Here is a 57671-nt window from a genome sequence, read left to right as displayed (position 1 = left end):
TAGGACTTCACGGAGCCGAGGTTGGTCAGCGTCAGCAGCACCATCAGGGCCAGCGCCCACACCCACTGGTCGATGCCGGGCACCCAGCGGTGCATGATGGCCGCCCCCGCCGTGGCTTCGATGCCGAGGACAATGATCCAGAACCAGGCGTAAAGCCAGCCGATGCTGAAGCCGGCCCAGCGGCCCAAGGCCTTGTCTGCATAGGTGGAGAAGGAGCCGGTTTCCGGGTTGGCCGCAGCCATTTCGCCCAGCATCCGCATCACGAGGATGACGACGAGTCCCGCCGCGGCGTAGGCGACGAGGATGCCCGGGCCAGCCTGTTGGATCGCGGCACCCGAACCAACAAACAGGCCGGCGCCGATCACGCCGGCGATGGCGATCATGGACAGATGCCTGGGTTTTAGGGATTTTGAGAGCTGCTGGTCAGCGTGCATGAATGCGCCGTCCTTCGTGGGGGGTTCAGGCCAGTTCTATGCCGGCACTCCATGGAATCCATGCTGTGCGGCGGGCCACAGTGTCGTTTCACCCTAGACCGCGCCAGACAGGCCGCGGTTTGTGCAGTTCCACAAATGACACACGGCCAAACCGGAGCATGCGCCAGTGAGAGGGCATGGAGGGCAACTTAAGATTACCAACAGGCAATTACATCGTGTGCCTGAAACCACTGCTTCATGCCCTGCAGCAGGTGCCGGGCCCGCTACCCGGCAGTAGCAGGTCCGGCGGTCAGCGCCGCAGACCGCAGGTAACCGACTCCGGTGGAGGCCCGCCTGCCCGCCTCCGTCAGTAGTCCGCGTTGCTCGGCACCACGAGGCCCGTCTCGTACGCATACACGACGGCTTGGACGCGGTCCCGGAGGTGGAGCTTGGTCAGGATCCGGCGCACGTGCGTCTTGACCGTGGCCTCGGACAAGAAGTACCGGTGCGCGATTTCGGCGTTGGAGAGCCCCTCCGCCAACGCCCCAAGCATCTCGTTTTCGCGCGGGGTGAGGTCCTCCAGCAGCGGATCCTTCGCAGCCCTGGCCGCAAGGCGCCCAGGGACTTGATCAGTGCCGGCAGCGTCAGTGCCCACGGTTCCGGCGCCCCGGACATAGGTCTCCAGCAGCCGCTGCGTCACGCGCGGGGCCACGACGGCGTCACCGCTGGCCACCACGCGGACGGCACTGATCAGCTCCGCGGGGGCCACGTCCTTGAGCAGGAACGCCGAGGCCCCGGCCTGCAGACCGGCAAAGGCGTATTCGTCCAGGTCGAAGGTGGTCAGGATGATGACCTTGGCGACGGAACCGGAGGCCGCGATGGCCCGGGTCGCCTCGATCCCGTCCAGCACGGGCATCCGCACGTCCATCAGCACGACGTCGGGCGCGAGCTCCCTGGCTTGACGCACCGCTTCGGCGCCGTCGGACGCCTCGCCCACGATGCACAAGTCGTCCTCGCCCTCCAGGATCAGGCGGAACCCCATCCGCAGCAGCGGCTGGTCATCCACCAGCAGAACGCGTGTGGGCCCTTGCTCGGCCATTATTCCCCCCTGGTTTGGTTGCACTGGGTTCGCCAGCACTGAATTCGGTTGCAGTCTCGTCATGGCAGTTCAGTTCCGCATGCACCCGCCAGCCGCCGTCGCCCGTGGGCCCTGCCTGCACGGTGCCGGCATAGATCCCGGCCCGTTCGCGCATCCCGGCGATTCCCTGGCCGGTGCCGCCGGTGCCGCCGGTCCCGCCGGCGCCAGACCATCCCACCTGGTCAAGCGTGCCGCCCCCGGGACCGCCGGGATCAACGGTGCCCCTGCCGTCGTCGGTGACGTCGATGGTGACCAACGAGCCGTTCCGAAGGATGCTCACGTCCACGCGGCTAAGCGCGCGCCCGTAGCGCAGCACGTTGGTCAGCGACTCCTGCACGATCCGGTAGACGGTCAGCTGGAACGCCGCGTCGCGGGGCAGGGACGGACCGGTGTGCGTGTAGTGCAGCGGCAGGCCTGCGGTGCGGAAACCTTCGAGCAGTTTGGCGAGGTCGCCGCCGGCCACGAGCGGACCGCGCGGAGCGTGTCCGGCGGCGGAATCGTCACGCAGCACGCCCAGCACGCGCCGCATGTCCGCCAGCGCGGCGCGTCCGGTGCTCGAGAGTTCGGCGAGGACGCCGGCGGCGCGGTCGGGATCCTTCTGGACCACCACGGCGGCGCCGTCCGAGAGGCTGATCATGACGGTCAGCGAGTGCGCCACGACGTCGTGCATTTCGCGGGCGATGCGGTTCCGTTCGGTGACCGAGCCCAGCCGCTGCGCCCGTGCGGCCCAGGCGGCAATCTCGTGTTCGTGCTCACGGCGCTGACGCACCGAGATGCCGATCCCGGTGGCGATCACGTTAGAGAGCGTGATGCTGATGGCGGCGGCGATGCTCGCGACCAACTGGAAGTTCTCCGGGGTGCGGACCGCAATGTCAGGCAGCCGCCCGTCCAGCGGGCCAACGGCCAACAGGAAATACAGGACCACCAGCGGCCCGGTGGTCAGGGCCAGGGCCGCCGCGGCGAACCGCCGGGTGCGGACGACGGCGACGGCGTACAGCGAAAACCAGAGCCCGGCCGAGACATTGGAGCCCCAGGGATGCAGGAACGTGACGGCCAGTTCGAGTGCTCCCACCGCAGCCACCACGCGCACCGGATAGGCGCACCGGAAGAGCAGCGCCGGCGCGGCCGCCGCGAGCAGCACGGCAACCGGCCAGCCGCCGTGCGTGAGGGACTCGACCGCCGTCGGCGTGACCAGGACCAGGTAGCAGCACACCACCAGGACGTCCATGACCCGAGGATGGGCCAGCAGGTAGCGGCGGAGCCGGCCGCGGCGGCGGGCGGTGAGTTCGGCGAGGGACGCGTCGGCCGGACCGGCCGACGCGTCCCTCACAGGTACTGCATCGATCATGCTTTGAGCCTAGACGCTGCGCCGCGGCGCCGGCCTAGACGTCCCGCTTCTTGAGCAGGACGGCGGCCAGGAGCACCGGGATCACAACCCAGGCGCCCAGCACGAGGCCCGCCTGCCAGGCTTCCAGGGTGTCCGGGACATGTTCCACGGCGGTCAGCGGATCCACGGTGTTGCCGGGCAGGTACTTGCGGGCCTCCACGAAGAAGTCACCCGGAATGAGCTGGAAGGCGATGGGGGCCACGAAGAACAGGCCCACCAGGCTCATGATGCCGCCCGCGGAGTTGCGGATCAGCGTGCCGAGGGACATGCCGATCGCCGCGACCGCTGCCACGTAGAGGCTGTTGACCAGAAGCAACTTGACCGACTGCGAGCTTCCGAGATCGAGCCCGAGGCCGTAGTTGTCCAGAATCGGCACCGACACCAGCCCGGCGACCAGGGTCGATGCGGCGGTGATGATGAACGACGTCAGCACCACCACCACGAGCTTGGCGGCGAATGCGGGGATGCGCCTGGGAACCGCCGCGAACGTGGACCGCGCCATGCCGGTGGTGAACTCCGAACTCATGAGCAGCACCCCGAGGGAACCCAGGATCAGCTGGGCGAAGGCGATGCCGGAGGTGGGGACGGTGACGGCGAGGTCTCCGCCCTGGGCCGCGATGCGGGCGGCAGCCTCCGGGTCCTGGGCCGCCGCTTCGGAGAACTGGCCCGTGCCCCAGGCGGAGAGCGCCCCGAACCCCACCATGACCACCACGGTGGAGCCGAGCAGGATCAGCGTGGACAGCAGGGTGCGGAACTTGATGAATTCGGAGTTGAGGACCCGCAGGAAGCTGGGGCCGGGGCCGGTACTGGTGCCGTCGCCGGACCGCTGGGCGCGGCTTTCGGCGCCGCGGGGTGATGACGGTGTGGATTCAACAGTGGTGGAGCTCATGGTTACTTGCCTCCGGCTTCGACGGGAGCGCCCGTGGTGATCAGCGAGTGGTATTCGACCTCATCCTTGGTCAGCTCCATGTACGCCTCTTCGAGGCTGGCCTGGAGCGGGGTGAGCTCGTAGAGCAGCACTTGGCTGTCAAGGGCTGCGCGGGCGATCTGCCGGGGATCCAGGCCCTTGACTTCCAGGAGCTCCCGCTCCTGGACCTCGACCGAGACGCCGGTGCCGGCCAGCAGCTGCATGAGCCGGTCCGGCTGGTCGGTGCGGACCCGGGTGCGGCCCTGGCCCTTGCCCGTGATGATCTCCTGGATCGGGGCGTCCGCGATGATCTTCCCGCGGCCGATCACGATCAGGTGGTCGGCCGTGACGGCCATTTCGCTCATGAGGTGGCTGGAGAGGAAGACGGTGCGCCCCTCGGAGGCCAGATACTTCACCAGATTGCGGACCCACACCACACCCTCCGGGTCAAGGCCGTTGACGGGCTCGTCCAGGATGACGGTCTGCGGGTCGCCCAGAAGGGCCGCGGCGATGCCGAGCCGCTGACCCATGCCGAGCGAGAAGCCGCCCACCTTTTTGCGGGCCACGTCCGCCAGCCCGGTCATCTCGATGACTTCGTGGACGCGTTTTTTCGGGATGCTGTGGGTGGCGGCCATGGCCAGCAGGTGGTTGTAGGCCGAGCGGCTTGTGTGGACGGCCTTGGCGTCGAGGAGTGCGCCGACGTCGCGCAGGGGGGCGGCATGCTTGGTGAGCGGCGATCCGTTGACGGTCACGGAGCCCGACGTCGGCCGGTCCAGCCCCATGATCATCCGCATGGTGGTGGATTTTCCGGCCCCGTTCGGGCCCAGGAAGCCGGTGACCCGGCCGGCTTCGACGGTGAAGTTGACGCCGGCGACGGCGGTCTTGTCGCCGTAAACCTTGGTCAGGCCTCGTGCTTCGATCATGGAAGCGTTCCTTTGCGTAGCGGGGATTGTCCGGGGCACCGTACTCACGGGCCCGTCTGCACACCCCACGCTACCGACGCGGCTGCCGTATTTCGCCGGTCTCAGGGATGATTCAGGGGCGAATCAGGGTAGTCCGCGAGGATGACGTCCCGCAGGTGGGGCGCGGGCCGCGGGCCGGTGGGGACTCAGCCGAGCGGCGAGTAGTAGGTGAGTGCGCCGCGGCGGACCGTGAAGTCGATGCGCCGAACGCCGGGCATGACTTCTCCATCGACGGCGAGGACCAGGTGCCCGTCCGCGGATTCCACGGTGATCCGGTCCGTTTCGGTGAGGTGGGTGATACCCGAGGTGGCCACGGTGCCGGTCAGCACGGCCCAGAGCAGCCGCAGCCGGGCGAACGGCTCGTCGGCGGTGATCATCCGCAGGTCCAGGACGCCGTCGGCCAGTACGGGCCGGACCAGCGGTGCGTGGTCGCGGGGGTAGTACCGGCCGCGCCCGATGTACAGAATCCAGAGCCGGTGCCGCACCCCGTTGACGATCAGGGTGGTGGGGGTGCCGGCCGCGAAGGTGCGGAACATCGCCACCACGCCGGCCAGGGGTTTGCCCAGTGCCGGCTGGAGCTGCTCGCGCCGACGGACCAGGTTCGGGTAGAGCCCGACGCTGGCGGTATTGAGCATGGTCAGTTCAAGTCGTTCGGGGCTGTCGGGAAGACCGCGTTCGACCCTCACGTGTCCGATGTCCGCCAGTGCCGCCTCGCCACGGTCGGCCGCCCGCCGGGCCGCCTCGAGGGTGGGTGTTCCGGCGTCCCGCGCGAAATGGTTCAGTGTGCCACCCGGCAGCACCAGAAGCGGGAGGGAATGTTCGACGGCGGCAGCGGTGGCAGCGCCCACCGTCCCGTCCCCGCCCCAGACGCCGAGGGCGGAGGTGCCGGGGCGTAGGGCAACGGTGGCAATCTGTGCCGCGACGTCCTCCTCGGGCGCAATTTTCTCTATGTACGCCTTGGGGAATACTTTCTGGAGGGCGTTTGCAGTTTCTGCAGCGTAAGAGCCCCCTAACGTGTTGACCGCAATGCTGAGCCCTTGTCCGTCGGGGAGCTCCGCGGCCCGGACGGCATTCCGGCGGGTTTCCGGGAAGGGCGGCCGGACTGGCCACCAGCGCCGGGTGACGAGCGCGGCGCCGGCGCCGATGGCGGACCCAAACGCCACATCCGAAGGCCAGTGGGCGCCGGTGTGAACCCGGGAATAGGCCACCCCTGCCGCGACCGGCGCCAGGGCCGCTCCCAGGGACGGGCGGATCATGCCCACACCGAGTGCGAAGGCCACGGCGGAGGCGGAATGGCCGGAGGGCATCGATGAACTCGTGGGCTGGGGGTGGACGAAGCGGAAGACCGGCAGATGTTCAGGCAGGGGCCGGGTCCGGGGCAGGAGAGTTTTGAACACCAGGTTCGTGACCGCCGATGCCAGGCCCTGCGCCAGGACCCCGTGCAGGGCTGCCCGCCGCGTCTTTCCGGGGACGAGGGCCATGACTCCGGCAATGCCAAACCAGAGCTTGCCCTTGGTGGCGGCGGCGGACAGGCGGCGGAAGAGATCATCGTGGCTTCCGCCCGGCAGGTTGGAGACCGCGCGGACCAGTTTGCGGTCCAAGCTCGACCAGCGGCGTGGAGCCTTCCTCAACATGGTGCGCATCTGACCACCCTACTGCCGGAGGCCGTCCACCGCAGGAGGGTGCGCGGTACTGGCAGATCCTCTTTTGCGGGCGCCCTACCGGGCGCGCAATGGCTTCGCGGCCCCGGCGAGCAGCAGGGCCACCAGGATCGGAACCCCGATCGCCAGCAGGGCGGCCCGGATACCCGTGACATCGCCGAGGTAGCCGAGCAGGGGCGGTCCGGCGAGGAACGCGATGTAGCCCAGCGTGGACACGACGGATACCCGGGCGGCGGCCTTCCGGGGGTCATCCGCGGCGGCGGACATCCCGATCGGGAACGCCAGTGCGGCCCCCACGCCCCAGAGCACTGCACCGGCGGCGGCCAGCCAGATTGTTCCCGCGAACACGAAGAGGCACAGGCCTGCAGCGGCTGCTGCCATGCTGGCGCGGAGCACGGCTACCCGGCCGTAGGCGTCGATCGCCCTGCCACCGAAGAAGCGCATTGCGGTCATCGCCAGCACAAAGGCGGCAAACAGCAGCGCGCCCGCGGACTGTTCGGCACCGAGTCCGTCAACCGCTGCCTTGGCAATCCAGTCGTTGCCGGCACCTTCGGTGAGGGTGGCGCCCAGGACGACGACGCCGATCAGCAGCGTCCGCCCGTCACGCCACGCCAACCCGGCCTTGCCATGGCCGGGTTCACCTGCAACGGATGGAACGGCGGCCACATGGGGCAGGAAGTAGCGCGGGGCCACGGTGGTCAGGACTGCGACGACGGCGGCGATGACCAGCAGGTGCGCCGGGAGCCCGACCCCCAGGGTGGACAGTCCGGCGCCGATCAAGGCTCCCAGGAACGCGCCGCCGCTGAAGGCCGCGTGGAACTGCGGCATGATGGTGCGTCCGAGCCGGTGTTCGACGTCAGCGCCTTCAATGTTCTGCGAAACGTCCCATAAGCCGACTCCGATGCCGAAGAAGAACAGCGCAATTGCCGTGCCCGGTATGGATTCCGCCAGCAGGGACAGAGCCACGCCAGCACCGGCCGCCGCGGCCACGAGCCCCGCGCCCCGCACGGTGTTCGCCGTGCCGATCCGGCCCACCACGAATCCCGCGGCGGGCAGCGCGATCAAGGAACCGACGGCCACGCACAAAAGCAGCGTTCCCATCTGGCCGGAGGTGATGTGCAGGATCTCCGTCACCGCCGGAATGCGGGCGGCCCAACTAGCGAAGACCAGCCCGTTGATTCCGAAGACGAGGAAGGTGGCACCGGCTGCGGCCTTCAGTTGCGGTTCGATTGCGGTGCTGGTCATACGATCGCTGCTTTCACCGAGTGTCGGGCAAGTCGGGCAAGTTCTTCGGGTTCTTTGAGACTGAAAGCCTTGTCAGTGACAATAGCGATCAACGCGGGCGTTGCTGGAGTGCGGCGGTTAGCGGACGCGTTCGACGCGTTTTTCGTCCCAGACCGGTTCGGCGGATTCGTAGACTTTGCCATCGGAGCCGAAGACCAGGAACCGGTCGAAGGTGCGGGCGAACCAGCGGTCGTGGGTGACCGCAAGGACGGTGCCCTCGAAGTGGTCGATCGCCCGTTCCAGGGCCTCGGCAGAGTGCAGGTCCAGGTTGTCCGTGGGCTCATCGAGCAGCAGCAGGGTGGCGCCGGAGAGCTGCAGCAGCAGGATCTGGAACCGGGCCTGCTGGCCGCCGGAGAGGGATTCGTACTTCTGCTCGGACTGGCCCGCGAGGCCATAGCCGTCCAAGGCGCCGGCCGCGGCTTCGCGGCCGAGGCCGGAGCGGTGCTCGTCGCCGCGGTGCAGGATTTCGAGAAGCGTCTTGCCCAGCAGGTCCGGCCGCACGTGCGTCTGGGCGAAGAAGCCGGGCCGGATCCGGGCTCCGAGTTTCACGGTGCCCTCATGCGGAACCTCAGCGATGTCGACGTCCGACACCGGCAGGTGCTCCCGCTCCGGGTCGGTGCCGCCGGTGGCGAGCAGGCGCAGGAAGTGGCTCTTGCCCGAACCGTTGGAGCCCAGGACGCCCACGCGGTCGCCGAACCAGATCTCGGTGGAGAACGGCTTCATGAGGCCGGTCAGTTCCAATTTCTCGGCCACGACGGCGCGCTTGGCCGTCCGCCCGCCCTTGAGCCGCATCTGCACGTTCTGCTCGATCGGCAGGGCCTCGGGCGGCCCGGCCTCGAGGAACTTCGCCAGCCGGGTCTGGGCGGCGTGGTACCGGTTGGCCATGTCGGAGCGGAACGCGGCCTTGTTCTTATACATGTTGACGAGTTCCTTGAGCTTGACGTGCTCCTCGTCCCAGCGCTTGCGCAGCTCCTCAAAGCGCGCGTTCCGGTCCGCGCGGGCGTCGACGTAGGAGCCGAAGCCGCCGCCATGGATCCAGGCGCCGGCGCCGTTGATGCCCGGTTCCAGCGTGACGATGCGGCCGGCAGCGTTATTGAGCAGTTCACGGTCGTGGCTGATGAAGAACACAGTCTTCTTCGACTCGTTCAGCTTCGCCTCGAGCCAGCGCTTGCCCGGAACGTCGAGGTAGTTGTCCGGCTCGTCCAGGAGCAGGAGCTCGTCGGGGCCGGCGAAGAGGGCCTCGAGGACCAGGCGCTTCTGCTCGCCACCGGAGAGGCTCGACGCCGGGCGGTGCTGCGCCCGGTCAAACGGCAGGCCGAGGGCGGCCATGCAGACCTCGTCCCAGACGGTCTCGACGTCGTAGCCACCGGCGTCGCCCCAGTCCACAATGGCCTGGGCATAGGCCATCTGGGTGGGCTCGTCGTCGTGCTCCAGCATCGCAAGTTCCGCCTCGTCCACAGCGCGGGCGGCGGCGGCCAGCGCGGGTGGGGCGGCGGAAACCAAGAGGTCGCGGACGGTGGAGTCGTCCCGGACCTGGCCCACGAACTGGCGCATGATGCCCATGTTCCCGGAGCGGCCGATCACGCCTTCGTCGGCTACGAGGTCGCCTGCGATAATCCGGAACAGCGTGGTCTTGCCCGTGCCGTTCGGCCCGATCAGCGCCGTCTTGGTGCCGTCCGGGACCTTGAACGTCACCCCGTTGAGCAGCTGCGTGCCGTCGGAGAGGAAGTAATCGATGCCGGATACGTCAATATGAGCCACGCGTTCAATCTTCCCACGCCCGGGCGGGGCTCCCCGGCGGCGGTACCCCGCATGGCATGAGGGACCGTCCGCCGATTCCGGGCAGGATCTGGAGGAGCGTCGGTCAGCTGGCCCGGGTGAGGAACTCCTTGAGCAGTGGGCCGGACGTGGTGGCCCCGAGACCGCCGTCCTCGACGAAGACGGCGACGGCCAGGTCCCCGTGTGTCGCCACGATCCAGGCGTGGGTCTTGGGTGGGGAGTCGTTGCCGAACTCGGCGGTGCCGGTCTTCGCGCCTACGGGCGCGCCGGGGACGGACGAGAGGAATCCGGCATGCCCGCTGGTCACGACGGCGCGCATCATGTCGGCCAGTGACGCCGCCTCCGCGGCCGTGACCGGCTTGCCGGCGGCGGTGGCCGGTGCGGGGGCAGGGGCAGCCGAGGCGGCTGCATCACCGGATGGCGGGACTGCCGGCGTCGTGCCGGGGGTTTCTGTGCCCGCGGCCGCCGGGTCGGCAACGCCCTCGTTCGGGTTCAACACCAGTTGGGCCGCGACCGGGGCGCCCTTCGCCACGGAGCCCGCCATGACGGCGGCGGCCAGCGGGGAAAGGAGCACCTTGCCCTGGCCGATCATGGAGGCCGCGTGTTCGGTGCCCTCGGCCTCACCCGGGACAGAGCCAAGGAAGGCGGCGGCTCCCAGCGCTGGCGCCTCGACTGCGACGCCCAGCGAGGTCGCGGCGGATTCGAGCTGCGCCTGGCTGACGCCGTCCCGTGCGTTGATGAAGGCCGTGTTGCAGGAGTGGGCAAAGGCGTCGCGCAGTGTCACGGACCCCAGGGAGGACTCGGGATAGCCCTCGGCGTTCTTGAAGGTGCGGCCGTCCACTGTAAGGGTTGGCGGGCAGTCGACCGTGGAGTCCGGAGTCATGCCGTTGCGGAACATGGCTAGGGAATCGATCATCTTGAAGATCGAACCGGGGGCGTACTGGCCCAGCATTGCGGTGTCGTAGCCGTTGCTGCCGGGTCCGGAGGCGGCCGCGAGGACGGCGCCGCTGGAGGGCCGGAGCGCCACGATGGCCGACGCCGGGCCGACGTCGGCGAGGACGTCCTCGGCCAGTTGCTGCAGCTTCGGATCCAGGGTGGTCTTCAAAGCCGTCCCGGTCTTGACCTCGGTCCGGAACAGTACCCTGCGCGGGTCCGTCGTGGCCGCCTTGATCTCCTCGGCAGTGAGGCCGGCTTTCTGGGCCCTGATCACAATCCCGTCGCTGCCGCGCAGCTGAGCGTCATATTGCTGCTGGAGGCCGCCGATGCCGGTGGTGTCGCCGGGCTTAAGCGCGCCGCCCGACTTCTCGATCTGCTCGGCGTTCGCCTCGGCGGCAGTCCCCAGCAGGGCCCGAGCGAAGGTGCGGGTGGGTGCCAGGGGGAGCGAGTCGGGGACGGCCCGGCCGCCGGGAATCGCCGAAATCTGCGCGTCGGTAATGGTCCGGCTGCCGTCGTCGCGCAGCGTGATGGCGGAAACGAACGCCTCGGGACCGGCCGCCGCGACCTGCTGGGCGTAGCCAGCCGGATCGACGCCCACCAGCTTGGCCAGCTTGGTGGCGGAGTCCGCCGGGTCGGCACCGCCGAGCGCGGGCTTGTCGACGCCGACCTTTACCACCGGCCGGTAGGTGACCAGCGGAACGTTCCCGGCGCCGAGGATGGCGGCACGCTGCGGGGTGTCCGTGGAACGGGTAACGATCTCGCCGTCAGCGAGTTCCGGAACCAGCATGGCCGGCTTCCATACGGTGAGCCACTTGTCGCCGGACTTCTTCAGCTGCGCGGAAACGGTGTATTTCCATTCCTCCGCGCCGACTTTCCAGGCGTAGTTGAGCGGGAAAGTGGCCGTGTCCGCGTCAAAGGTCAGCTCTCCGGCCTGCACTGCTGGTTTGTCCGGGTCGAGCCCCTGGAAAATTTCCTTGAGCTGGTCGTTGACGGCGCCGGACTCCTTACCGTCAAAGCCGACGGATCCGACGTCGAGCGCCGACACCGCGGTGGCGAGCTGTTTGGCAGCGTCTTCCGCGCCGGCCCGGCCGTCGCCGCAGGCAACCAGCGAGGTGCCCAGAACAAGACCCACGAGGGCCAGTGCAAGTTTTGGTGAGTTCCCCATGGCGTAATTATGCCCCGGGGCACGGACAACCCCCGAGTCACGAAGCCTCACAGAACCCGCCGCTTGGCAGACCCTAGTCGCGCCGGATGATCCTGCGCTGGGCGGCGACGGCAATTGCGGCGGTGCGGTTATCCACGCCGAGCTTGCCGTAAATGTGCACCAGATGGGTCTTGACCGTTGCCTCCGAGATGAACAGCTGCTTCGCGATCGCACGGTTTCCCATGCCGGTGGCCAGCAGCTCCAGCAGCTGAATCTCGCGGGCGGAGAGGACTGGCTCCGGGTTCCGGATCCGGCCCATCAGCCGGGCTGCGACCTCCGGAGCCAGTGCCGTCCCGCCGCCCGCCGCGGAGAGCACCGCCTGGCGGATCTGCTCAGGCGGGGCGTCCTTGAGCATGTACCCGCTGGCGCCGGCCTCGATGGCGGAGAGAATGTCAGCGTCCGAGTCATAGGTGGTCAGGATGAGCACGTGCGGCGCGGGCCGGCCGGCTTCTCCCGCCTTGATCCGGCCGGTTGCGGTGACGCCGTCCATGCCTGTACCCATCTGCAGGTCCATGAGCACCACGTCGGCCGGCTCGCCGAGCGTGTGAAGCTTGGCCAGTCCGGCCAGCGCGGCGCCGCCGTCCGCGGCCTCGGCTACCACCGTGATGCCTTCCAGATCACCCAGCATGGCACGCAGCCCGGCCCTAACCACCGGGTGATCATCCACCAGGAAGACGCGGATGGCGGTCATTGCCGGCTGCCTCGGGATCCCGCCGACCGGGTGGACCCTAACGACCGGGCGGCGGAGCGTGTCCCTTCGCCCAGTGGCAGCCGAATGGCTACCACCGTGCCCTCCCCGGGGGCCGATTCGATGTCCACCTGGCCGTGCAGGGCGGCCACGCGTTCGCGCAGCGCCGTCAGGCCGTAGCCGGACCCGTCCGGGCGGGCCGGACCTGTTGCGGGGAGGAATCCGGTGCCGTCGTCGTAAATGTCCATGGCCACCTCCGTGCCCAGGAATGAAAGGGTGACGACGGCGTTGCTCGCCCCCGAATGAACCCGGACGTTGGCCAGGCTCGCCTGCGCGGCACGGAGCAGGGCGGCGTCGTGAGTGATGGGCAGTGCCACCGGCACACCTTCGACCTCGAGCCGGCAACTCAATCCGCCACCGCCGCCGCCCGCGGCCGCTTCGGCTTGGGTTGTTTCGCACAGCCGGTGGAGGCCGGTCAGGAGGGAGCCTTCGGCCAGACCGGGGGACTTTAGTGCCAGGACGAAGTTGCGGGCCTCTGCAAGATTGGCTGCGGCAGTGTCCCGGACAATGCGGAGCCGTTCACGCGCCACGGTGAGATCGCCGTCGTCCAGGGCCTTCTCGGCCGCCCGTCCCATCAGAACAATGCTGGACAGGCCCTGGGCCAGGGTGTCATGAATCTCCCGGGCCAGCCGGGTGCGCTCGGCCTGGGTGCCGGCATCGTGCTGGGTCCGGGCGAGTTCGGCACGGGTGCGGCGGAGTTCTTCCGCCGCCAGCCGCTGGTTTTCTGCCTCTAGGAATAATGCCCGGTAGGCCAGCCCCGTCACCACGGCGAAGGCTGCGCCGAACGCAGGGCCCAGCACCATGGGCAACTGCAATGCCGCGCTGGCCGACTCCGCACTGGCAGGAGATGCAATACCGCCGTTGTGGAACCAGAGCGCCGTGATGACCAGAACGGTGCTCAGGGCGATCGCTGCAAGGGCAAGCCGCCGCCGGAGTAGGTGCAGCTGCAGGAAGAACAGCGGGAAGGCTAGCCAGACGAAGTCGGCGCTGGCCCAGACCAGCAGCAACCAGAGCAGGCACACGCCGCCCAGCCACCAGCCGGAATATGGCCCGGGATCAAACCGGGCCGGGCGCAGGGAATGCCGCTTTTCCAGAACGGTGCCCGCGAGGTAGAACGCGGCGAGCAGCAGGGCCAGCAGCAAGGTGATCCAGCCTGGGCCCGCGATCCCGCCGGCCATGAGCCGGACGAGCGCCACCAGGAGCAACACGGCGAAGCCGACATGAAGGCTCACGCGAAGGACCCGCAATATGACGGCCGTCCCCGTGTTGCCGGCGTCTCCCTCCATGCTTCCAGCGTAGTGCCGTCTGGGCTGGTCCCCTCCGGAAAACGTTCCGTGGATGGCGGAATCAACCATTCGGTTGATCGGGAGGCCGTCCGTTCGGCGCCCGCGATCCAGCCCCGCGGCCGATGCTTCGAACCGGGGTGTTGGGGAGGCTGGAAGCAACGCCATAGACGCCACGAAAAGGAAACCATGTATCTCGCTATCCGCGACATCCGCTTCGCCAAGGGGCGGTTCGCCCTCATGGGCGCGGTCGTCGCCCTCATCACGCTCTTGCTCGTTCTGCTCTCCGGGCTCACCGCCGGACTGGGCAATCAGTCGACGTCGGCCCTCGCGGCCCTCCCGGCCGACCAGTTGGTGTTCGGTGCCCCGGCCGGGGGCGCACCCAAGGCCTCGTTCACGGAATCCGAAATCACACGCGCCCAACTGGCGGAATGGTCGGCACGCGATGGCGTTGGCCGGGCCGAGGCTATAGGGATCGGCCAGAGCCGGTTCCAGGTGCTGGGTGACGGAGATGTGCCGGCCCGCACGGGAAGCGTGGCGGTCTTCGGCACCCAGCCCGGCGCCGGGCTGGCACCCGCGCCGCTGTCGGAGGGAACCATCGCGGTCGGAACCAGCCTCGCGAAGGAACTGGATCTCAGCATCGGCAGCCGTGCCTCGGTGGGCGGCACCGAGCTCGTCGTGACGGCCATCGTTCCGGATCAGTGGTACTCGCACACCGGCGTCGTCTGGACCACCTTGGAGAATTGGCGGAGCCTGGCCCACATCCCGGACGGGGGGACCGCAACGGTGCTGGCCGTCACCTTTGAAGGGGCCGCCGACGCCGGAACCGCCGTGGATCTCGATGCCGCCAACATAGCCGCCGGCACTGTCAGCACCACCGTGACGGGCTCTTTCCAGGCACTGGGCTCCTACAAGAGCGAGAACGGCTCACTGCTGCTCATGCAGGCGTTCCTGTACGGCATCTCGGCCCTCGTGATTGTCGCCTTTCTGACGGTGTGGACAGTCCAGCGCACCCGGGACATCGCCGTGCTGAAGGCCCTCGGCGCTTCCGGACGCTACATTCTCCGGGACGCCATGGCGCAGGCTTCTCTGGTCCTGCTGGCCGGGGCAGCCGTGGGTGGCCTGGTCGGCATTGCCTGCGGATACTTCGCGTCCCGTGCCGCGCCGTTCCTCCTCACCCCCTGGACAGCTCTGCTGCCAATGGCCGGAATCGTGCTCCTGGGTCTGGCCGGCGCAGCCCCGGCGGTCCGCAACACCACAGCCGTCGATCCGCTCATCGCCCTCGGCGGCAATTGACCAGCCGGCCCCGCAGTCAAAATATTCTTGAAAGGCATATCTCGTGAATTCCACGCAGAACTCCGCACTGAACTCCGCCCTCAACCTTGTCAACGTCACGCTGGAGTACCCCGACGGCGACGGCATCCTCACGGCGTTGGACGATGTGAGCCTCAAGGTTCACCCGGGGGAGTTCGTGTCACTCATCGGCCCCTCCGGGTCCGGAAAGTCGTCCTTGCTGGCCGTAGCCGCCACCCTCGTCCGGCCCTCCGCCGGCCTGGTGGTGATCGGTGGACAGGACGCTGGCGGACTGCCGGACGCCGGCCGCACGGCGCTGCGCCGGAGCAAGGTCGGAATCGTCTTCCAGCAGCCGAACCTCCTGCCCTCCCTCACCGCCGTCGAGCAACTCGTGATCACGCAGCGTCTTCGCGGCCGGGCCAGTCACGCGGCCACCGAACGCGCCGCAGGACTGCTGGAACTAGTGGGTCTCGGACCGGCCATGGCTAAGCGGCCGCACCAACTGTCCGGCGGACAACGGCAGCGCGTCAACATCGCCCGGGCACTGATGGGAGACCCTGCCGTGCTCCTTGTGGACGAACCCACGGCGGCCCTTGACCACGACCGCAGCGACGCGATTGTCCGACTGCTACGGCAGGTCACGGACGAGTTCGGCGTGGCCACGGTCATGGTCACGCACGATACCCATTTCGTTCCGATGACGGACGCCGTGGCAATCATGCGCGACGGACGGCTTGCCGCCAAGACGGGAACCTCAGCCGATAAGGCCCCTGCGTTAGCCGGCGTAGTAGCCCAAATCGGGCACGTCGAGGCCGAACATGTCCCGCAGGGCATATTTCGCCGCGTGGAACCCGGGCATCCCGGAGACGCCGGGACCCGGCGGGGTTGAGGACGAGCACACGTACACGCCTGGCAGCGGCGTCCGCCAGGGAACGCGGCCCAGCACGGGCCGCCGTAGCATTCCCCGCAGGTCCATCCGGCCGCCGCTGAAATCCCCGCCGACATAGTTCTCGTCATAGGCCGCCAGCCCGGCGGCCGTCGTCACGCTGAACTCGACCACCACGTCCCGGAACCCGGGTGCGAAGCGTTCCAGCTGGGCCATAACGGCGGCGCTCATGTCCACCGTGGAGTCTGCCGGGACGTGGCAGTAGGTCCAGAGGATGTGCCGGCCGGCCGGAGCGCGTCCGGCATCGAACCGTGAAGGCTGGGAGACCAGCACGTAGGGCCTCTCGGGGTGCCGGCCGGACGCAACCTGGCCTTCCGCCTCGGCGGTCTCGGCCCGGGTGCCGCCCACATGGACCGTCCCGGCGTCGGCGAGCCCGTCCGCCGCCCATGGCACCGGTCCGGAGAGGATGAAGTCGACTTTGCAGGCCGCGTTCCCGAAGCGGAAGGACTCCAGGGCACGCCGGTAACCCGCCGGGAAGCTGCCGTGCCCCAGTTCCAGGAGTCCGGGCGGTGCCACGTCGAGCAGGGTGGCCCGGGCAGGCGGCAGCTCGGCAAGGGACCCGATCCGCCTCCCGGTCTCGATTACCCCGCCATGGTCTTCGATGTCGGCGGTCAGCGCGCGGGCAATCGCGGCCGATCCGCCGTGTGGAACAGGCCAGCCGCCGGCATGTGCCAGGGCCCCCAGCAGCAGGCCGGCCCCGGCGGCAGTCAGGGATGGCAACGGTGCCACGGCATGCGCGGCGGCGCCGCTGAGCAGCGCGGGCGCAAGGTCCTCCCTGAATCTTGCATTCCACAGCCGCGACCCCTGTTCGAGGGTCCGGAGGCCAAAAACCGCGGCCGCGGCCGGGTCCCGCGGCAACCGCAACAGCTGGTTCAGGGTCAGCTCGGCCACACCCTCCGCCCGGGACACGAGCGGCGCCATGAGCCGGCGGTAGGAGGCGCCGTCCCGCCCCAGTTCAGCAGCGGTGCGGTCCAGGGAGCGGTAAGCGAGGGCCGCCCGACCGCCCGCGAGCGGAGACCCGAAGGAGACTTCCGGCACCGCAAAAGGTACCCGCCGGGATAACTCGAAGCGGCGGAAGAAGGGCGAGGCCAGCGCCATGGGGTGCACGGCCGAACAAAGGTCGTGGAAGTGGCCGGGTTCGATCAGTTCGGCGGTGCGCAGCCCGCCACCCGGAGTGGGGGCGGACTCAAACACGCGGACTTCCAGGCCGGCCCGCGCCATGGTCGCCGCCGCAGCCAGCCCGTTGGGGCCGGATCCGACGACGGCGACGTCAGTCACGTGCGGTGGCCCTCCGCCATGGCAGCAGGGACGCCGCGGGCCGGCGCAAGTCCACCCGCAGCCAGTCAGGGGCGCCGTCGAAGGGGCCGCCATGCGGATCATCGACGCGGTAGCGGCGGACAACGTCGCAGGACGGATCCCAAATATCCCAGGCCACGCGCGCCATCAGGTAGCCGGTGGCGAGCATGTGGGCGACCACTGCCAGGACGTAGTAGGGCATATCAATGTTGTGCTGCGTCGAGCCGCCGCTGGTCGCCTGCCCCAGGTACATCCAGATGGCCCCCCAGTGCAGGGCTTCGATGGCCTGCCAGATCAGGAAGTCCCGCCAGAGGGGCCGCGCGAGGGCGATGAGCGGGATCAGCCACAACACGAACTGGGGAGAGTACACCTTGTTGGTGAGGATGAACGCCGCCACGATCAGGAACGCCAGCTGCGCGATCCGCGGCCGCCGCGGCGCCGTCAAGGCGAGGACCGCAATAAGGATGCACGCCAGGAGGAACAGGTCCAGCGCGAGGGAGTTGATGGCCTGGGCCTCGAGCTGGTTCCAGCCCAGGCGGCCGGCCAGCAGGTTGTAGGCGAACCAGGGCGAGCTGTAGCCCGCCGGCCGCTCCTGAGTGAACTGATAAAAGTACTTCCAGCCGTCCGGATTCGCGGCGGCCACCGGGAGGTTGACCGCCAGCCACGTCCCGGCGGCGGCCCCGGCGGTTACCAGCAGGGCCCGGATGCGTCCGCTCCGGAGCGCCAGCAGCAGGACGGCGCCGAGGATCAGCAAGGGGTAGAGCTTGGTGGCCGTGCCCAGGCCGATGAAGATTCCGGCCAGGACCAGCTTGTTGCGCGAAAAGAAATACATGCCAAGGGCCAGCAGGCACACGGCCCACATGTCCCAGTTGATGACGCCGGCCAGGACGATGCCGGGGGCGAGGGCCACCATCGCCGCATCCCAGGAGCGCCGGCGGTACGTCCGAGCCGTGGCCAGCACCGTGATGATCCAGACGGCGGCGATCAAGGTGGCGTTGACATCGAAGTAACCCAGGACTCGGGGGTTCCCCGTTCCGGCACCGGGCACCAGCAGCGCCGTGGCTCCCGCGATGAAACCCATCAGGACGGGATACTCAAACAAACTTCCTTGGGTGATGAAGGGGAACGCGCCGTCGCCAAGGCCACGGCTGCGGAACAGCTCCGGAAAGTCCGAGTAGCAGGTGGCGTAGAACTGTCCGGGTGTTTCCCAGCCGTTGGTGCGGCAGAAGTTCTTGAGCAGAATCCCGGCCAGGGCAGCAAGGACGGTGAGGATCACCAGCACCCGGTCCACCGTGAAGAATCCCGGCGAAACGATTCCTGGAGCCGAGCGGTGGCCCAAGGGGCCGCCCACGAGTTCCGTGAAGTTCCGGAGAAAGGGGTCGCTGCGGCTCGGGATGACCAATCGGACCCGTTTGCGCTGTTCCGGCGGCTTTGTCTCCTGCATGACCTCGAGCTTACCGGGGGCTGTTGACCCTCACCGTTCCGAGTCCTCCTTCGCTGCAGGCCGTCCTGCCGGTCAGTGATCTCGTCCCGGTACGGGACGAGGGAGATGTCCGGAGGTCAGCGGATGAGGCCGGCCCGGTGCACTGCGAGAAAGACGTCCTCACGTTTCTGGTCCAGAAGCTGGCCGTTGAAGCGCGTCGCCTCCTTGCGAGCAGGTTTTCTGCTGCGGAGCAGGACCTTGTAGAGCTCCTTCATCATGGTTGTCACCTCCTTTCAAGGGTGTGGGCAAGGCGTGCGGGGGCAGGGAATGCGGCCGGGGATTACCGTGACCGGCGGATCGAAAGACAGTACGCAACAATTGCAAAGCCTTTTTGGGCATGACAAATAAAGCCATAAGTATCAAAGATTCGAATACAAAAGCCGGCCACAATAACCGTACGCAGAATTGCGGTGGGGGATTCGGACCAGAATTCAGCCGGAATTCCGACGACTCGGATGGTATTCGGCGGAGAACGGCCTCGGGACGCGGGCGTGCGGCATGCCCCAACAAGAAGCTGGGTTCCGAACTATGGGGTGCTGCGCAACCGCGTGGTCCCGCCTGTTCAGGCTGAGCTCAAGAAGCTTCCCGGAGGGGAGGCCCGTATCCGGCGGTCCCAGTCAGCTATGCCTGGGACGGCGGGCCGGTTAGGAGACGGTCAGTCCGAAATTCGGGCGCGGTTCAGCGAAGGAGGCCGGGATCGCGGTGGTGGAGTGCATCCGTCCGCTAGTCAAAGTAATCATCATTTTCCCAACCTCCTTTTCAGTCCTGCCGTAGCCCCGGCAGACTGGCCGGGCAACGCGCGCCGTGACCCCGGCAAATCGCCCTGGGGTCAAAAACAAAAGTACACTACGAATACCGCAGTTGCCTATCGAATTGAGAAAGTTTTTTGAAATTGGGTATTAATAACCCGATTTAGAGTCCCCAGCGCACGATAGCCGGCGTCTTCTTGTCCCATCCCAAGGTGCAGACTTTGGCGGTGCCCAATACGAAATGCCGGCCCTCGTGCGGATCGAGCCCAAGCCAGCGGGCGGTTAGGATCCGGGAGAAGTGACCGTGGGCGACGATCAGCACGTTGTCCAGGCCGGATTCCAGCACCCGGGCCACGATCTTGTCTGCCCGGGCGGCGACGTCGTCAAGCGCTTCGCCGTTGGGGACGCCGTGCGTCCAGATCAGGTATTCGGGGTTGTCCTTGCGGATGAGGTCTGAGCTGATGCCCTCGTAGTCGCCGTAGTCCCATTCGACCGCCAGCGGCTCCAGCTGCGCGTCGGGATAGCCGGCCAGTTCGGCGGTCCGGCGGGCACGGCGCAGCGGTGAGGTCAGCACCAGGTCAAAGTCGACGGTCTCCAGCACCCGGCGCGCCTCCACGGCCTGCTGCTCGCCTTCCACCGTAAGCGGCATGTCCGTGAGGCCTGTGTACTGTCCGCTCTTGGACCATTCGGTTTCACCGTGCCGGAGGATCCACAGTTGCGGGCGGGGGCCGTTGGAAGGTGTGTTCACTTAGGACTCCTCAGTGGTGGAAGGTTCGACGCCGGCCGGCGCCGCCTCGGGCTGGGCCGCCCACCATTCCCGCAGGCGGGATTCGGCGGCGGGGGGATCAAGCGGACCGTGCTCCATGCGTTCCTCCAACAGGAATTTGTAGGCACGTCCGACGACGGGACCGGGTTTGAGCCCCAGCAGCGCCATGATCTGGCCGCCGTCCAGGTCAGGGCGGACGGCGTCGAGGGATTCCTGTTCCCGCAACGCCGCAATCCGTACCTCGAGGTCGTCGTACGCGAAGGACAGCCGGTCCGCCTTGCGCTGGTTCCGGGTGGTGACGTCCGAGCGGGTGAGGCGATGCAGGCGCTCCAGAAGGGGCCCGGCGTCCGTGACGTAGCGGCGGACCGCGGAATCGCTCCAGCCGGCCTCGCCGTACCCGTAGAACCGCATGTGCAGCTCGACCAGCCGGGCCACGGCCTTGATCGAGTCATTGTCGAAGCGGAGCGCCTTCATGCGCTTGGCGGTCAGCTTGGCGCCCACCATGTCGTGGTGACGGAAGCTTACGGCGCCGCCCGGTTCAAAGCGGCGGGTGGCCGGCTTTCCGACGTCGTGCATCAGCGCCGCGAAGCGCAGCACAAAATCCGGACCGGGAACCGGGCCGTCCACCGGCGTTTCCAGGGCGGCGGCCTGTTCGAGGACCTGGAGCGAGTGCTGGTAAACGTCCTTGTGGCGGTGGTGCTCATCGGATTCCAGGCGCAGCGCCGAGACTTCGGGCAGCACGAGGTCCGCGAGCCCCGTGTCCACGAGCAGGTCCACGCCGGCCCGTGGATGCGCGGCGCAAATGAGCTTGACGAGTTCATCGCGCACGCGTTCGGCTGAGATGATGCTGATCCGTTCCGCCATCCGGGCCATCGCCTCGCGGACTTCGGGGTGCAGCGACACCCCCAGCTGGGCCGCGAACCTGGCGGCGCGCATCATGCGCAGGGGGTCATCGGAGAACGACGTTTCCGGCGGCCCCGGCGTGTTGAGGATGGAGGCGTGCAGGTCGCGTACGCCGCCAAAAGGATCCACCAGCTCCATCATGGGCAGCCGCAGCGCCATGGCGTTGATTGTGAAGTCCCGCCGCAGCAGGTCATCCGTGAGCGAGGTTCCGAAAGCTACCACCGGCTTCCGGGATTCAGGATCGTAGGCGTCGGCCCGGTAGGTGGTGACTTCGATCTGAAAGCCGCCCTTGCGCATCCCGATAGTGCCAAAGGCGCGCCCGATCTCCCAGTAGTTGTCCGCCCATTTCTTGATCAGGGCAACGGTCTGGTCCGGCGTGGCGTCGGTAGTGAAGTCCAGGTCAGGAGAGACCCGGCCCAGAAACAGGTCCCGGACGGGACCGCCCACGAGGGAGAGCTCATGGCCGGCATCGACGAAGCGCTGCCCAAGCTCCAGAACCACCGGGTCCACCTGGAAGGAAACGGTGTGGGTGTCAGTCTTGTGATGTGCGTGCGCCATAGTTACTTAAGCTTGTCAGAAATCCGCGCCAGCACCACACCGGACGCCTCCAGGTTCCGGCCGGTTCGTCACGATCGCGGACGAACCGGCACAGACCCACTTTCCCCGCCGTCTGCTTTCCGGCCATGTTTAGGTCATCAACAGCGGGCAAGAGTCGTTAGAGTGGTCATCATGGCCCATCCCGTACCGAGCGCTCCCGGCAGGAGGACAAACGCACCGTTGCCGTCGGCAATAGGTGCCAACGTCGCGCCGGCCCAGCACGCGGGCCACGCCGCCCTGCCCACCGTGGAGGAAATCTCCGCCGGCGGCGTCGTGGTGGACATGTCCGACGCCGAGCTGCGGGTGGCGATTATTGCGCGCCTTAATCGCGGCGGGCGTCTGGAATGGTGCCTGCCGAAGGGGCATCCGGAAGGCAAGGAAAGTAACGAGGAAGCTGCCGTCCGCGAGATCGCCGAGGAAACCGGGATCGAGGGAAAGATCCTGGCGCCGCTGGGAAGCATCGACTACTGGTTCACCGTGAGCGGGCACCGCGTCCATAAGACGGTGCATCATTACCTCCTGCGTGCCACGGGCGGGGAACTCACGATCGAAAACGATCCGGACAAGGAAGCCGTGGATGTCGCCTGGGTTCCCATCCATGAGCTGGCCCGCAAACTCTCCTTCCCCAATGAGCGCCGGATAGCGGATCTTGCCAAAGAAGTCCTCCCGGAAGTGCACTAGAAGGTATCGAAGCCTCACCGGACCGGCCGGTCACGGCCACGGATAGCGACTAATGCCCCGCCCGGGTGAGACGATGAAGACGATGTCACCAGCCAAACCCGCCCCCGTACCCTCCGGCCCCGATTCCGAAGCCGTCCAGCCCGGAGAAGCCCGCTCCAGCGCCATCATGGCAGCAGGAACTCTCATTTCGCGTTTTCTGGGCTTCGCCAAAACCTGGATGCTGGCAGCCGCACTGGGCCTGGGCTCCACCGTCAACGACACCTTCATTAACGCCAACAACCTCCCCAACCTGATCTTCCTGCTGGTGGCAGGCGGGGTGTTCAACGCAGTCCTCGTGCCGCAGATCATTAAGGCCAGCAAGGCTCCGGACAGGGGAGCGGACTACATCAGCCGGCTGCTGACGCTGGCGGTCCTGGTGTTGCTGGTTCTCACCCTGCTGGTCACGCTGCTGGCCCCTACCGTCATTCAGCTGACCACCCAGGGATACTCGCCACAGCAGAAGGCGTTGGCGGTCTCGTTCGCGTTCTGGTGCCTTCCGCAGATCTTCTTCTACGGCCTGTACGCCCTGCTGACCCAGGTCCTCAACGCCCACGGGGCCTTCGGTCCGGCGATGTGGGCACCGATCGTCAACAACGTCGTCGCGATCGCCGGGCTGGGCATGTTTATCGCCATCATGGGCGCCAACGCCGCCAACCCCCACACCATTGACAACTGGGGGTCCTTCCAGACCTTCCTCGTGGCCGGGTTCTCCACAATCGGCGTTCTCACCCAGACCGCCGTCCTGCTCATTCCCGTGTTCCGGCTCCGCCTCGGCCTGCGGCCGCGCTTCGGCTGGCGGGGGGTCGGTCTGGGCCACGCCGCCAAGCTGAGCGTCTGGACGCTGGCCACCGCCGCCGTCGGGCAGCTGGCCTTCCTCTACGTCATGCGCATCGCGACGATTCCCGGCGCCGAGCGCCTCCGTCTGCAGGAGGCGGGGGACCCGGCGGCCAGCACCATGCCGGGCAACGCCGTGCTGGAGGTGGCCAGCCAGCTTTATCTGCTGCCGCACTCCATCATTGCCCTGTCCCTGGCCACGGTGCTGTTCAACCGGATGACCCGCGCGTCACAGGATGGGGACCGGGCCGCGCTGCGCCGCGCGCTCTCCCACGGGCTGCGGACCATGGCCGTGGCCACCGTCTTCGGCGCGCTGGCCCTCTTCGCCCTTGCCGGACCGCTGGGCATGTTCTTCTCGGGCGACGTGCGCCAGGACGGCGTCATGCTCGCCCAAACCCTGACCATTCTGGCCCTCAGCACCCCGTTCATGAGCGCCAACTTCATGATGTCGCGGGTGTTCTACGCCAACGAGGACGCCCGGACGCCGTTCTTCATCCAGCTGGTCCTGGCGTTCGTCAACGTGGTGGCCGCCTTCGCGATCCAGTTCCTGCCGTTCGATCAGATCATCTTCGGCATCGCCACTCTCTATACCGGCGGCAATATCCTCTCCGTGATCGTCAGCGCGTTCTTCCTGCGCCGACTCCTGGGCCACCTCGACGGACCGCGCATCGCCAGCTCTTACATCCGCATCGGCTACGCCGCGCTGGGTTCCGCCCTGGCCGGAGCCGTGGCCCTCTGGCTGCTGGGCAGCTACAACCCGGACGGTTTCGCCTGGAGCACCCGGATCGCCGCCCTGGTGACGATCGTCGTCGTCGGCCCCGTCATGCTGGCCGTCTACTTCCTGCTGCTGAAGATTTTCCGGGTAACCGAACTCCAAGACCTCCTGCAGCCCCTCCTTGGGCGGCTCCGACGCCGCGCCCCCGCGGAACCGGCCACCACGTCCCGGGCCGAAGACGGCGCACAGGTGCGCAACGTGCCGGAACGGGCCACCGTCTCGGTGGATACCGGTCTGATCCCGCGCATTTCCGGCGAGTTCGACGCCGCTTCGTTCCGGGTCGGTCCCGACATACGCGAACAGGACTCCTTCGCTTACGGCCGGCCCACCGGACCCGAGGGCGGCTACCTGCCAGCCGAAGACGTTCCCAGCACCGCACTAGGCGGCCTGGGCCGGGGCGACGTTCCGCTGCCTGGCCGCCGGACCTACCAAGGACCGGCCGGCCACAACCCCTATTTCGCATTTAGCCGCAAAAAGAAAAAATGATCCCGGCTCTGCTTCACACAGCCGCGCTCCCGCGCCGCGGACAGAGCATCGGCTAGGATCGAACACTAACAAGGGGAGTTGCCGACCAGCGGCCAACCGGCTTGCCGGAGGGCACACGGTCGCTCACAGAGCGACCACGTCGGCAGGTCCCGGACAGTCTAGGAGGAGCCCGTGTCCCACCCGATCGATGTCGGATCAGTACTCGGTGGCCGCTACAAGGTCACGGCCACTGTACTGGCCTCACATGACCAGGATCTGGTGCTGGACGGCGTGGACCAGGTGCTCAACCGACCCGTGAGCATCCTCGTCGCCGGGCCGGACAACGCCGACCAGGTGGCCCAGAGCGCCCGGGAGGTTGCCACGGGCGAGCGTCCCGGCAGCGTGCAGATCCTTGACCTTGGTGTCAGCGACGCCACCACGTACCTGATCACCAACCACACCTCGGCGGCGGACCTGCTGGATCTCGTAGTGTCTTCCAATCCGCCCTACGTCGAACCCTTCTTCACGGACACACTGGGCAGCGAGATCTTCGGGCAGCCACGCTCCCACGAACCAGAAACCTACGACGGACTTTACGACGACGAGGAAGTCGACGCCGGGTACATCAATTACGGTCAGTCCCAGCCGGTAGCCGGCCAGCGGCCGGCCTCGCCGGCGGCACCGCCCGCCGGTGTACCGTCCAGGCCGGCATCCGCGCCTTCGACCGGGTCCTCTAATGGGTCATCGAACGGGGCCTCGAACGGAGGCACCAAGGGCGCTGGCCCTGCGGCAGCCGCAGGGGCTGCCGCAGGGGCTGCCGCAGCCGGAGCCGCAGCTGTGGGCGGGAAGGCCGCCAGTGCTGCCAAGGCCCCCACGACAGCGCCGCAGGAGACCGCGGCACACCCGACGGCGCCCCATCCCGTCCAGGAGGGCACCGCAGGCAGTGAGGCTGAACAGGGAACCTCGCTGCCCGCAACCGCCGCGGCACCTAAGGTCTCCTTGTGGGCCAACGACGACTATTCCGACACCGACCAGCGCGACGTCGCAGATCACCACGGCAGCGCTGTGGCAGGCGCCGGAGCGGCCGGCGCCGGACTGGCGGGAGCGGGCTTCGACACCGCGGACCGCGCGCCGGGTAACTTCCCTGCATCCGCCCGTTCCGCCATCGACGAGGGCGATTACGACGAGTACGAAGAGTACGAAAAAGACGAGGCTCCGCGCCGGGAACCCCGTTCGACGCGCTGGCTCGTCGGCGGCCTGCTCGCTGCAATCCTGGTGGTAGGCCTCATCTTCGCGGTCACCGGTCTGGGCAGCCTCTTCAAGAGCAGCCCCCAGACGAACGCGGGAACCTCGTCCTCGTCGGCATCCAGCGCACCGGAGCAGTCATCTGCGCAACCGTCGGCGACCGCCAGCCAGGAACCCGCTGCCGGCCCGCCCGCCATCGCCGAAGTGACGCGGCTGGGCAGCTTCGACTTCGCCGGAAACTATGACTCCGACCTCGTCAAGACCTTTGACGGCAACGGCGCCAGCTTCTGGTCGGACATGGAATTCGCAACAGACAACTGGGGCGGCCTCGCTTCCGAGGTTCCGCTCGCCGTCAAGCTCAAGGACCCGTCCAAGGTCTCGTCCGTCACGCTGAGCCAGCTCGGAGCGTCCGGCGGCAGCATTAGTGTGTACACCAACGACCGTCCGTCTCTGGATGGGGCGAAACAGATTGGCACCAACAGCTTCACGTCCCCGGACCTGACCATGCCGCTTTCCGAGCCGGTCACGGCGCAGTACGTCATCGTCTCCATCAAGACGCTGCCGAAGCTGGCGGCTCCTAAAACCCGCTACGGGTACGGCCTCCGGCTCGCCGAAATCAAGGTTCAATAGGCCTTCAATAGGCCAGGGTGCAGTAGGTCAAGGCCCAGCAGGCCAAGGTCCAGCAGCGGACCTTGTCATTCGGGGACGTGCATCGGCTGCCGCCCCTGTAAACCGGTACCCTGAGTGATGGCGTCGCTCCATGACGCCCACATCGGCCGGAATATTCAGCGTCCGCCAATAGTTGTGCCATGTGGCCGGCCATAAAGGCGGGTGCATCGACAAAGGAAGAGGTTCACCGTTCAGTGAGCAACGCAGAAAACACTGCCACCGAAGTACGTGATGTCATCATCGTCGGCTCCGGCCCGGCGGGCTACACCGCAGCGGTGTACACGGCGCGCGCGAACCTGAAACCGCTGCTCCTGGCAGGCTCGGTCACCGCCGGCGGTGAACTGATGAACACCACTGACGTGGAGAACTACCCGGGATTCCCCGACGGCATCATGGGTCCGGACCTCATGGAGAACTTCGAGAAGCAGGCTGCCCGCTTTGGCACGGAGATCCAGTTCGAGGACGTCACCGAACTGGATCTGGATGGCGAGATCAAGACCGTGACCATCGGCACGGGGGAGACCTTCAAGGCCCGCTCGATCATCCTGTCGACAGGCTCGGCGTACCGTGAACTCGGGCTGCCGAACGAGAAGCGGCTCTCCGGCCATGGTGTCAGCTGGTGTGCAACCTGCGACGGTTTCTTCTTCAAGGACCAAGACATCGCCGTGATCGGCGGCGGCGACTCAGCCATGGAGGAGGCGCTGTTCCTCACCAAGTTCGCCAAGTCCGTCACGGTCGTCCACCGCCGCGACACCCTCCGCGCCTCCAAGATCATGGCAGACCGCGCCCTGGCCCACGAGAAGATCAATTTCGTGTGGAACAGTGGCGTCGAAGACGTCCTCGGGCAGGACAAAGTCACCGGATTGAAGTTGAAGAACCTTGTGGACGGCACGGAAACCGAACTGGCCGTGACAGGCGTGTTCGTAGCGATCGGCAACGATCCTCGAACCGATCTGGTCAAGGGCAAGCTCGAACTGACGTCAGAGGGAACCATTGCCGTCGACGGCCGCACCTCGAAGACCAGCGTGGCCGGTGTGTTCGCTGCCGGCGACGTGATCGATCCGACCTACCGCCAGGCAATCACCGCTTCGGGCTCCGGTTGCGTGGCCGCTCTTGACGTCGAGCACTACCTCGCAGATTTTCACGCCTAAACGGCGTTCAACAACCCATCGAAGAGAGAGACAAGGGCTATGAGCAACGCAAAAGACGTAACTGACGCAAGCTTCAGCACCGACGTACTGGCCTCCGACAAGCCGGTCATTGTGGACTTTTGGGCCGAATGGTGCGGCCCCTGCCGCAAGCTCGGACCGATCCTCGACGAGATCTCGGTGGAGTACAGCGAGAAGGTGGAGGTCGTGAAGGTAAACGTTGACGACAACCCAGCCATCGCCGCCGAGTACGGCATCACCTCAATCCCGGCCGTTTACCTGTTCCAGGGCGGTGAGGTCAAGAGCACCGTCATCGGTGCTCGGCCCAAGCAGTTCTTCGAAAAGGAATTCGCGGACGTCCTGTCCTGAACCCGAGCTGGGTTCGTGCCTGGTCGCTGGAGGCCTGGGCTCCAGACTGGCTGAGGGCATGATGCCCCGACCCACTTATGGTGGCCCCCGCTACGTGCGGGGGCCACTTTTTTGTGGGTAGACGCCGCAGTCGTTGGGGGTGTATTGCTGTGGGACTTCTGTGGCGTGTGGCTTTTGTGCGGTGGAACTTTTTGTGCGGTGGAACTTCTGCGCGGGGGGGCTTCAGCACGGTACCGTTCCTGCGCCGTGCGGCTTCTGCAATGCGCGGCCCCGCGGCGCGGCGCTCTTGAACAGTCGCGTTCTTGTGCAGGCGGCTCGGAATGGGGGAGGGGTGATTGCAGCGGCCGCCCTGTGTACCCGGCGCAGACGAAGGACACTGGACGGGGTTGTCTACTTCGGAGAATTTCTACAGGTGGCGCCGACATGGTGCTGCTCTCACTCGGGGGAAGATGCCCTAGGTCTTGCGCGCCGATCCCCGATTTTGCAGGCCCTGCGGGCCGCTGAGGCCCCCGTGGAACCAGGTCAGGTCACTGCTCTCTGCTGTTTCACGTGAAACAGCAGAGCACCTCGGAGGAGTGGGGCCCCAGGAGGGGTCTGACGTGGGGCCAGAGCTTCGTTTCTCCCGTTGGGGGTCGGGTCTGAGGGCCCACCAGCGGCGAGACACCGGTATGACTGCTTCTCCCGGCGGAGGCTCGGCGCCAACACGTACCGCCCCTGCGTCAGGCTTACTACCCCCGGGCGGCACCGCTGCTTTGTGGCTGGCCCCACGTTCTAGTCAGGTTCCCGTTCGCACTCACGGGACTGCCGTTTCACGTGAAACATCCGGCACACCGACGCTGGGGGAGGGATAGAGTGGGTGCGGTGCGGCTGGAGTGCGGCTGTGGGAATGTCAGCGCCTAGTTTCACCGAAGACCTGTACTGTGCCTTTGCAAGTGCCTTTTGCCAAACAACAGGCACTCTGTGTCAGCACACGGTCTTGGAGCCGAAGGCTCAGTAGGCACGCCAGTAGTCAACACCGCCTTTAAAAATAGCCCGGGTGCGGCGCCTGCAGAGGACCGACGCTCTGACGTCCGACTGCCCGCTTCACTTGAGCCGGTATGCCGGGTCAGCCGACGCGGCGTGTGCCGTGTGTTTCACCTGAGGCGCTGAGGCTGCCGCACGAGTACTGCTACACCCGGAGGGCCCGTCCGGCGCGAGCCCTCCTCCTGCCGCGGCGGAAGGCGTGTGACGGTGAACCGCAGCAGGACCACTGCCAGCTGCGGTGTTTCACGTGAAACCATCGACGCCACGAACCGGGCATGAAGCGATAGTCAACTACTAGTCCCTTCGGCCAGCGGCGTCGCCGGTGTATTTCAATCGGACAGCTTCGTCTATTTCGATCGGAACCACGTGCCGACACCTCTGCGAAGGGGTCAGTCATAACGTCCAAGGCTGCAGCGCCGCCTAATTAGTAGAGACCCACAATGCTTTTCCCTGACGAAATTGGGACTCTGACAGAAACGGTGACTGTGGGCAAAGCAGCGACGGGGTTGTTTCACGTGAAACGTGCACGGCTCTGCAGGATGAGGAGCACCCACAAGGGATACCGGTCGGGAATAGCATGTTGCGCAGCCCGTGCACCCTGTGTCACCGGATGCCGCAGGTGCTGGAGAGCTGGCGATGGATCCACCGGAACAACGCCTGGTTCCTAGCCCGTGAAACATGCAAGGGCAGCGCAGGGACACGTCGCCTCGCCCAGAGCACCCGTTGTGCGCGGCCGCGCACCCACCCTCGCTCTATAAGATGCGGCGGTTGGGTTGCCCGACGCCTATTCTTGAGCGATCGCAACCGACTGGCACCCTGGCTCGGTGGCTTCCATGCACAGTGACTCCGGCACCGCGAACTGACAATGTTCCGGGACATCGCGAATAGCGGCCGCAGAAATCCCGGCGCGATCCGGTTCTCCAGTTCGATACGCCCGCGCAGCCTGAAGTCATGCCGTTAGCTGTTACGCACGGAAGCAAGCCTGGTCCTTCTGTACTGCCATCATCCAGGCGCCGCCACGCATGATCAACTACGCCGAGGACAAGGTCCGGTCTCGGCCTCCCCGCGGCCACTCTATTGCGGGTCCCCGCGCTATTGGGTCCCGGTGGAGCAGCACGCCAGCGTCGGCCCGGTTTTTGCGACGGTTCCGGGGACATCCAAATCCAAGTGGTCGCGGCACGCCCGCCCGGACCAAGGTACCGGATTATCGCGGTCATCCGCAGAACGAGAGCTTCTTGTTAGTAGTCCTGTCCATTCGGCAACCTGAGGCTTCGCTGGTTTCCCAATACAGCATCGCACTCAGAGCACCAGAAACCCCTCACCATGCTGCCTGTCGCTACGCCCGAATCCTCGTTCCGTCCTCGCGATGGCGTGAGAATCGTAGCGATCGATTGCCGGCCCCAAGCATGAAATCGTCAGAACTTCGGACCAGGGCACTCTGCCCGGCACCGTTCGGTGTCTCAGAGCGTCCATCACTAGGGCCCGCCGCGGCAAAAGTATCGCTTCCGACACCGCGGCCTACCAGCGATCGGGGAAATCGAACCCAAGACCGGGCCCGCTTACGGGGCAACTTCGATCGGAAAACGGGGAGGGGATTTGCTCAAGAAGCCGACGAGTTGGGCCTCCACTTCCTCTGCCTTGTCCCGTTCTCCACAGAAGTTATACACATGGTTATCCACAGGCTATGAGAGATTGTTCACACCACTTTGTGCGGAGCCATGGACTGCCTTCGGGCGGACTGTCGGAGAATGCCAAAGACCCCTGATCCGCTCGGAAGTGAGACGCTACCGACACACACAAGGCGCGGGGAGCGCGCGCCTCCGTTTCCTTGCAAAAACCCGCAAAATTAACCGATCCGCGTCGAATCGAGTGCTGCGGGATCGGGTGCATGCCCGCCGGTCAGCTGCAGCGGTAGCGACGTTTCACGTGAAACGGGCGGACAACGTTCAGTGCGAAGATGCCGCCTCGGGGAGACCAATCGACAGCACCCACACCAGCCCCACTTGTGGAAATAGAACACACCTAATCCACAAAGTTATCCACCGGGTTATCCACGGCGATATCCACCGACTACCACTGCTTCTTGCTGCCACCTTCCGTACTGCTGAAGGCCCCAAATCGTCCTGAACTTCCTTCCTCGACTCCAAGGAGCGCAGGCTCGAACCATCAGCAAGAAGCAGTCCTGGGGATGATGCGAAGGGTCACCAGCACCGTCCACGCACCCGGGGACAGATGTGCCAGCGGGACTGCGCGACTGCGGGATTGCGACAACGAGTTTGCCCGCCGGTGGGGAGAGCTTGGCGCGACCATCGCCAAAGTCGGAGGCCCGGGGGAGCGGAAGGATGGCGGTATGCGATTTGCGACCATCCACAGTTTGCCGATGCACAGCTACGTGAGTGGCCTCTAACCAAGGTGCCGCTGCCTGTCTTTGGGGAGCAGGCCTTCCTGCGACTGTGCACCCGACCACTAGAGTTCGTCGGTGCACCGACAACTGCCTTACGGGTGCGGGTCACACGCTGGTCCGGTGAATGCAGAGCAGTCGAGTGCTAAGAAGGAACAGTCTACGGAGCTGTCCCCGAGGACGATCTCACCATCGGATTCCGACGCCCGAGGAGGAGCTGTGAGTGCCCGCAGCTACGGCCGTCCCCAGAACATGGCGGACTTCCCGGAGTCCGGGCTTACCGACCGGACCGTGCCTCTTGGCAGGTGATGCCGTGGACACTGGCAGGCCAGGACCGGTCAGGGGCTTCCGGCCAATGTGCATCGACCACCCATGCTCACGCTTAAGTCCTGCAGTACGACAGCTACACGAGCACAGCGTACTGCTTCCCTTGGCCGCGCTTCTCGGACCACGGTTCGAGTCGTACGTAGACACTCCTGCTGCACAGCAGTACCTCCGCAACGCTCCACGCAGACTAGTGAGCGAGGGGCGGATCACCCTGGGAATTTCACTGTGGTTGCTCAGGGCGTCCTTTAGGCAACCGAATCGTCTGTGAGCGTCCCACCCCCTAAGCCTTCCGGCCGGTTTCTCCTTCTCGTGAGGAGACGAGCTGAGCGCCAGCGCGAGCAATAGTCTGACACCACCGCGCGGCCGAGGAGGAGGTTCGCCCTACAGTCACGCGCACACAGGAGCGCTAGGAACGCCTCAGATCACCGCCCGTGAGCTGACCGGGAGGTGACCGAACAGGAGTGCTCGCCGTGCATATGGGCGCGAGACGAACGCATGGGGGTGGGGCGGCTGCGGAGGGGCACCTGCAAACGCACGAAGAGGGAGGAGCATTCAATGCAACGACACGTCAGTCGCTTCAGGCGCCCCGGGTCCGCGGGCCCAGGGTTCTAGGCTCCGGGTTACCAGGCTCCAAGCTCATCTGTCATGCGGCCGAGTAAGCTCCCGACGGTCTCCACCTACGACGCCGGGCTTTTACTGAGGTCACCTGTGAATGTAGACCCCATCGGTTTCACACCCATAAGCAGCCCAGACACCGCAGAGGTCGGGAGCGTGCGGCCGCACGGTGAGCCGGACGCTCCGTATCCTCGGGTTCCTCAGCGCCAAGGGTTCCCGCACACCGCCTATTCAACCGTCCCCAGGCAACCCGCGGTTCCCCGGTATTGGCTGGGCGAGCCGTGCGCGGTCTTCTGGGATGCTGCCTGGAGGGTGGGATGACTGGAGAGGGGCTACATTGACCGTGTGCGGCGTCTCCATGCTCGTGTCCTTGTATGCTCGGGGGTCTATTTCACTGACTGATGAGTGCTGTTGGTCCGCGCAGGGTGTCTGTCGTTTCACGTGAAACAGCAGTCCGGGGCGTTTCACGTGAAACATCAATGGTGGTCTGCATGACGGTGAAGGACACGGCGGGCAGATCGGCCTTGGTTGAGCGAAGCTTCTTGGACCCCAAGTAGGGAGGACATAGCTGGCATCCTGGGGACCGCGCCAGCACAATGTCAGAGAGGCCCCGCACATCACGACGACCGCACAAATGCGGCTACGATGGCCCGATCCAACGTTGACACCGCATGAAACCCCTGCCTCAGCCACATGCAAGAAGCTGATGCTGGCCCAGCAGCGCGTGCCCATCTGGGCCACCAAAGCGGTTAGGTCGGAGAGCCGGGGCGGACAGACGGCGTCATTGACCCCAGCCGGCCTGGATTTGGGAAGGCGAGCCCACCCGCCGGGCACAACGGCGCTCGGGATACCGGGCGCGCGGATGGTAGAACGACGGGATCTACAGCCGCTAAACGGACCGAAACAAAGAAGAAGGGCCTGTTTCACGTGAAACAAGCCCTTCCGAAAAGCGTGGCACCCTCTTGGGGCTGCTCCTAACTCAGCTCGGCGATCCCGGCGTGAGAACGTCCATGATGCGGTTCAGGTCCTCAACGCTGGCGAACTCGATGCTGACGCGACCCTTGCGGGCGCCCAGGGAGATCTTCACGTTGGTATCCAAGCGGTCAGAAAGCGACGACGCCAGATAGTCGAGCCGCTCGTGGCGTGCACCCGGCCGCGGAATGTTGTTCTTGGTCGGGGACGCAGGGCTCTGGTACAGGGTCACGGCTTCCTCGGTCGCCCGGACCGACATACCCTCGGCAACGATCTTCTGGGCCAGCCGTTCCATGGCCGCGGCGTCCGGAAGTGCAAGCAACGCACGGGCGTGGCCGGCCGAGATAACGTTTGCGGCAACCCGCCGCTGGACCAGTGGGGGAAGCTTCAGCAGCCGCAGGGTGTTGGACACCTGGGGCCGTGAACGTCCGATCCGGTCCGCCAACTGTTCGTGCGTAGTTCCGAAGTCCTCGAGAAGCTGCTGGTACGCCGCAGCCTCCTCAAGAGGGTTCAGCTGGCTGCGGTGCAGGTTCTCCAGCAGCGCATCGCGGAGGAGGTCGTCATCGGTGGTATCACGGACAATCGCGGGGATCGTTTCCAGGCCTGCGGCCTGTACTGCCCGCCAGCGACGCTCACCCATGACAAGCTCATAGGGTTCGCCACCTTCTTCGGTTGAGGTGCGGACCACAATTGGCTGGAGAACACCGATTTCGCGCACTGAGTGCACCAGTTCCGCCATGTCATCCTCATCGAAGACAGAACGGGGCTGTTTGCGGTTGGGATGGATGTCCGTGACCGGAATTTCGGCGAACCTGACACCGGGAACCTCTACGAGTTCAACTGCCCTCTCGTCATCCTGCACCGATGTGGACTCAAACGCCAATTGCTCGCCGGCATCTGCCGCGGCCGGCTTGGCAGCAGCAGACTTCGACTTCGGCACAGCCGCCTTCCGGGCGGGAGCCTCCTTGGATCCCGTGGACCCCGCGCTGGCAGCGACGTCGACTTCGACCTCGGCAGTAGCGGCGTCGGATTCAGTGGTATCAACAGTGAGATCAGAGGACTCGTCAGCCCTGACGGGGGCGGACTCCGGCACAGTGGCCTGCGCGGCGTCGTTGACGTCTAGGAGCGCCTCGGCGTCGGAAGCCTTCTTCCGGGCTTCGGGGAAGAAGAGATCCACGGGCCGGGACGGAGCAGCACCGTTTCCGGAGGCGTTAGCCGAGGCGGAACTTGGAATGAGTGCGCCAAGTCCACGGCCGAGGCCGCGTCGCTTATCGCTCATGGATAAATCCCTCCGGTGAAAGAGCCGGGACTTGCCTGGCTCTGGCTAGTGCAATTCTTGAAAGATTCTAACGTTCAGCGATTTCCGCTGCGGCTTCCAGATAGGACAGGGCGCCGCTGGAAGAAGGATCGTAGGTCATGACGGTCTGCTGGTAACTCGGCGCTTCTGAAATGCGGACGGACCGGGGCACCACAGCCCCGAGCACCTGCTGGGGGAAGTGTTCACGGACCTCCGCCGCCACTTGGGCGGCAAGGTTGGTGCGGCCGTCATACATGGTCAGCAGGATTGTGGAGACAACCAGATCAGCATTCAGGTGCTTCTGAATCATCTCGATGTTTTTCAGGAGCTGACTGAGTCCCTCAAGTGCGTAGTACTCGCACTGGATCGGGATCAGGACTTCACCGGCAGCGCAGAAGGCATTGACCGTCAGCAGGCCCAGGCTTGGCGGGCAGTCTATGAAAATGTAGTCCAGCCGCTCCTCGCCGTTCTTGGCGCGCTCCTTGGAGTACACGTCGATAGCACGGCGCAGCCGCTGCTCGCGGGCCACCAGGCTGACAAGCTCGATCTCGGCACCGGCAAGGTGAATGGTGGCGGGCGCGCAAATGAGCTTGTCGATATCTGGGCACGGCGCAACGACGTCCTTGAGCGGAACATCGTTGATCAGGACATCGTAAATGCTGTCGACGTCGGCGTGGTGTTCAATGCCCAAGGCCGTCGAGGCATTGCCTTGAGGATCGATATCGATCACGAGCACGTTCAGGCCGGCGGCCGCCAGCGCAGCAGCGATGTTGACGGTCGTCGTCGTCTTGCCGACGCCGCCCTTCTGGTTCGACACCGTGAAGATCCTCGTCTTCTCCGGTTTGGGAAGCTGCCTGCCGAGCAGGCGTTCGCGGCGCTTGTTCTCATGCGCGAGCTCACGGGCAATGGGGCTGGAGTCGTCGATGGAGTCCAGCACGTTGCTGGTGTGCGGGAGCGAGGTTTCACGTGAAACACTCGCCATGCCGGCCACCCTTGCAACCGGAGACGTGTGATTACCCGAATAGTCATGAGCGACGGCAGGAGACGTAAACGCCCGTGCGGAGCCCAAGGACATAAACGGCGGGATCCGTTGTGCGGAGGCTTCGCTACTGGTCACTGTGACACTCTCACTCTCATTCGGCTCTTACTGCCGGTTACTAGCCTAACCGCTTCACCTCAGACTCCCCGGGCACCGGGGCCGGTGCTAGGCAATCTTTTGAGGCTTGTTCACTACGATTCGGACTACGGTGGTGGGTTCTTCGAGCAGGTCTTCGCCCACCACCACCACGGATGTCTCAATGCCGCCCAGTTTGCGGATGACCTTGGCCGCCTTTTCGATTTCTTCGCCGGCGCTGCGCCCCTTGATGGCAACCACTTCACCCTTGCCCGCCAGGAGCGGGATGGTCAGTCCTGCGAGGTTGGACAGTGCGGATACTGCGCGGGCAGTTACGACGTCGGCGTTCACCAGTCCCACCGCCAGTTCAGCCCGGGTGCGCATGATCGTCACGTTCTCAAGCCCAAGGTCATCCACCACCTCCTGGAGCCAGATGACACGCCGTTCCAGCGGCTCGATCAGAGTCAGCTCCAGGTCAGGCCGGGCGATGGCCAGACACAATCCGGGCAGGCCCGCACCGCTGCCGACGTCGGCCACATGGCTTCCGTGGGCGATCTGGCTTTCGATGACGGCGCAATTGAGCACGTGCCGGCTCCACAGTCTGGGCACTTCGCGGGGGCCAATCAGGCCCCGCTCGGTCCCGGACGTCGCCAGGTGCTCGACGTAGCGCTTCGCCAGATCCAGCCGGTCCCCAAAGAGGGACTCAGCAGCTTTGAGTTCGGGTGCGGTAATTTCCACCATCAAGCTAGTCAATGGTTCAGTCTGCTGAGACAACGATGTGCCGGTCGGCGCCTTCGCCTTCGGACTCGCTCACGAGACCCAGGTCGGCGACGGCGTCGTGCACGATCTTGCGCTCGTAGGCGCTCATCGGAGCCAAGGCAACAGCCTCGCCGGATTCCTTGACCGCGGTGACGGCGTCTTCTGCGATCTTCTGCAGGTCGCCGGCGCGGTCGGCGCGGTACCCGTTGATATCCAGCACCAGGCGGGACCGGTTTTCGGTCGCGGACAGGACGGCGAGCCGGGTCAGCTCCTGCAGGGCCTCAAGGACTTCACCGTCACGGCCCACAAGGCCATCGAGTCCCGCTGTTTCCTCTTCGGCAACGATCGAGATGTACGTGCGCCCGTTGCGGACCTCGATGTCGATATCGCCGTCGATGTCCGCGATGTCCAGCAGTTCCTCGAGGTAGTCCGCAGCAACGTCGCCTTCTTCTTCGAGGCGGCTTGCCGAAACACTCTTGACAGGGCCGTTGTCTTCGTCGTGGGATACGTCCGAGGACGCCTCCCGGGCATCGTCGCGCTCGTCGTCAAACTCGGCGGAAATAGCGTGTTCGGTGCTCTCGGCGGACATTACTTCCTCTTCCTGTTTTTACGTTGCGGCTGGATGCGCTGGGTCTTGGCTTCCACGGCGGCAGCAGCAGCGGAGGCTTCGGCTGCCTCGGCATCGACCTTCTTGCCGCCCAGGAGGGGCAGTGCGGGCAGGCCCTTGGCTGCCCGGCGCTCGGCGAGGGCCTTGGCGGCTGGCGAACCGGGCGTAGGCATCCGGCGAATCACGAAAAACTGCTGTCCCATGGTCCAGAGGTTCGTCGTGGTCCAGTAGATCAGGACGCCGATGGGGAAGTTGATGCCGCCAACACCGAAGACGACCGGCAGGATGTAGAGCATCATTTTCTGCTGGCGCATGAACGGGCTCGCGAGGGCCTCTTCGGACATGTTCTTGGCCATGATCTGCTTCTGCGTGATGAACTGCGAGGCTGTCATCGCCAGGATCATCAGAATGGAGAGAATCCACACTGCCGCCTCATTGCCACCGGCACCGCCGTGGAGCAGGGACGCCGACAGTGGTGCACCGAAAATGGTGGACTCGTCGAACTGCTTGACCTGTTCGGCGCTCATCGCGCCAATGCCCTTGCCCGCCTGGGCGCTGGCGGTAATGCCCGAAAGAACCTGGAAGAGCGCGAAGAAGAAGGGCATCTGGATCAGCATGGGCAGGCAGGCCGAGAACGGGTTGGTGCCGTGGTGCTTGTACAAGGCCATCTGTTCCTGCGCCATGGCCTGGCGGGACAGCTGGTCGGTCTTGCCCTTGTACTTATCCTGCAGCTTCTTCAGGTCCGGCTGCAGGAGCTGCATGCCGCGCTGGGCCTTGATCTGCTTGACGAAGACGGGAATGAGGGCGGCACGGATGACCAGGACGAGCCCGATGATGGACAGCGTCCACGTCCAACCATTGGCCGGTGACATGCCGATGGCGCTGAGTCCGTCGTGGAAGCCCACCATGATGGCGGACACAAGCCACTTGAACGGAAACATGATTGTTTCAAAGAAATCCATACGATATCCCTATTCGTCAGGCCGCAGAGCGGCCTTCTCCATCAATCTGAGCAGCCAAGTACTTGTCCGGATTGTTCAGCACAACAATTGTGGGGGTGCGGTCCGCGGGCCACTCCCGGTGCCCGGCGGGGACATGGTCCACACCGCCGGCATTCCACGGATGGCAGCGCAACAGGCGCCTGACAGCCAGCCCGCTTCCCTTGACTGCGCCGTGCACAGTGATTGCTTCGAGAGCATAAGCCGAGCACGAAGGAAAAAAGCGGCAGACTTGCCCGTACAAGGGTGAAATCACCTTGCGGTAGGCCATCAGCAACAGGATCAGGATGTTGCGGGGCAGGTTCCAGGCCACGGTTCCCAGGCGGCGCAGCGCCGGTCCAGGAGTCACAACACTCGGGCGGGGGACGACGGCGGCCGTTGAGTTACGCACGCGGGGTCCCTTCCTGTGTTGTCTCGTTAGAACCTGATGAAGCAGCCTTTGGAGGGCGGGTGCCCAGCCGTTTCATGGTTGCCTCCAGAGCGGCGTCATAGTCGGCGAGCAGCTGGTCCCAGCTGGCCGCCGCCGCGGCGGGCAAGGCCCGGACCACGATGGCAAACCCGCAGCCGTATTTCTGCAGCGACCTGGCACCGGCTTCTCTCAGTCTCCTCTTAACGAGGTTCCTGACAACAGCGTTCCCGACACTCTTGGAAACGATGAACCCGATTCGGCTCGGTTCATCGGCAGCGATAGCTGCCGCATATAACACTACGTTCCGGCGTCCATTGCGGACACCGGAACGTACAGTTGTTGAAAAATCGGTTGATGTCCGCAGACGGTTCTTGGTGGCTAGCACCCTTCAACTCGCACAGGGATGTGGACCGACGAGTCAGTTATTTAGGCCGACAGTTCGGTGCGGCCCTTGCCACGACGGGCTGCCAGGATGGCGCGGCCGGCACGGGTACGCATACGAAGGCGGAAGCCGTGCTTCTTGGCTCGACGGCGGTTATTCGGCTGAAAAGTCCGCTTGCTCACGTTAGTTACTCCAGTGGATCAAAGGTGCGCCCACCCGATCAAGGGGGAAGAACTGGCCGACGCTAAGTTTTGTATGTGCCGCTGCTCCGACTCACACGACGCGGGGCGTCGGGGAGCTCAAACGAAAGCGAAAAGCGGACACAAAGGACTTCACAACGTTAGGTCAAATCAATGCAGGGAGTCAAACCGGCAGGGGCTCCGCAGGCTTTCCCCAACTGTGGCTAACCGCTCCGCCAGCCTGTGGATGACGCCACTCACAGGCCGCGTTTGAGAACCACAACGGTGTAATTATCCACAGGACTGAACCCAGCTATCTTCTAGCGTTTTCATCCCCTACAGTGTCTCAGTAACCCCTTATCCACGGACTGTGCATAACCCTGTGGATTTAGCCGGGGCCGGTGCGCTGCGTCGGACCGGTGGATGCACGTAATGCAGGCCAGCAAGTTTGAGGAACCGATTGATGACAGTAGACGAAGCCAACCACGCCAACACTGTCGGAAGTTCCTGGCGCCGGGTTGTGAGCCTGCTGGAGAACGACCACCGTGTTTCTCCCCGGCAGCGCGGCTTCGTCATCCTCGCCCAGGCACAGGGCCTGATCGGTTCCACCCTGCTGGTGGCGGTCCCCAACGAGCTCACCCGCGAGGTCCTGCAGACCCAGGTCAAGGACGCCCTGGATGATGCTCTCCGTAGCGTCTTCTCCGACGAAATCCGCTGCGCGATCGACGTCGACACCGACCTGGTGCCTCTGCACACGGAACCGGAGCCCGCCGTCGAGCTTTCACTGGCTGCGGACCCCGCCGTCGAATCGAAGCCGCAGCCGATGCTGCCTAGCACCTCGCACGAATTCGGCCGCCTCAACCCCAAGTACGTCTTCGACACCTTCGTGATCGGTTCCTCCAACCGATTCGCGCATGCGGCCGCCGTAGCCGTGGCCGAGGCGCCGGCCAAGGCCTACAACCCGCTGTTCATCTACGGCGATTCCGGACTCGGCAAAACCCACCTGCTCCACGCAATCGGCCACTACGCACGCCGGCTCTACAGCGGCATCCGGGTCCGCTACGTCAACTCCGAGGAATTCACCAACGACTTCATCAACTCCATCCGTGATGATGAAGGCACCAGTTTCAAGACCACGTACCGCAACGTGGACGTGCTGCTGATCGACGACATCCAGTTCCTGGCCGGCAAAGACCGGACGCTGGAGGAGTTCTTCCACACCTTCAACGCCCTGCACAACAACAACAAGCAGGTGGTCATCACCTCCGACCAGCCGCCCAAGCTGCTCGCGGGCTTCGAAGACCGCATGAAGTCCCGCTTCGAGTGGGGCCTGCTGACCGACATCCAGCCGCCGGAACTGGAAACCCGCATCGCGATCCTCCGGAAGAAGGCCCTCAGCGAAGGCCTGTCCGCCCCGGATGATGCCCTCGAATACATCGCGTCGAAAATCTCGAGCAACATCCGCGAGCTTGAGGGCGCCCTCATCCGCGTCACGGCCTTCGCCAGCCTGAACCGGCAGCCGGTGGACGTGGCGCTGGCCGAGATGGTGCTCAAGGACCTCATCACCGACGACGGCGCCCAGGAAATCACCTCGGCCCAGATCCTCACGCAGACGGCAGACTACTTCAAGCTCAGCATGGAAGAGCTTTGCAGCAAGTCGCGTACCCGCACCCTAGTGACCGCACGGCAGATCGCAATGTACCTGTGCCGTGAACTGACGGACATGTCCCTTCCCAAGATCGGGCAGGAGCTCGGCGGGCGAGACCACACCACTGTGATCCACGCCGACCGGAAGATCCGCGAACTGATGGCCGAGCGCCGGGTCATCTACAACCAGGTGACCGAGCTGACCAACCGGATCAAGCAGCAGCAGCGCAATTCCTGAGCCGGTCCTCCGGCGCACTCTTACCTTATTAACAGGGGACTGTGGACAACCCTGTGGATAGTTAAGGGGACAACCGCGGTTAATGGGCTTAAAACCCTTAAGGCGCCTGTGGATTGGCGAACCGGCCGAAAATCTTGTCCCCATCCACACCCTGTTTAAAACCTGCCGCACCCACAGGTCGTGAACAGGGCTTAACCCCGGATTCGTACCGCAGGATCGAGTTATCCACAGTTTCCACAGCAGTTATTAACACTACTAATCCCAAGAAAATGAAATTCCCTCAAACAACAATCTCCCTCCCCACCCTTAGCTCAGCGCCCAGGCCCGTTCCGGACCGGCGTAAGAGACCGGCCCGTCGAACAACACCGGTGTAAGCCGGGGATGGGAGAAACGCTCACCTTGGGGCTAAGCTGTCTGCAGAGCGTCCGTCCCGGACATCTTTTGTGATTCCTCACGGAGCACGAAGCCGGGGGTGCGGACGCTTCCTTTGTTGACGGCGTCCGACATTCCTGCCGGATCCGCCACAGCTTGGCGAGTTTTAGCGATTTCAGTACTGACAGCAGCAATGAAAGGCGGCACCCTTCCGTGAAGTTCAGAGTCGAACGGGACGTCCTGGCAGAAGCCGTGACATGGACCGCCCGGTCGTTGTCTCCGCGGCCGCCCGTTCCCGTACTTTCAGGCCTGCTCCTGAAGGCTGAAGCCGGTACCGTCAGCCTCTCGAGCTTCGATTACGAGACCTCCGCACGGCTCGAAATCCCCGCTGACATCAGCACCGAAGGCACCATCCTGGTGTCCGGACGCCTGCTCGCGGACATTTGCCGCAGCCTGCCGTCCGCCCCCGTCGAGGTCGAAACAGACGGCAACAAAGTAACGCTCACATGCCGCCGAAGCAGCTTCCACCTGGCCACGATGCCCGAGGCCGAATACCCGCCGTTGCCGGCGCTGCCCACAATCAGCGGCACGGTCCCTGGCGATTCCTTCGCCCAGGCCGTCTCCCAGGTGATCATCGCGGCCAGCAGGGACGACACCCTGCCGATCCTCACCGGCGTACGGATGGAGATTGAGGACGATCTCATCACCCTCCTGGCCACCGACCGCTACCGCCTGGCCATGCGCGAAGTGCCGTGGAAGCCTGTCACTCCGGGCATCTCCACCAGCGCTCTGGTCAAGGCCAAGACGCTCAACGAAGTAGCCAAGACCTTGGGCAGCAGCGGCGACATCAACATCGCACTGGCCGACGACGACAGCCGACTGATCGGCTTCGAGAGCGGCGGCAGGACCACCACGTCGCTCCTGGTGGACGGCGATTACCCGAAGATCCGTTCACTTTTCCCGGACTCCACGCCCATCCACGCCACGGTGCAGACCCAGGAATTGGTCGAGGCCGTGCGCCGAGTCTCGCTCGTGGCCGAACGCAACACCCCCGTCCGGCTCGCTTTCACGCAGGGCCAGCTGCACCTGGATGCCGGCACGGGCGAGGACGCCCAGGCCTCGGAAGAACTTGAAGCCCAGCTGTCCGGTGAGGACATCACGGTCGCCTTCAACCCGAACTACCTCATCGAGGGCCTCAGCGTCATCGAAACCAAGTTCGTGCGCTTCTCCTTCACCACCGCGCCCAAGCCGGCCATGATCACGGCCCAGCAGGACGCCGAGGGCGAGGACCAGGGCGATTACCGCTACCTCGTCATGCCCGTCCGGCTGCCCAACTAGCTCCGCAGATGTGGGCCGTTTGACCCCTCAGAACGGCCCCTGCTGCCAGCCAGTTGGGTGAGGGCCCACCGCAGCAAACCCCAGCGCAGAAAAGAGTTCTTCCCGTGCACATCGGACTAATCGGCCTTGGCAAAATGGGCTTCAACATGCGCGAACGCCTGCGCAACGCCGGGATCGAGGTCACCGGCCTTGACCGCAACCCGGACGTCACCGACGTCGCAAGCGTGGACGAACTCATCGCCGCCGTCCCGGCTCCCCGCTTGATCTGGGTCATGGTTCCCTCCGGCGACATCACAGACGCCGTGATCACCGAACTGGGCAACAAGCTCGACGCCGGCGACCTCGTGATCGACGGCGGCAACTCGCGGTTCACCGAAGACCAGAAACACGGCGCCGCCCTGGCCCAGAAGGGAATCCGCTTTGCCGACTGCGGCGTGTCCGGCGGAGTCTGGGGCCTCCAGAACGGCTACGGCCTCATGGCCGGCGGCGACGCCGCTGACATCGAACGGGCCCTGCCCGTCTTCGACGCCCTCCGACCCGCCGGGGAACGTGCCGACAGCTTCGTGCACGTGGGCGGCATCGGCGCAGGCCACTACGCCAAGATGGTCCACAACGGGATCGAATACGGCCTGATGCAGGCCTACGCGGAAGGCTACGAACTCCTGGCCGCAAAGGACATCGTGGACGATCTTCCCGGAACGTTCCGGGCCTGGCAAAAGGGCACCGTTGTCCGCTCCTGGCTCCTGGACCTCATGGTCAAGGCCCTCGACGAGGATCCCGGACTGGAGTCGATCTCCGACTACGTCGAGGATTCCGGTGAAGGCCGCTGGACAGTCGAGGAAGCCATCGCCAACGCCGTGCCCGCACCGGCGATCACGGCAGCGCTCTTTGCCAGGTTCTCCTCCCGCGAGGACAACTCGCCGGCCATGAAGATGGTGTCCGCACTGCGCCACCAGTTCGGCGGCCACGCGACCCGGCCAGCCAAGTAATCCTGCCGGTGAGGTCCTGAAACCCGCGTGTACCTAGAAAAACTCTCGCTCACAGATTTCCGCAGTTACGCCCAGGTGGACCTGAGCCTTGAGCCCGGAGTCACTGTCCTGGTGGGATCCAACGGCATCGGCAAGACCAACCTGATGGAGGCCATCGGGTATCTGGCAACGCTCAGCTCGCACCGGGTCAGCACGGACGCGCCGCTGCTGCGCTTCGGTACCGAACGGGCGATGATCCGGGCCAAGCTGGTCCGCGGCGAGCAAGCCACGGTGCTTGAACTGGAAATCAATGCGGCCCGGGCCAACCGGGGACGGATCAACCGGAGCAATCCTGTCCGCGCCCGGGACCTGCTCGGCATCTGCCAGACGGTGCTCTTCGCCCCGGAAGACCTGGCCCTGGTCAAGGGCGATCCGTCCAGCCGCCGCCGGTTTCTGGACGAACTCCTGGTCAGCCTCACGCCGCGCCACGCCGCGACCAGGAGCGACTACGACCGTGTGCTGAAGCAGCGCAACGCCCTGCTCAAATCGGCCCGGGCCGGAAAATTTACTGCCGGCCATGAGGCGACCCTGGATGTCTGGGACCAACACATGGCCCGGGCCGGGGCCGAGCTGCTGCATGCGCGCCTGGAACTTGTCGACCGCCTGCAGCCGCACCTGAAAAACGCCTATGCGCAGCTGACGGACGGCTCCAAGCAGGCAGCAGCGGTGTACCGTTCCACGCTCCAGGACATTCTCGACGACGACGGTGGCGCACCGCGAACTGCAATTGAGACCGGCGACGCCGCGGCCGCCGCACCCGCGGAGGACCTGCGCCTGCTGTCGGTCGAGCAGCTCACCGAACGCTACATCCAGGCCTTTGCGACGGCACGCCGCAAAGAGCTGGAACGGGGCATCTCCTTGGTGGGGCCGCACCGCGACGAACTCGAGCTCCTGCTCGGATCGGCTCCGGCCAAGGGCTACGCCTCGCACGGAGAAACCTGGTCCATGTGCCTGTCCCTGCGTCTGGCCTCGTATTACGTCATGCTCGATGACGCCCGTACCGGGGGGTCGGCGCCGATCCTGATTCTCGATGATGTCTTTGCCGAGCTTGACGTCCAACGGCGGCGTAAACTGGCGGCAATAGTATCCGGCGCCGAGCAGGTGCTGGTCACCGCCGCCGTCGAGGCCGACATCCCAGTGGAGTTGACCGGACGGCGGGTGAAGGTCATCCCGGGAGGAATCGATGAGCAGGACTGTCGATGAATAAGGATACCGACGGCGGCCTGCAGCCGGGCCGCGATCCCGACGCCATCGATGCGGCCCAGGCAGCCCTCAACAGGATGCGCGACGCTGCAGCGGCACGCGGGGAAATCCGCCGGGCCGTCCCGCGCTCCGGGTCGAGTGCCCAAAAACCCGCCCGCAGCGCGCGGGGAACCCGCGGGTTCTCCCAATTCCATGGCACCGGCAGGGATCCACTGGGCCTAGGGAAGGTCGTGGGACGCCTCGTGGCCGAACGCGGTTGGAGCTCGCCCGTGGCTGTCGGCTCCGTGATGGCGCAATGGCCCACCCTGGTGGGACCGGAAATCTCGGCCCACTGCACCCCTGAAAGTTTCACGGATACCACCTTGCACGTGCGGACTGATTCCACGGCTTGGGCAACCCAACTGCGGCTGCTGAGCAGCAGCCTGCTGGAAAAGTTCCGCACCGAGCTCGGCGACGGCGTCGTCACCAATATCCAGGTGCTCGGACCTGCGGCGCCGAGCTGGCGCAAGGGCCTCCGGACGGTCAACGGTCGCGGGCCCCGTGACACCTACGGATAGGTCCGGCTTCCGCGGCGCTTACCGGGCCTGTTGCACGTCTTGCAAAAATCATTGAAACATCCGTAAGCGGTGTGCTGGGCGCTTGGACGCCCAAGGGCTGTATACGCACCCTACGACTGGACCCCGAAAGCCTTGCAGGGGGAGCCAGTGGCCTCTCAGCGGGTACTTTCCTGCCCGTTCGGCGCGCTGGAATGCGGGGTTGGGCCCTATAGCACGATAGAATCGTGGTAGATAACTGGGCGCCGGTGAAACGTTGACTGAGTCCGTTTCCGATGCTGTTTCAGCGTGCGGCGGACGGATCCTCAAGTCTGCGGAGCACCGCGCGTCGTCAGTGACGTGCCTGTAGGCAGGAGTCCTTTCCACGGTAGAGGCAAGGGCCGGCCTCCAACGAACATAAGAGGAGTCGAAAGCGCCTGTGGCTAACGACAATGTAGAGAGCCCGGTAATGGAAGACGTCGTGGAAGAGGCGGCGGAAACGTCCGGCACCGCGACATCGCGCGAATACGGCGCCAGCGACATTACGGTCCTTGAAGGTCTGGAAGCGGTCCGGAAACGTCCGGGCATGTACATCGGCTCCACCGGTCCCCGGGGCCTGCACCACCTGGTCTATGAAGTGGTGGACAACTCCGTTGACGAGGCACTTGCCGGGTACTGCACCCACATCGAAATCGTGCTGCAGGCCGACGGCGGCGTCAAAGTGGTGGACGACGGCCGCGGCATCCCGGTCGACATGCACCCCACGGAGCACAAGCCCACGGTGGAAGTCGTCATGACCATCCTGCACGCCGGCGGCAAATTCGGCGGCGGAGGCTACGCGGTCTCCGGCGGCCTGCACGGGGTGGGCATCTCGGTGGTCAACGCGCTTTCCAGCCGGGTCAACACCGAAGTCCGCCGGCAGGGCCACGTGTGGCGGATGTCCTTCGTTGACGGCGGCAAGCCGCAGGGCGAGCTGGTCAAGGGTGAGGAGACCTCTGAGACCGGAACCACGCAGACCTTCTACCCGGACGCCAGCATCTTCGAGACCACGGAGTTCGACTTCGAGACGCTGCGCGCACGCTTCCAGCAGATGGCTTTCCTGAACAAGGGGCTGCGCATCACGCTGACCGACGAACGCCAAGCTCCGGAGGAGCCGTCCGAGGACGCCGACCTCGATCTGGACGCCGTCGCCACCGAGGGGGAAGTCCCGGCCGAATTCCACACCGTGGTGTACCAGTACGACAACGGCCTGCTGGACTACGTCAAGCACCTGAACTCCGGCAAGAAGGTTGATGTCGTCCACGAGGACGTCATCGCCTTCGAGACCGAGGACACGGAACGGCACATCGCTCTGGAAATGGCGATGCAGTGGACCAACGCGTATTCCGAAAGTGTCCACACCTACGCCAATACCATCAACACGCATGAGGGCGGCACCCACGAAGAAGGCTTCCGCGCCGCGATGACCTCACTCATCAACCGCTACGCGCGGGAGAAAAACATCATCAAGGAAAAGGACGACAATCTCACCGGCGATGACATCCGTGAAGGCCTGACGGCGGTCATTTCCGTGAAGCTGTCGGAGCCTCAGTTCGAGGGCCAGACCAAGACCAAGCTCGGCAACTCCGAGGTCAAGGGCTTTGTCCAGCGGGTGGTCACCGACGGCCTGGGCGACTGGCTTGAGCGCAACCCAGGCCCGGCACGCGACGTGATCCGCAAAGCCATTTCCGCGGCCCAGGCCCGCATGGCGGCGCGGAAAGCCCGCGACAATGCCCGCCGTAAGAGCCCGCTGGAGTCCTTCGGGATGCCCGGTAAGCTCTCGGACTGCTCGTCGAAGAATCCGGAGAACTGCGAGGTCTACATTGTGGAGGGCGACTCGGCCGGCGGGTCCGCCAAGCGCGGCCGCAACCCCGAGACCCAGGCAATCCTGCCGCTCCGAGGCAAGATCCTGAACGTGGAGCGGGCCCGCCTGGACAAGGCGCTCGGCAATGCCGAGGTCCAGTCCATGATCACGGCCTTCGGCACCGGCATTGGCGAGGACTTCGACCTCGCCAAGCTGCGGTATCACAAGATCGTGCTCATGGCCGATGCCGACGTCGACGGCCAGCACATCACCACCCTGCTGATGACTCTGCTGTTCCGTTACATGCGCCCGCTGATCGAAAACGGGTACGTCTACCTCGCTCAGCCGCCGCTGTACCGGATCAAGTGGTCCAACGCACCGCACGATTACGTCTACAGCGACCGGGAGCGCGACGCGAAGCTGCTTTCCGGCCAGGCCGCCGGCCGTCGTATCCCCAAGGACAACGGGATCCAGCGCTACAAGGGCCTCGGCGAGATGGACTACACCGAGCTGTGGGACACCACCATGGACCCGGAGCACCGGACCCTGCTCCAGGTGACGATGGACGACGCCCTGGCTGCAGACCAGATCTTCTCTGTCCTGATGGGCGAGGACGTGGAATCGCGCCGGAACTTCATTCAGCAGAACGCCAAGGACGTCCGGTTCCTGGATATCTAGCGGCTCCCCAGCCCTTGGTATGCCCGGACTGATATATACCTGAAATGGAAAATATAGACTATGAGTGACGAAACACCCGAGGTTCCTGCCGGTTCGGCGGGCTCCGAACCGGTCCTTGACGACGCCATCCTCGAGGGCGATGTGCTGACCGACCGCGTTGAGCAGGTGGACCTGCAGACCGAAATGCAGCGCTCCTACCTTGACTACGCCATGGCGGTCATCGTGGGCCGCGCCCTGCCCGATGTCCGCGACGGCCTCAAGCCCGTCCACCGCCGCGTGCTGTACGCGATGTTCGACGGCGGTTACCGCCCGGACCGCTCCTTCAACAAGTGCGCCCGTGTGGTGGGCGAGGTCATGGGCCAGTACCACCCGCACGGCGACACCGCGATCTACGATGCCCTGGTTCGCCTCATCCAGGACTGGACCATGCGCTACCCGCTGGCGCTGGGCCAGGGCAACTTCGGCTCGCCCGGCAACGACGGTGCGGCCGCACCGCGGTACACGGAAACGAAGATGGCGCCGCTCGCCATGGAGATGGTCCGGGACATCGATGAGGAAACCGTCGACTTCCAGGACAACTACGACGGCAAGAACCAGGAACCGACCATCCTGCCGGCGCGGTTCCCGAACCTGCTGGTGAACGGCTCCTCGGGCATCGCCGTCGGCATGGCCACCAACATCCCGCCGCACAACCTCCGCGAGGTCGCCGACGGTGTGCAGTGGTACCTGGCCAACCCGACCGCCAGCCGCGAGGAGTTGCTCGAAGAGCTCCTCCTGCGCATCAAGGGACCCGATTTCCCGACCGGCGCCACGATCCTCGGCCACAAGGGCATCGAGGACGCGTACCGCACCGGCCGCGGGTCCATCACGATGCGGGCCGTGGTCAGCGTCGAGGAGCTCCAGGGCCGTACCTGCCTGGTGGTCACCGAGCTGCCGTACCAGGCCAACCCGGACAACTTGGCCATCAAGATCGCCGAACTGGTCAGGGACGGCAAGATTTCCGGCATCGCCGACCTCCGCGATGAGACCTCCGGCCGTACCGGCCAGCGCCTGGTGATCGTGCTCAAGCGAGACGCCGTGGCCAAGGTGGTGCTGAACAACCTCTACAAGCACACCCAGCTGCAGGACAACTTCGCCGCCAACATGCTCGCAATCGTTGACGGCGTGCCGCGCACGCTCAGCCTGGACGCGTTCATCCGCCACTGGGTCACACACCAGATGGACGTCATTGCCCGCCGCACACGCTACCGCCTGCGCAAGGCCGAGGAGGAAGCGCACATCCTGCGCGCCCTGCTCAAGGCCCTGGACATGCTCGACGAGGTCATCGCACTCATCCGCGCGTCCAACACCACCGAGGCAGCACGCGACGGCCTGATGGAGCTGCTGGACATCGACGAGCTGCAGGCCCGGGCCATCCTGGACATGCAGCTGCGTCGGCTCGCCGCCCTGGAACGCCAGAAGATCCAGGACCGCCATGCCGAGCTGGAAGCCTTGATTGCCGAGTACAACGCCATCCTGGCCTCCGAACAGCGCCAGCGCGAGATCATCAGCACCGAACTGGCTGAAATCGTGGCCAAGCACGGCGACGACCGCCGCACCAAGGTGCTCATGGGCTTCGACGGCGACATGTCGATGGAAGACCTGATCCCCGAAGAGGAAATGGTGGTCACCATTACCCGCGGCGGCTACGTCAAGCGCACCCGCAGCGACAACTACCGCTCCCAGCAGCGCGGCGGCAAGGGCATCAAGGGCGCCCAGCTGCGCGGGGACGACGTCGTGGAGCACTTCTTCGTCACCACGACGCACCACTGGCTGCTGTTCTTCACCAATCTCGGGCGCGTGTACCGGGCCAAGGCCTACGAGCTGGCCGAAGCCGGACGCGACGCTAAGGGCCAGCATGTGGCCAACCTGCTCGCCTTCCAGCCGGATGAGCACATCGCCCAGGTGCTGGACCTGCGGGACTACCAGGTGGCCCCGTATCTGGTGCTAGCCACCAAACGCGGACTGGTCAAGAAGACACGGCTGGAGGACTACGACACCAACCGATCCGCCGGCGTGATCGCCATCAACCTGCGCGACGGCGACGAACTCGTCTCGGCCCAGCTGGTTTCCGAAACCGACGACCTCATGCTGGTCTCCCGCAAGGGTCAGTCTGTCCGCTTCACGGCGACCGATGACGCGCTGCGCCCGATGGGCCGCGCCACATCCGGTGTCACCGGCATGAAGTTCCGGGAGGACGATGAACTGCTCGCGGCTGACGTCGTCAAGGACGGATCCTTCGTCTTCATCGTCACCGAAGGCGGCTTCGCCAAGCGCACCGAGGTAGAGGAATACCGGCTCCAAGGCCGCGGCGGCCTCGGCATCAAGGTTGGCAAGTACCAGGAAGAACGCGGGCATCTGGTAGGCGCCCTCATTGTCCAGGAAGAGGACGAAGTCCTCGTGGTGATGGAGGGCGGCAAGGTGGTCCGTTCTTCGGTCAGCGGTGTGCCTGCCAAGGGCCGCGACACCATGGGCGTGATCTTTGCCAAACCGGACAAGAATGACCGCATCATCGCAGTTGCCCGCAACAGCGAACGCGGTCTGGAAAGCGACGACGCGGCCGCAGGCGACGATACGGGCGACGTCGTCGAAATTGCAGCCGAAGATGGACGCGAGGACGCTCAAACTCCGGCTTCTTCGCCGGATGACGTAACGTTGGCTGGAGATGGCGGACTGCACGTGGAGTCCGCAACGGAAGAATCAGTACCGGCCCCGGAGTCAGATGAGTCATCAGGCCATGCCGAGCTGGACGAAGACAACACCGGAGGTAACGAGTGAGTAATTCCGACTCATATCCCAAGCCGAGCAGCGGCGCAGCGGGCGGGGTGCGGCAGCCCGCCGCCGCCCCGCGGGTAGGGGCTCCCACGCGGCCGCAGCAGCGTCCAGGGATGCCCGGCGCAGCCACGGGCGGCGGGCAGCGTCCGCCGGCCCCCAGCCAGCGCCCGGTCGTGCCGGGCCAGCGCCCCGCCCAGTCTGGCCAGGCCGCCAGCGGCCTGGTCAAACCCGCTCCCAAGGCCAAGGTCCGCCGGGCTAAGCTGCTGGTCAGCAAGGTTGATCCCTGGTCCGTGCTCAAAATGGCATTTCTGCTCTCCGTGGCCTTGGGCATCGTCACCGTGGTGGCTGCCATCGTGCTTTGGACCGTCCTTGACCTGACCGGGATCTTTGATCAGGTGGACAGCCTGCTGGGCACCCTCGCGGGCTCCGAAGGCGGCGGCTTTGAGTTGAAGAAGGTGGCCTCCCTGGGGCAGGTGGCCTCCTTCGCCACCATCATCGCCGTGATCAACGTAGTGCTGCTGACCGCCCTGTCCATGCTTTCCGCGGTGCTGTACAACATCGCAGCAACGCTTGTAGGCGGCATCGGCGTGACCCTCACGGACGACTAAAACCCGTATTTTTCCCCGGAATCCCGCGGGAAAGAGCCTCGATTTGAGATCGGGCCGGGATGTGCTGTAAAGTCATATCTCGGCCCGATGAGGCATCGGGGCGTATAGCTCAGGCGGTTAGAGCGCTTCGCTGATAACGAAGAGGTCCCAGGTTCAAGTCCTGGTACGCCCACGGAACCTGTACTGGTTCTGGGAGAGGTTAGTGAAGGTTCAGGTTGACTGGACCGGAACGGAGTGCGTGTGAAGAAGTTGCTGGTTATCGCAGCTACGGTCGCAGGCGTGCTCCTCTACCGGAAAGTGCAGGAATCCGAAGCCCGAAAAGAAGTCTGGAGCAATTCAACCGACACGGTTGATTAACCCGGAGCCTTGGGATGAGAGCTGGAAATCCGCTCTCCGGAACTAAGGTATGATTGTCGGGTTGCAACTTACGGGGGCATGGCGCAATTGGTAGCGCACCTGCTTTGCAAGCAGGGGGTTCGGGGTTCGAGTCCCCGTGCCTCCACCGTAGGAAAAGCCCCGGATCGCGGAAATGCGGTCCGGGGCTTTTTGCATGCACATCCCCTCACTCCTTGGGCTTGGCGTAGTCCGCCATCCCCTGCCAGTCGATGAACACATAGGGCTCGTCGCCGAGTACCCAGGCATCGTGTCCGGGCGGGATAATACCGAAATCGCCCGGTCCGAACTCGGCCTCTTCGCCGTCGTCCATGACCACCTTAATCCGCCCGGAAACGGTGTAGCCCACATGTTGGACCATGCAGCTGTCGGTCTTAGCAATCGGCTTAACGTGATCGGACCACTTCCAGCCCGGCAGGAACGTTGCTCGGCCCACGGGGCCGGAGTCTAGATTGACGAGTTCCACCTGGCCCATCCCCGCTGAGACGGGACGAGTCTCCTCCGGGTTGTCGAAATTCCTGCGGATCATTGACGCCATGTTGGTCTCCTTCTTCTCTGATGGCGAGACCGCGATTTAAGACTGGCACCGCGGTATGGCACGGTCAAGAACGGCCGGAACGCATGGCGCCGCCCGCCCCATTAGTGTTGGAGGGTGAACTTTTTACTTGCGGCCGTAGGGGTGCTGGGTGTGGCCTCGTCCGGCCCACTCATCGCCGCCACGCTGGGCGCGACGTCGGTCGGCGCCCTAGCCATCGCCTTCTGGCGCAACGCAATTGCGGCCGTCGTCATGGCCGGTCCCGTCGTGGTCCGCAACCCACGTCATTTCGGCAGGGTGACCGGAGCCGAGTTCCGCTGGTCGCTCGCGGCCGCCGCCGCCCTGGCGCTGCACTTTGCCTGCTTCATCACGTCCCTGCAGCTGACTTCGGTGGCGGCGGCCACGGCACTGGTGTGCCTGCAGTCGGCCTGGATCGCCGTCTTCCAACTCTTCCGGGGCGTCCGGCACCCCTGGCCGGTTCTGGTGGGGCTGGGCATCGCCTTCGGCGGCGTCGTGACCATTACCGGCTTCGATATGGGTGCGTCGCCCGAGGCGCTCCTGGGTGATCTCCTGGCCGTGGCCGGCGGTGCCCTCGCCGGCATCTACACCCTCGCCGGAGGCAAGGCCCGGCAGAGCATGGGCACCGGGGTCTACACGACGCTCTGCTATGGCATGTGCGCGGCCATCGTGGGCGGGCTGGCACTGTTTGCCGGAGTACCGCTGGCAGGGTTCGACGCCGCCGGCTGGCTGGGGATCATCGCCATCACGGTGTGCGCCCAGCTCGTGGGCCACACGGCGTTCAACCATCTGCTGGCAACCATGAGCCCGCTGCTCGTGTCCATGATCATCCTGCTGGAAATCCCCGGGGCGGCGCTCCTGGCTGCCGCTTTCCTCGGTGAGACGCTGCCGGCCGGGACCTATGCTGGACTGGCGCTGATCCTGGTGGGGCTCGCCGTCGTCGTCCTGGGCCAGCGCCGGGTGCGCTCGGTCCGGAACAGTGGGGAGGCAGCCGGTGCGCAGGGACCGGATGCAGATCGGCTCGCGGACCTCGGCACCGACTAGGCCGGCTTGCTAGCCGCCGACTGCGCGGCCCTACTGCCCGCCGCGGCGGACGGGCTGGGCGGCATTCACGGTGTGGATGGCCCGGAGCAATTTGGCCGGGAAATAGACCGAAAAAAACACCACCATGGGCGCCTTCAGCGCGATCTTCTTGACGTTGTGGGCTTTGTACGTGCGATCAAAGCGGGTCACGTAGTAGCGGTAGTCCCGGGGCGAGTCCTCGAGCCGCCGGGCGGACATGCCCGAGATCATCTGTGGGCAGTACTGGATGCGGAGATCGTGGTCCGCCAAATGCAGCGAAAGGTCGATGTCCTCGTGCATTTCGTCCCGCTCGTCCCGGCAAGTCTCCGCACGGATGGTTTCCCAGGCTGAGCGGCGGAGGGCCATGTTGGAGCCGAACAGGAAGTGGTACTGGTGCTTGGCGAGCTTGAGCATCAGCTGGCGCATTCTGTCGTCCGCCTTCAGCCCGAACCGACGCATGGGCATGTCGTAGTAAACCACTGGCCCCGTTGCAGCGTGGATTGACTGGTCCGCGAAGGCGTTCTGGACCTGCTCCACCCAGTCCGGTTCCAGCACGGAGTCGGCGTCGATCCGGCCGAGGATATCGCCGGTGGCATGGTCCAGACCGAAATTGCGCGTGGGGATGAGCCCCTGAACGAGATCCTGGCTGAGCAGGATGATGCGGCTCTCCGGATACTCCTGCTGCATTTGGCGCACGATCTCCGCCGTGCGGTCCGTGGACTTGTTGTCCACCACGATGATTTCCTCGGCGGGGACCGACTGATAGACCGCGGCGATGAGGCACTGCCGGATGACGCTTTCCTCGTTGTACGCAGGGATCACAATCGACACGGCCGGCGGCAGAGCGCTCAGCAAATCTTCTTGGGGTGATCCATGGGGTGACATCACCACAAATTTAGCATCTAGACTGCCGTCTCATCCGGGGCGCGGGGCCGGCCACGCGCGGTGGCCCGACCCCCCCGGCGTCGGCTCGCCTAAACAAAGGGAGGGATCCCGCATGGTGGCGGAATCCCTCCCTAGGAGTGTGGCAGAGCACTTACTGATTGCTGGACGGCGGCTGGCGCTGACCGGTTCAGCCTGCTCAACCGGCCAGTTCCGGCGGCGCTACTGGCCCGGCTTGTCTGTGCCGTTCTTCATGTTGGACGCGATGTTGCGTACGGCAGTCTGGGCGTCAGTGGGAACGTTGTCGGCAGTCTTCGCCGTCGTGTCGCCCGCGTCCTTGGCCGCATCCGCCGTTTCGCCGGTTGCAGCGGCTGTGGTGTCCGCCGCGCCAGCGTCGGCGGCCCCCGCCTTGTCAGCAGCGTCCTTGAATATCTCGTTGACAGTGGGGGTCGACACGGGGGCAGGCTTCACCGGCGTCGGAACTTTCCAGGGGTCTTCCACCGGCTTGGAAGCCCTCCAGGCGGCGACTCCGGCGGCGGCCGCGGCGGCGAGGACACCCAAGATCAGCAGACCGCGGTGTTTGGGTTTCTGCTGCTCTTGCTTGCCCAGCTTGACGCTGGCGGTCTTGCCGGCAGCCTGGGCCTGCGCCTGGACGTTTCGGACCAATCCTGAATCAATAAGCTTCTGCGCGAGGGCGTCCACGTGGACTGGAGCGTTCTCCAGCGTGCGGTGGACGGCCTCTGAAGCCTGGCCGATTCCGGTAGAAAGCCTCGGAAGATACTCGACCACAACGAGATCGCGGGCGTTGGCGATCACCGGTGATGCCTTGTCCACGGCGACGTGCAGGCGCGGAGTGGCACCTTCGGCCGCGTCGTTGATTCTGGGTGCAAGGTGGGCCAGGCTCTCCTGAAGGCGGGGAGTGACGACGGCAACGCCGCCGGCCAGGCTTTGGGCTGCAGTCTTGAGCCCTTCCTGGAGTTTGGGAGAGGCGGTATCCAGCCCTTGCTGCAGGCGCGGAACAGCCCAATTCACTGCCGCTTCAACCCGCGGAGCCGCCCATTCCCTGGCGCTGTCTACTCCGGTGCTGACTGACAGCTCCAGGTCCCGGGCAATACGATCCGATTTCTTCACAACTACCTCCCGATTAATGTGACGGTCTGCAGTTAGCCTACGTGTCTAGGAACGCACCGGCTATTCTTCCGCCGGATTTCTAGTGGATTTCACCGAGCGCGGAACTGACTGTGCGGCCCTATGCGCCCCAACGCGGCATGGAAGAATAGGCGCTATGACTGCCAACACAACCGCAAAAGCCACCATCCACACGAGCCTCGGCGACATCGTCGTCAACCTCTTTGGAAACCACGCGCCGAAAACCGTTGACAACTTCGTCGGACTGGCCACCGGCGAAAAGGCCTGGACGCACCCGGAAACGGGAGAGGACAAGACGGGCACCCCCCTCTACGACGGCACCATTTTCCACCGCATCATCAAGGACTTCATGATCCAAGCCGGGGATCCCCTGGGCCGCGGCACCGGCGGACCGGGCTACAAGTTCGACGACGAAATCCACCCGGAGCTGACCTTCAACGAGCCGTACAAGCTGGCAATGGCCAACGCCGGCATCCAGATGGGCCGCGGCACCAACGGTTCGCAGTTCTTCATCACCACCATCCCCACGGGCTGGCTGCAGGGCAAGCACAGCATCTTCGGTGAGGTCGCCGACGAGGAGTCCAAGAAGGTCGTTGACGCGATCGAGGGCGTCCGCACCGGCATGGGTGACCGTCCCGTCGAGGACGTCACCATCAACAGCATTGATATCGAAAAGCTCTAACCCCACACCATGAGCTACGGAATTCCGGCGGCCGAGCCGTCCGCGGAGGTCCCGGTGTGCCCCAGGCACCCGGACCGGCCCGCCTACGTGCGCTGCCAGCGGTGCGGGCGCCCTGCGTGCCCCGACTGCCAGCGGGCGGCCGCCGTCGGATTCCAGTGCGTGGACTGTGTCAACGAGACCAAACGCACGACGCCGACACCCAGGACCGTCTACGGCGGCGCCATCACTGCCGGCAAACCGGTGGCCACTTTCGTCATCATCGGGCTGTGTGCCCTTGTTTATGGGCTGCAGTGGATTGTCCCTAACGACGGGATCTACCAGCAGCTGGCGTACGCCCCGGCCTTGACTGATGTCGAGCCGTGGCGGATGCTGACCTCGGCCTTTTTGCACTCGCAGGGATTCCTGCTCCACATTGTCCTGAACATGTATACGTTGTGGATTTTCGGGCAGATCCTGGAACCTCTGCTGGGCCACGCCCGCTTCTTGGCCGTCTATTTGCTCTCCGCCATTGGCGGCTCGGCCGGATTCCTTCTTTTGACCCCGGTTTATCCCGTCAACGGTCCCGTGGGGCTCGTGGGAGCCTCCGGTGCCATCTTCGGCCTGTTCGGTGCCTTGCTGGTGGTCCAGCGGCAACGCGGCGGCGACATCCGCCAACTCCTGGTCCTGATCGCCATCAACGGCGTCATCGGCTTCATGGTCCCCCAGATCGCGTGGCAGGCCCATCTTGGCGGCCTCATTACGGGCGCTCTGAGCGCCGCCGTCATCGCCTATACGCCCCGCGGTCCGCGGCAGGCCCTGGTGCAGGCCGCCGGCTTGGCCGCGGTCCTGGTCTTGGTGATCATCGTGTCCGTCTTCCGGATGACCAGCGCTGGCGCTTAGCGCCCCTCCTGCGGCGGTTTTCCCCACAACTGCGCCCTTGGCGTGGCTCCTCCCGCCTTCCTGGGCGCTCCGGGCAACCCCTTCTGTGCGCTCTTGGCCACCCCGCGTGTGCGCTCTTGGCAACCCCGCTGTACAAGTCCGGATTCGTCCGGTGCGCGGTTCGAAGGGTGCGGGCCGCCCTTCCCACCCATAAACCCCCGGTTGCCCTATCACTTGTGGCGGTCAAACCACAGGTTTGGGGACCATAAATGATAGGGCAACCGGGGGGAGCGAGGGGCGTCCCACTGTGTTAGCCAGGTTGCTGCCCGGCAGTTTGTCGCGCGGGATGCAGACGCGTGTTTTCCACAGAGGTTATCCACATTGTCAATAACTTACATCGGTGTAGTTCACGGACGGGGCCGCGATCTGGCCGCCACAGCTGGCGAATTTTCCGAGTTCCCGTGAAGTAGCTCGCTCGGTGTCCACACCTGTGGATAACTTTTATCGCTTGCACTGTGCGTAAGTGGACAACCGGCGGCCCAATAAATGTGGTCGAGCACCCGCCGCGCCTGCCGCTTCCGCCGCGCCGCATGATCCCGCCGAGTGCTTTTCAACGCCTTTCAACAGGGTTATGCACAGTGTTAATAACTTGATGCTCTGAGCATCATTCCGGTAACCGCCGCCTCAAGACGGACCAGTGGGCTCGGCTACCTGCATACGTCGTCCGTTATCCCCAGCTGTGGATAA

General features: G+C 65.3%; 45 protein-coding genes, 2 tRNA genes and 1 pseudogene (1 of these 48 cut by a window edge). 21 read left to right on the top strand and 27 right to left on the bottom strand.

Features of this window, described 5'->3' with window-relative positions:
* The 11 genes from BM372_RS10415 to BM372_RS10365 form a co-directional block, all read right to left on the bottom strand.
* Positions 1-434, bottom strand: the 5' portion of a protein-coding gene (locus tag BM372_RS10415; protein WP_256214185.1) for an amino acid permease. 1135 nt of this gene lie to the left of the window's left edge; the window shows 434 of its 1569 coding nt (coding positions 1-434); it begins with the start codon at positions 432-434; its stop codon lies beyond the left edge, outside the window.
* Between the two features lie 346 nt (positions 435-780).
* Entirely contained in the window at positions 781-1512 is a 732-nt protein-coding gene (locus BM372_RS10410; protein WP_090954873.1) for a response regulator, read from the bottom strand.
* On the bottom strand, positions 1472-2899 hold the full coding sequence (locus tag BM372_RS10405) for a sensor histidine kinase (protein WP_090954871.1): 1428 nt from the start codon (positions 2897-2899) through the stop codon (positions 1472-1474). Before BM372_RS10405 ends, BM372_RS10410 begins: the two co-directional genes overlap by 41 nt.
* Before the next feature lie 34 nt (positions 2900-2933).
* Positions 2934-3827 carry an ABC transporter permease gene (locus BM372_RS10400; protein WP_090954868.1) on the bottom strand — a complete coding sequence of 298 codons (894 nt, stop codon included), beginning with the start codon at positions 3825-3827 and terminating at the stop codon, positions 2934-2936.
* A gap of 2 nt (positions 3828-3829) precedes the next feature.
* Complete coding sequence (locus BM372_RS10395) at positions 3830-4768, bottom strand: ABC transporter ATP-binding protein (RefSeq protein ID WP_090954866.1); 939 nt, start codon at positions 4766-4768, stop codon at positions 3830-3832.
* A 185-nt stretch (positions 4769-4953) separates the two neighbouring features.
* Positions 4954-6450: a bifunctional phosphatase PAP2/diacylglycerol kinase family protein gene (locus BM372_RS10390; RefSeq protein ID WP_090954864.1), complete on the bottom strand. Its 1497-nt coding sequence runs from the start codon at positions 6448-6450 to the stop codon at positions 4954-4956.
* Positions 6451-6525: 75 nt separating this feature from the next.
* Positions 6526-7713: an MFS transporter gene (locus BM372_RS10385; protein ID WP_090954862.1), complete on the bottom strand. Its 1188-nt coding sequence runs from the start codon at positions 7711-7713 to the stop codon at positions 6526-6528.
* Positions 7714-7830: 117 nt separating this feature from the next.
* Positions 7831-9513, bottom strand: a complete 1683-nt coding sequence (locus BM372_RS10380) for an ABC-F family ATP-binding cassette domain-containing protein (protein ID WP_090954859.1) — start codon at positions 9511-9513, stop codon at positions 7831-7833.
* 103 nt (positions 9514-9616) lie between these two features.
* The gene (locus BM372_RS10375; protein WP_090954857.1) at positions 9617-11632 is read right to left on the bottom strand and encodes a penicillin-binding transpeptidase domain-containing protein; all 2016 of its coding nucleotides are present in this window, start codon (positions 11630-11632) and stop codon (positions 9617-9619) included.
* Positions 11633-11705: 73 nt separating this feature from the next.
* On the bottom strand, positions 11706-12362 hold the full coding sequence (locus BM372_RS10370; RefSeq protein WP_090954855.1) for a response regulator: 657 nt from the start codon (positions 12360-12362) through the stop codon (positions 11706-11708).
* Positions 12359-13705: a sensor histidine kinase gene (locus BM372_RS10365; protein WP_090954853.1), complete on the bottom strand. Its 1347-nt coding sequence runs from the start codon at positions 13703-13705 to the stop codon at positions 12359-12361. Before BM372_RS10365 ends, BM372_RS10370 begins: the two co-directional genes overlap by 4 nt.
* 186 nt (positions 13706-13891) lie before the next feature.
* Here BM372_RS10365 and BM372_RS10360 point away from each other — a divergent pair, with 186 nt between their 5' ends.
* Both BM372_RS10360 and BM372_RS10355 read left to right on the top strand, forming a co-directional pair.
* Positions 13892-14998, top strand: a complete 1107-nt coding sequence (locus tag BM372_RS10360; protein ID WP_090954851.1) for an ABC transporter permease — start codon at positions 13892-13894, stop codon at positions 14996-14998.
* 67 nt (positions 14999-15065) lie between these two features.
* A pseudogene (locus BM372_RS10355) lies at positions 15066-15755 on the top strand (ABC transporter ATP-binding protein); the annotation flags it as partial.
* A 15-nt stretch (positions 15756-15770) separates the two neighbouring features.
* Here the strand turns inward: BM372_RS10355 and BM372_RS10350 are convergent.
* From BM372_RS10350 to BM372_RS10335, 5 genes are all read right to left on the bottom strand, one after another.
* A complete protein-coding gene (locus BM372_RS10350) occupies positions 15771-17219 on the bottom strand; it encodes a phytoene desaturase family protein (protein ID WP_090954849.1) in 1449 nt (482 codons plus the stop codon).
* On the bottom strand, positions 17212-18681 hold the full coding sequence (locus BM372_RS10345; protein WP_090954847.1) for a glycosyltransferase family 87 protein: 1470 nt from the start codon (positions 18679-18681) through the stop codon (positions 17212-17214). Before BM372_RS10345 ends, BM372_RS10350 begins: the two co-directional genes overlap by 8 nt.
* 116 nt (positions 18682-18797) lie before the next feature.
* The gene (locus BM372_RS20655) at positions 18798-18938 is read right to left on the bottom strand and encodes a hypothetical protein (RefSeq protein WP_177235958.1); all 141 of its coding nucleotides are present in this window, start codon (positions 18936-18938) and stop codon (positions 18798-18800) included.
* 694 nt (positions 18939-19632) lie between these two features.
* Positions 19633-20217: a histidine phosphatase family protein gene (locus BM372_RS10340; RefSeq protein ID WP_090954845.1), complete on the bottom strand. Its 585-nt coding sequence runs from the start codon at positions 20215-20217 to the stop codon at positions 19633-19635.
* Positions 20218-21696, bottom strand: a complete 1479-nt coding sequence (locus BM372_RS10335; protein ID WP_090954843.1) for a CCA tRNA nucleotidyltransferase — start codon at positions 21694-21696, stop codon at positions 20218-20220.
* A 171-nt stretch (positions 21697-21867) separates the two neighbouring features.
* Here BM372_RS10335 and BM372_RS10330 point away from each other — a divergent pair, with 171 nt between their 5' ends.
* The 5 genes from BM372_RS10330 to trxA all read left to right on the top strand — a co-directional run bounded on the left by BM372_RS10330 (position 21868) and on the right by trxA (position 27960).
* Positions 21868-22416, top strand: a complete 549-nt coding sequence (locus BM372_RS10330; protein WP_256214182.1) for an NUDIX hydrolase — start codon at positions 21868-21870, stop codon at positions 22414-22416.
* 82 nt (positions 22417-22498) lie between these two features.
* Entirely contained in the window at positions 22499-24550 is a 2052-nt protein-coding gene (murJ, locus tag BM372_RS10325) for a murein biosynthesis integral membrane protein MurJ (protein ID WP_371261723.1), read from the top strand.
* Positions 24551-24721: 171 nt separating this feature from the next.
* Positions 24722-26404, top strand: a complete 1683-nt coding sequence (locus tag BM372_RS20650; RefSeq protein WP_090954837.1) for a protein kinase family protein — start codon at positions 24722-24724, stop codon at positions 26402-26404.
* Positions 26405-26637: 233 nt separating this feature from the next.
* A complete protein-coding gene (gene trxB, locus BM372_RS10315) occupies positions 26638-27594 on the top strand; it encodes a thioredoxin-disulfide reductase (RefSeq protein WP_090954835.1) in 957 nt (318 codons plus the stop codon).
* A gap of 39 nt (positions 27595-27633) precedes the next feature.
* Entirely contained in the window at positions 27634-27960 is a 327-nt protein-coding gene (gene trxA, locus BM372_RS10310) for a thioredoxin (RefSeq protein WP_090954833.1), read from the top strand.
* A gap of 5345 nt (positions 27961-33305) precedes the next feature.
* On the opposite strand, the gene BM372_RS10300 is transcribed toward trxA, so the two are convergent.
* The 8 genes from BM372_RS10300 to rpmH all read right to left on the bottom strand — a co-directional run bounded on the left by BM372_RS10300 (position 33306) and on the right by rpmH (position 39046).
* Entirely contained in the window at positions 33306-34577 is a 1272-nt protein-coding gene (locus BM372_RS10300) for a ParB/RepB/Spo0J family partition protein (protein WP_090954829.1), read from the bottom strand.
* Positions 34578-34644: 67 nt separating this feature from the next.
* Positions 34645-35712, bottom strand: coding sequence for a ParA family protein (locus BM372_RS10295; RefSeq protein ID WP_256214181.1), 1068 nt, complete (start codon positions 35710-35712; stop codon positions 34645-34647).
* Positions 35713-35799: 87 nt separating this feature from the next.
* Positions 35800-36450, bottom strand: coding sequence for a 16S rRNA (guanine(527)-N(7))-methyltransferase RsmG (gene rsmG, locus BM372_RS10290; protein WP_090954827.1), 651 nt, complete (start codon positions 36448-36450; stop codon positions 35800-35802).
* 16 nt (positions 36451-36466) lie between these two features.
* Complete coding sequence (locus BM372_RS10285; protein WP_090954825.1) at positions 36467-37057, bottom strand: Jag family protein; 591 nt, start codon at positions 37055-37057, stop codon at positions 36467-36469.
* Complete coding sequence (gene yidC, locus BM372_RS10280) at positions 37057-38037, bottom strand: membrane protein insertase YidC (RefSeq protein WP_090954823.1); 981 nt, start codon at positions 38035-38037, stop codon at positions 37057-37059. The genes BM372_RS10285 and yidC overlap by 1 nt, the downstream gene beginning before the upstream one ends.
* 16 nt (positions 38038-38053) lie before the next feature.
* The gene (gene yidD / locus BM372_RS10275; RefSeq protein WP_371261722.1) at positions 38054-38464 is read right to left on the bottom strand and encodes a membrane protein insertion efficiency factor YidD; all 411 of its coding nucleotides are present in this window, start codon (positions 38462-38464) and stop codon (positions 38054-38056) included.
* The gene (gene rnpA, locus BM372_RS10270) at positions 38457-38867 is read right to left on the bottom strand and encodes a ribonuclease P protein component (RefSeq protein WP_090954819.1); all 411 of its coding nucleotides are present in this window, start codon (positions 38865-38867) and stop codon (positions 38457-38459) included. Before rnpA ends, yidD begins: the two co-directional genes overlap by 8 nt.
* 41 nt (positions 38868-38908) lie before the next feature.
* The gene (rpmH, locus tag BM372_RS10265) at positions 38909-39046 is read right to left on the bottom strand and encodes a 50S ribosomal protein L34 (RefSeq protein ID WP_003800212.1); all 138 of its coding nucleotides are present in this window, start codon (positions 39044-39046) and stop codon (positions 38909-38911) included.
* A 460-nt stretch (positions 39047-39506) separates the two neighbouring features.
* Here rpmH and dnaA point away from each other — a divergent pair, with 460 nt between their 5' ends.
* The 11 genes from dnaA (at position 39507) to BM372_RS10215 (ending at position 51847) form a co-directional block, all read left to right on the top strand.
* Positions 39507-40928 carry a chromosomal replication initiator protein DnaA gene (gene dnaA, locus BM372_RS10260; protein WP_090954817.1) on the top strand — a complete coding sequence of 474 codons (1422 nt, stop codon included), beginning with the start codon at positions 39507-39509 and terminating at the stop codon, positions 40926-40928.
* A 585-nt stretch (positions 40929-41513) separates the two neighbouring features.
* Positions 41514-42638, top strand: coding sequence for a DNA polymerase III subunit beta (dnaN, locus tag BM372_RS10255; protein WP_090954815.1), 1125 nt, complete (start codon positions 41514-41516; stop codon positions 42636-42638).
* Between the two features lie 104 nt (positions 42639-42742).
* A complete protein-coding gene (gene gnd / locus BM372_RS10250; protein ID WP_090954813.1) occupies positions 42743-43627 on the top strand; it encodes a phosphogluconate dehydrogenase (NAD(+)-dependent, decarboxylating) in 885 nt (294 codons plus the stop codon).
* Between the two features lie 27 nt (positions 43628-43654).
* A complete protein-coding gene (recF, locus tag BM372_RS10245; RefSeq protein WP_090954812.1) occupies positions 43655-44869 on the top strand; it encodes a DNA replication/repair protein RecF in 1215 nt (404 codons plus the stop codon).
* On the top strand, positions 44866-45426 hold the full coding sequence (locus BM372_RS10240) for a DciA family protein (RefSeq protein WP_090954810.1): 561 nt from the start codon (positions 44866-44868) through the stop codon (positions 45424-45426). The genes recF and BM372_RS10240 overlap by 4 nt, the downstream gene beginning before the upstream one ends.
* 445 nt (positions 45427-45871) lie before the next feature.
* Positions 45872-47923: a DNA topoisomerase (ATP-hydrolyzing) subunit B gene (gyrB, locus tag BM372_RS10235; RefSeq protein ID WP_256214198.1), complete on the top strand. Its 2052-nt coding sequence runs from the start codon at positions 45872-45874 to the stop codon at positions 47921-47923.
* 60 nt (positions 47924-47983) lie between these two features.
* Positions 47984-50740 (top strand): DNA gyrase subunit A, encoded by a 2757-nt coding sequence (gene gyrA / locus BM372_RS10230; protein ID WP_143111456.1) that lies wholly within the window; start codon positions 47984-47986, stop codon positions 50738-50740.
* A complete protein-coding gene (locus BM372_RS10225; RefSeq protein WP_090954805.1) occupies positions 50737-51345 on the top strand; it encodes a DUF3566 domain-containing protein in 609 nt (202 codons plus the stop codon). Before gyrA ends, BM372_RS10225 begins: the two co-directional genes overlap by 4 nt.
* A 98-nt stretch (positions 51346-51443) precedes the next feature.
* Positions 51444-51517 (top strand) — tRNA-Ile (locus BM372_RS10220).
* Between the two features lie 62 nt (positions 51518-51579).
* Positions 51580-51702, top strand: coding sequence for a DLW-39 family protein (locus BM372_RS20850; protein ID WP_371261721.1), 123 nt, complete (start codon positions 51580-51582; stop codon positions 51700-51702).
* 72 nt (positions 51703-51774) lie between these two features.
* Positions 51775-51847 (top strand) — tRNA-Ala (locus BM372_RS10215).
* Between the two features lie 60 nt (positions 51848-51907).
* Here the strand turns inward: BM372_RS10215 and BM372_RS10210 are convergent.
* The gene (locus tag BM372_RS10210) at positions 51908-52276 is read right to left on the bottom strand and encodes a cupin domain-containing protein (protein ID WP_090954803.1); all 369 of its coding nucleotides are present in this window, start codon (positions 52274-52276) and stop codon (positions 51908-51910) included.
* A gap of 114 nt (positions 52277-52390) precedes the next feature.
* Here BM372_RS10210 and BM372_RS10205 point away from each other — a divergent pair, with 114 nt between their 5' ends.
* On the top strand, positions 52391-53335 hold the full coding sequence (locus BM372_RS10205; RefSeq protein WP_090954801.1) for a DMT family transporter: 945 nt from the start codon (positions 52391-52393) through the stop codon (positions 53333-53335).
* Between the two features lie 30 nt (positions 53336-53365).
* On the opposite strand, the gene BM372_RS10200 is transcribed toward BM372_RS10205, so the two are convergent.
* Both BM372_RS10200 and BM372_RS10195 read right to left on the bottom strand, forming a co-directional pair.
* Positions 53366-54238, bottom strand: a complete 873-nt coding sequence (locus BM372_RS10200) for a glycosyltransferase family 2 protein (RefSeq protein WP_090954799.1) — start codon at positions 54236-54238, stop codon at positions 53366-53368.
* A gap of 219 nt (positions 54239-54457) precedes the next feature.
* A complete protein-coding gene (locus BM372_RS10195; protein WP_090954797.1) occupies positions 54458-55366 on the bottom strand; it encodes a hypothetical protein in 909 nt (302 codons plus the stop codon).
* 154 nt (positions 55367-55520) lie between these two features.
* On the opposite strand from BM372_RS10195, the gene BM372_RS10190 reads away from it, so the two are divergent.
* Together BM372_RS10190 and BM372_RS10185 are read left to right on the top strand one after the other, a co-directional pair.
* Entirely contained in the window at positions 55521-56066 is a 546-nt protein-coding gene (locus tag BM372_RS10190; RefSeq protein WP_090954795.1) for a peptidylprolyl isomerase, read from the top strand.
* A gap of 9 nt (positions 56067-56075) precedes the next feature.
* Positions 56076-56945 carry a rhomboid family intramembrane serine protease gene (locus BM372_RS10185; RefSeq protein WP_090954793.1) on the top strand — a complete coding sequence of 290 codons (870 nt, stop codon included), beginning with the start codon at positions 56076-56078 and terminating at the stop codon, positions 56943-56945.
* Positions 56946-57671: the final 726 nt, after the last annotated feature.

The organism is Arthrobacter sp. ov118 (assembly GCF_900116495.1).
Taxonomy (GTDB): Bacteria; Actinomycetota; Actinomycetes; order Actinomycetales; family Micrococcaceae; genus Arthrobacter.
The sequence above is the reverse complement of the archived record's forward strand: the minus strand, read 5'-3'. Positions and strand labels throughout refer to the sequence as shown.

Bases quoted from the DNA above. Each gene is read 5' to 3' on its own strand.
- BM372_RS10335 (WP_090954843.1), bottom strand. From the start codon at position 21,696: ATGGCGCACGCACATCACAAGACTGACACCCACACCGTTTCCTTCCAG.
- BM372_RS10285 (WP_090954825.1), bottom strand. From the start codon at position 37,057: ATGTCCGCCGAGAGCACCGAACACGCTATTTCCGCCGAGTTTGACGAC.
- BM372_RS10400 (WP_090954868.1), bottom strand. From the start codon at position 3,827: ATGAGCTCCACCACTGTTGAATCCACACCGTCATCACCCCGCGGCGCC.
- dnaA (WP_090954817.1), top strand. From the start codon at position 39,507: ATGACAGTAGACGAAGCCAACCACGCCAACACTGTCGGAAGTTCCTGG.
- BM372_RS10330 (WP_256214182.1), top strand. From the start codon at position 21,868: ATGGCCCATCCCGTACCGAGCGCTCCCGGCAGGAGGACAAACGCACCG.
- BM372_RS10190 (WP_090954795.1), top strand. From the start codon at position 55,521: ATGACTGCCAACACAACCGCAAAAGCCACCATCCACACGAGCCTCGGC.
- BM372_RS10240 (WP_090954810.1), top strand. From the start codon at position 44,866: ATGAATAAGGATACCGACGGCGGCCTGCAGCCGGGCCGCGATCCCGAC.
- BM372_RS10365 (WP_090954853.1), bottom strand. From the start codon at position 13,705: ATGGAGGGAGACGCCGGCAACACGGGGACGGCCGTCATATTGCGGGTC.
- BM372_RS10345 (WP_090954847.1), bottom strand. From the start codon at position 18,681: ATGCAGGAGACAAAGCCGCCGGAACAGCGCAAACGGGTCCGATTGGTC.
- gyrB (WP_256214198.1), top strand. From the start codon at position 45,872: ATGGAAGACGTCGTGGAAGAGGCGGCGGAAACGTCCGGCACCGCGACA.
- BM372_RS10410 (WP_090954873.1), bottom strand. From the start codon at position 1,512: ATGGCCGAGCAAGGGCCCACACGCGTTCTGCTGGTGGATGACCAGCCG.
- murJ (WP_371261723.1), top strand. From the start codon at position 22,499: ATGTCACCAGCCAAACCCGCCCCCGTACCCTCCGGCCCCGATTCCGAA.
- trxA (WP_090954833.1), top strand. From the start codon at position 27,634: ATGAGCAACGCAAAAGACGTAACTGACGCAAGCTTCAGCACCGACGTA.
- BM372_RS10200 (WP_090954799.1), bottom strand. From the start codon at position 54,238: ATGTCACCCCATGGATCACCCCAAGAAGATTTGCTGAGCGCTCTGCCG.
- BM372_RS10375 (WP_090954857.1), bottom strand. From the start codon at position 11,632: ATGGGGAACTCACCAAAACTTGCACTGGCCCTCGTGGGTCTTGTTCTG.
- rsmG (WP_090954827.1), bottom strand. From the start codon at position 36,450: ATGGTGGAAATTACCGCACCCGAACTCAAAGCTGCTGAGTCCCTCTTT.
- BM372_RS20655 (WP_177235958.1), bottom strand. From the start codon at position 18,938: ATGATGAAGGAGCTCTACAAGGTCCTGCTCCGCAGCAGAAAACCTGCT.
- BM372_RS10360 (WP_090954851.1), top strand. From the start codon at position 13,892: ATGTATCTCGCTATCCGCGACATCCGCTTCGCCAAGGGGCGGTTCGCC.
- yidC (WP_090954823.1), bottom strand. From the start codon at position 38,037: ATGGATTTCTTTGAAACAATCATGTTTCCGTTCAAGTGGCTTGTGTCC.
- BM372_RS10185 (WP_090954793.1), top strand. From the start codon at position 56,076: ATGAGCTACGGAATTCCGGCGGCCGAGCCGTCCGCGGAGGTCCCGGTG.
- BM372_RS10385 (WP_090954862.1), bottom strand. From the start codon at position 7,713: ATGACCAGCACCGCAATCGAACCGCAACTGAAGGCCGCAGCCGGTGCC.
- BM372_RS10405 (WP_090954871.1), bottom strand. From the start codon at position 2,899: ATGATCGATGCAGTACCTGTGAGGGACGCGTCGGCCGGTCCGGCCGAC.
- BM372_RS10370 (WP_090954855.1), bottom strand. From the start codon at position 12,362: ATGACCGCCATCCGCGTCTTCCTGGTGGATGATCACCCGGTGGTTAGG.
- gyrA (WP_143111456.1), top strand. From the start codon at position 47,984: ATGAGTGACGAAACACCCGAGGTTCCTGCCGGTTCGGCGGGCTCCGAA.
- BM372_RS10210 (WP_090954803.1), bottom strand. From the start codon at position 52,276: ATGGCGTCAATGATCCGCAGGAATTTCGACAACCCGGAGGAGACTCGT.
- BM372_RS10300 (WP_090954829.1), bottom strand. From the start codon at position 34,577: ATGAGCGATAAGCGACGCGGCCTCGGCCGTGGACTTGGCGCACTCATT.
- BM372_RS10390 (WP_090954864.1), bottom strand. From the start codon at position 6,450: ATGCGCACCATGTTGAGGAAGGCTCCACGCCGCTGGTCGAGCTTGGAC.
- BM372_RS10395 (WP_090954866.1), bottom strand. From the start codon at position 4,768: ATGATCGAAGCACGAGGCCTGACCAAGGTTTACGGCGACAAGACCGCC.